This is a genomic window from Pontibacter sp. H249 (assembly GCF_037892465.1).
In the GTDB taxonomy this organism is placed as follows: Bacteria; Bacteroidota; Bacteroidia; order Cytophagales; family Hymenobacteraceae; genus Pontibacter.
Map to the genome: position 1 here is coordinate 115343 of NZ_JBBKTR010000006.1, position 57671 is coordinate 173013.

57 protein-coding genes (2 of these 57 running past the window's edge) are annotated in these 57671 nt (G+C 43.7%); 29 read left to right on the forward strand and 28 right to left on the reverse strand.

Features of this window, described 5'->3' with window-relative positions:
* Window positions 1-434: the 5' portion of an alanine--tRNA ligase gene (gene alaS, locus WG943_RS09845; RefSeq protein WP_340408596.1), read on the reverse strand. Its footprint begins 2197 nt before the window's first position; the window shows 434 of its 2631 coding nt (coding positions 1-434); the start codon lies at window positions 432-434; the stop codon falls past the left edge of the window.
* A 201-nt stretch (window positions 435-635) separates the two neighbouring features.
* Between alaS and WG943_RS09850 the strand changes: the two genes are divergently transcribed.
* The 4 genes from WG943_RS09850 (at window position 636) to WG943_RS09865 (ending at window position 4597) form a co-directional block, all read left to right on the forward strand.
* On the forward strand, window positions 636-983 hold the full coding sequence (locus WG943_RS09850) for a MerR family transcriptional regulator (protein ID WP_340408598.1): 348 nt from the start codon (window positions 636-638) through the stop codon (window positions 981-983).
* A gap of 23 nt (window positions 984-1006) precedes the next feature.
* The gene (dprA, locus tag WG943_RS09855; RefSeq protein WP_340408599.1) at window positions 1007-2128 is read left to right on the forward strand and encodes a DNA-processing protein DprA; all 1122 of its coding nucleotides are present in this window, start codon (window positions 1007-1009) and stop codon (window positions 2126-2128) included.
* Window positions 2129-2387: 259 nt separating this feature from the next.
* A complete protein-coding gene (locus WG943_RS09860; protein ID WP_340408601.1) occupies window positions 2388-3203 on the forward strand; it encodes an aminotransferase class IV in 816 nt (271 codons plus the stop codon).
* A 233-nt stretch (window positions 3204-3436) separates the two neighbouring features.
* Window positions 3437-4597, forward strand: coding sequence for a Gfo/Idh/MocA family protein (locus WG943_RS09865; RefSeq protein ID WP_340408603.1), 1161 nt, complete (start codon window positions 3437-3439; stop codon window positions 4595-4597).
* Window positions 4598-4686: 89 nt separating this feature from the next.
* On the opposite strand, the gene WG943_RS09870 is transcribed toward WG943_RS09865, so the two are convergent.
* The 3 genes from WG943_RS09870 to WG943_RS09880 all read right to left on the reverse strand — a co-directional run bounded on the left by WG943_RS09870 (window position 4687) and on the right by WG943_RS09880 (window position 7174).
* Window positions 4687-5487: an MBL fold metallo-hydrolase gene (locus tag WG943_RS09870; protein WP_340408605.1), complete on the reverse strand. Its 801-nt coding sequence runs from the start codon at window positions 5485-5487 to the stop codon at window positions 4687-4689.
* A 124-nt stretch (window positions 5488-5611) separates the two neighbouring features.
* The gene (locus WG943_RS09875) at window positions 5612-6406 is read right to left on the reverse strand and encodes a thymidylate synthase (protein WP_340408607.1); all 795 of its coding nucleotides are present in this window, start codon (window positions 6404-6406) and stop codon (window positions 5612-5614) included.
* A 498-nt stretch (window positions 6407-6904) separates the two neighbouring features.
* A complete protein-coding gene (locus tag WG943_RS09880; protein WP_340408608.1) occupies window positions 6905-7174 on the reverse strand; it encodes a hypothetical protein in 270 nt (89 codons plus the stop codon).
* 113 nt (window positions 7175-7287) lie between these two features.
* Between WG943_RS09880 and WG943_RS09885 the strand changes: the two genes are divergently transcribed.
* The 4 genes from WG943_RS09885 (at window position 7288) to WG943_RS09900 (ending at window position 12893) form a co-directional block, all read left to right on the forward strand.
* Window positions 7288-9552, forward strand: coding sequence for an efflux RND transporter permease subunit (locus WG943_RS09885; RefSeq protein ID WP_340408609.1), 2265 nt, complete (start codon window positions 7288-7290; stop codon window positions 9550-9552).
* Between the two features lie 57 nt (window positions 9553-9609).
* Window positions 9610-10209, forward strand: coding sequence for a hypothetical protein (locus WG943_RS09890; RefSeq protein ID WP_340408611.1), 600 nt, complete (start codon window positions 9610-9612; stop codon window positions 10207-10209).
* Window positions 10210-10344: 135 nt separating this feature from the next.
* Window positions 10345-12288, forward strand: coding sequence for an AAA domain-containing protein (locus WG943_RS09895; protein WP_340408612.1), 1944 nt, complete (start codon window positions 10345-10347; stop codon window positions 12286-12288).
* Between the two features lie 92 nt (window positions 12289-12380).
* Window positions 12381-12893, forward strand: coding sequence for an FKBP-type peptidyl-prolyl cis-trans isomerase (locus WG943_RS09900; protein WP_340408613.1), 513 nt, complete (start codon window positions 12381-12383; stop codon window positions 12891-12893).
* Window positions 12894-13047: 154 nt separating this feature from the next.
* On the opposite strand, the gene WG943_RS09905 is transcribed toward WG943_RS09900, so the two are convergent.
* Complete coding sequence (locus WG943_RS09905) at window positions 13048-13632, reverse strand: acyl carrier protein phosphodiesterase (protein WP_340408614.1); 585 nt, start codon at window positions 13630-13632, stop codon at window positions 13048-13050.
* Window positions 13633-13775: 143 nt separating this feature from the next.
* Here WG943_RS09905 and WG943_RS09910 point away from each other — a divergent pair, with 143 nt between their 5' ends.
* Together WG943_RS09910 and WG943_RS09915 are read left to right on the forward strand one after the other, a co-directional pair.
* Window positions 13776-14279: a pyridoxamine 5'-phosphate oxidase family protein gene (locus WG943_RS09910; RefSeq protein ID WP_340408616.1), complete on the forward strand. Its 504-nt coding sequence runs from the start codon at window positions 13776-13778 to the stop codon at window positions 14277-14279.
* 106 nt (window positions 14280-14385) lie between these two features.
* Window positions 14386-15120 carry a spheroidene monooxygenase gene (locus WG943_RS09915; protein WP_340408617.1) on the forward strand — a complete coding sequence of 245 codons (735 nt, stop codon included), beginning with the start codon at window positions 14386-14388 and terminating at the stop codon, window positions 15118-15120.
* Window positions 15121-15135: 15 nt separating this feature from the next.
* Here the strand turns inward: WG943_RS09915 and WG943_RS09920 are convergent, their stop codons facing one another.
* The 3 genes from WG943_RS09920 to WG943_RS09930 form a co-directional block, all read right to left on the reverse strand.
* On the reverse strand, window positions 15136-15732 hold the full coding sequence (locus tag WG943_RS09920) for a LysE family translocator (RefSeq protein WP_340408619.1): 597 nt from the start codon (window positions 15730-15732) through the stop codon (window positions 15136-15138).
* A 68-nt stretch (window positions 15733-15800) separates the two neighbouring features.
* On the reverse strand, window positions 15801-16508 hold the full coding sequence (locus WG943_RS09925; protein WP_340408621.1) for a DUF1003 domain-containing protein: 708 nt from the start codon (window positions 16506-16508) through the stop codon (window positions 15801-15803).
* A 102-nt stretch (window positions 16509-16610) separates the two neighbouring features.
* Window positions 16611-17285 carry a DsbA family protein gene (locus tag WG943_RS09930; RefSeq protein ID WP_340408623.1) on the reverse strand — a complete coding sequence of 225 codons (675 nt, stop codon included), beginning with the start codon at window positions 17283-17285 and terminating at the stop codon, window positions 16611-16613.
* Window positions 17286-17427: 142 nt separating this feature from the next.
* Here WG943_RS09930 and leuS point away from each other — a divergent pair, with 142 nt between their 5' ends.
* A complete protein-coding gene (leuS, locus tag WG943_RS09935) occupies window positions 17428-20193 on the forward strand; it encodes a leucine--tRNA ligase (protein WP_340408624.1) in 2766 nt (921 codons plus the stop codon).
* A 244-nt stretch (window positions 20194-20437) separates the two neighbouring features.
* Here the strand turns inward: leuS and WG943_RS09940 are convergent, their stop codons facing one another.
* From WG943_RS09940 to ispG, 5 genes are all read right to left on the reverse strand, one after another.
* Entirely contained in the window at window positions 20438-20929 is a 492-nt protein-coding gene (locus WG943_RS09940) for a MarR family winged helix-turn-helix transcriptional regulator (RefSeq protein WP_340408626.1), read from the reverse strand.
* A 204-nt stretch (window positions 20930-21133) separates the two neighbouring features.
* On the reverse strand, window positions 21134-21496 hold the full coding sequence (locus tag WG943_RS09945; protein ID WP_340408628.1) for an MmcQ/YjbR family DNA-binding protein: 363 nt from the start codon (window positions 21494-21496) through the stop codon (window positions 21134-21136).
* Window positions 21497-21505: 9 nt separating this feature from the next.
* A complete protein-coding gene (locus WG943_RS09950; protein WP_340408629.1) occupies window positions 21506-22000 on the reverse strand; it encodes a hypothetical protein in 495 nt (164 codons plus the stop codon).
* 100 nt (window positions 22001-22100) lie between these two features.
* Entirely contained in the window at window positions 22101-22265 is a 165-nt protein-coding gene (locus WG943_RS09955; protein WP_340408631.1) for a DUF6728 family protein, read from the reverse strand.
* 72 nt (window positions 22266-22337) lie between these two features.
* On the reverse strand, window positions 22338-24311 hold the full coding sequence (gene ispG / locus WG943_RS09960) for a (E)-4-hydroxy-3-methylbut-2-enyl-diphosphate synthase (RefSeq protein WP_340408633.1): 1974 nt from the start codon (window positions 24309-24311) through the stop codon (window positions 22338-22340).
* 164 nt (window positions 24312-24475) lie between these two features.
* Here ispG and WG943_RS09965 point away from each other — a divergent pair, with 164 nt between their 5' ends.
* Both WG943_RS09965 and WG943_RS09970 read left to right on the forward strand, forming a co-directional pair.
* Window positions 24476-24985 carry a flavodoxin family protein gene (locus tag WG943_RS09965; protein ID WP_340408634.1) on the forward strand — a complete coding sequence of 170 codons (510 nt, stop codon included), beginning with the start codon at window positions 24476-24478 and terminating at the stop codon, window positions 24983-24985.
* A gap of 9 nt (window positions 24986-24994) precedes the next feature.
* A complete protein-coding gene (locus WG943_RS09970) occupies window positions 24995-25360 on the forward strand; it encodes a hypothetical protein (RefSeq protein WP_340408635.1) in 366 nt (121 codons plus the stop codon).
* A 185-nt stretch (window positions 25361-25545) separates the two neighbouring features.
* Here the strand turns inward: WG943_RS09970 and argH are convergent, their stop codons facing one another.
* The 8 genes from argH to WG943_RS10010 form a co-directional block, all read right to left on the reverse strand.
* A complete protein-coding gene (argH, locus tag WG943_RS09975) occupies window positions 25546-26877 on the reverse strand; it encodes an argininosuccinate lyase (RefSeq protein ID WP_340408637.1) in 1332 nt (443 codons plus the stop codon).
* 52 nt (window positions 26878-26929) lie between these two features.
* Window positions 26930-27994 (reverse strand): M20 family metallo-hydrolase, encoded by a 1065-nt coding sequence (locus WG943_RS09980; RefSeq protein ID WP_340408639.1) that lies wholly within the window; start codon window positions 27992-27994, stop codon window positions 26930-26932.
* The gene (gene argB / locus WG943_RS09985; RefSeq protein ID WP_340408641.1) at window positions 27995-28789 is read right to left on the reverse strand and encodes an acetylglutamate kinase; all 795 of its coding nucleotides are present in this window, start codon (window positions 28787-28789) and stop codon (window positions 27995-27997) included.
* Window positions 28790-28949: 160 nt separating this feature from the next.
* The gene (locus WG943_RS09990; protein ID WP_340408643.1) at window positions 28950-29900 is read right to left on the reverse strand and encodes an acetylornithine carbamoyltransferase; all 951 of its coding nucleotides are present in this window, start codon (window positions 29898-29900) and stop codon (window positions 28950-28952) included.
* Window positions 29900-31054, reverse strand: coding sequence for an aspartate aminotransferase family protein (locus WG943_RS09995; protein WP_340408644.1), 1155 nt, complete (start codon window positions 31052-31054; stop codon window positions 29900-29902). Before WG943_RS09995 ends, WG943_RS09990 begins: the two co-directional genes overlap by 1 nt.
* A gap of 228 nt (window positions 31055-31282) precedes the next feature.
* A complete protein-coding gene (argC, locus tag WG943_RS10000) occupies window positions 31283-32290 on the reverse strand; it encodes an N-acetyl-gamma-glutamyl-phosphate reductase (RefSeq protein WP_340408645.1) in 1008 nt (335 codons plus the stop codon).
* On the reverse strand, window positions 32275-33483 hold the full coding sequence (locus WG943_RS10005; RefSeq protein ID WP_340408647.1) for an argininosuccinate synthase: 1209 nt from the start codon (window positions 33481-33483) through the stop codon (window positions 32275-32277). The genes argC and WG943_RS10005 overlap by 16 nt, the downstream gene beginning before the upstream one ends.
* 14 nt (window positions 33484-33497) lie before the next feature.
* Entirely contained in the window at window positions 33498-34199 is a 702-nt protein-coding gene (locus WG943_RS10010; protein ID WP_340408649.1) for a GNAT family N-acetyltransferase, read from the reverse strand.
* A 551-nt stretch (window positions 34200-34750) separates the two neighbouring features.
* Between WG943_RS10010 and WG943_RS10015 the strand changes: the two genes are divergently transcribed.
* Window positions 34751-35038, forward strand: a complete 288-nt coding sequence (locus WG943_RS10015) for a hypothetical protein (protein ID WP_340408650.1) — start codon at window positions 34751-34753, stop codon at window positions 35036-35038.
* An 8-nt stretch (window positions 35039-35046) separates the two neighbouring features.
* On the opposite strand, the gene WG943_RS10020 is transcribed toward WG943_RS10015, so the two are convergent.
* Entirely contained in the window at window positions 35047-36243 is a 1197-nt protein-coding gene (locus tag WG943_RS10020) for an aspartyl protease family protein (protein ID WP_340408651.1), read from the reverse strand.
* Window positions 36244-37077: 834 nt separating this feature from the next.
* Between WG943_RS10020 and WG943_RS10025 the strand changes: the two genes are divergently transcribed.
* The 4 genes from WG943_RS10025 (at window position 37078) to nhaA (ending at window position 41877) form a co-directional block, all read left to right on the forward strand.
* Window positions 37078-38811, forward strand: a complete 1734-nt coding sequence (locus WG943_RS10025; RefSeq protein WP_340408652.1) for a sodium:solute symporter family protein — start codon at window positions 37078-37080, stop codon at window positions 38809-38811.
* The gene (locus tag WG943_RS10030; RefSeq protein ID WP_340408653.1) at window positions 38751-39203 is read left to right on the forward strand and encodes a GNAT family N-acetyltransferase; all 453 of its coding nucleotides are present in this window, start codon (window positions 38751-38753) and stop codon (window positions 39201-39203) included. The genes WG943_RS10025 and WG943_RS10030 overlap by 61 nt, the downstream gene beginning before the upstream one ends.
* Before the next feature lie 3 nt (window positions 39204-39206).
* On the forward strand, window positions 39207-40286 hold the full coding sequence (locus tag WG943_RS10035) for an alanine/ornithine racemase family PLP-dependent enzyme (RefSeq protein WP_340408655.1): 1080 nt from the start codon (window positions 39207-39209) through the stop codon (window positions 40284-40286).
* Window positions 40287-40539: 253 nt separating this feature from the next.
* Window positions 40540-41877: a Na+/H+ antiporter NhaA gene (gene nhaA, locus WG943_RS10040; protein ID WP_340408657.1), complete on the forward strand. Its 1338-nt coding sequence runs from the start codon at window positions 40540-40542 to the stop codon at window positions 41875-41877.
* 101 nt (window positions 41878-41978) lie between these two features.
* On the opposite strand, the gene WG943_RS10045 is transcribed toward nhaA, so the two are convergent.
* Window positions 41979-42896, reverse strand: coding sequence for a universal stress protein (locus WG943_RS10045; protein WP_340408659.1), 918 nt, complete (start codon window positions 42894-42896; stop codon window positions 41979-41981).
* Between the two features lie 137 nt (window positions 42897-43033).
* Between WG943_RS10045 and WG943_RS10050 the strand changes: the two genes are divergently transcribed.
* The 7 genes from WG943_RS10050 to mnhG are packed head-to-tail and all read left to right on the forward strand — an operon-like array spanning window position 43034 to window position 49004.
* Window positions 43034-45352 (forward strand): putative monovalent cation/H+ antiporter subunit A, encoded by a 2319-nt coding sequence (locus tag WG943_RS10050; protein ID WP_340408661.1) that lies wholly within the window; start codon window positions 43034-43036, stop codon window positions 45350-45352.
* The gene (locus WG943_RS10055; RefSeq protein WP_340408663.1) at window positions 45349-45891 is read left to right on the forward strand and encodes an MnhB domain-containing protein; all 543 of its coding nucleotides are present in this window, start codon (window positions 45349-45351) and stop codon (window positions 45889-45891) included. The genes WG943_RS10050 and WG943_RS10055 overlap by 4 nt, the downstream gene beginning before the upstream one ends.
* Window positions 45892-45898: 7 nt before the next feature.
* A complete protein-coding gene (locus WG943_RS10060) occupies window positions 45899-46249 on the forward strand; it encodes an NADH-quinone oxidoreductase subunit K (RefSeq protein ID WP_340408664.1) in 351 nt (116 codons plus the stop codon).
* 14 nt (window positions 46250-46263) lie between these two features.
* Complete coding sequence (locus tag WG943_RS10065) at window positions 46264-47796, forward strand: proton-conducting transporter transmembrane domain-containing protein (protein WP_340408665.1); 1533 nt, start codon at window positions 46264-46266, stop codon at window positions 47794-47796.
* Window positions 47793-48290 carry a Na+/H+ antiporter subunit E gene (locus tag WG943_RS10070; protein WP_340408666.1) on the forward strand — a complete coding sequence of 166 codons (498 nt, stop codon included), beginning with the start codon at window positions 47793-47795 and terminating at the stop codon, window positions 48288-48290. The genes WG943_RS10065 and WG943_RS10070 overlap by 4 nt, the downstream gene beginning before the upstream one ends.
* Window positions 48287-48559, forward strand: a complete 273-nt coding sequence (locus tag WG943_RS10075; protein WP_340408667.1) for a monovalent cation/H+ antiporter complex subunit F — start codon at window positions 48287-48289, stop codon at window positions 48557-48559. Before WG943_RS10070 ends, WG943_RS10075 begins: the two co-directional genes overlap by 4 nt.
* Window positions 48560-48563: 4 nt before the next feature.
* A complete protein-coding gene (mnhG, locus tag WG943_RS10080) occupies window positions 48564-49004 on the forward strand; it encodes a monovalent cation/H(+) antiporter subunit G (RefSeq protein ID WP_340408669.1) in 441 nt (146 codons plus the stop codon).
* Here mnhG and WG943_RS10085 read toward each other — a convergent pair.
* Window positions 48979-49758 carry a metallophosphoesterase gene (locus tag WG943_RS10085; protein ID WP_340408671.1) on the reverse strand — a complete coding sequence of 260 codons (780 nt, stop codon included), beginning with the start codon at window positions 49756-49758 and terminating at the stop codon, window positions 48979-48981. The genes mnhG and WG943_RS10085 overlap by 26 nt on opposite strands.
* A 228-nt stretch (window positions 49759-49986) precedes the next feature.
* Here WG943_RS10085 and WG943_RS10090 point away from each other — a divergent pair, with 228 nt between their 5' ends.
* Complete coding sequence (locus WG943_RS10090; protein ID WP_340408672.1) at window positions 49987-51765, forward strand: chloride channel protein; 1779 nt, start codon at window positions 49987-49989, stop codon at window positions 51763-51765.
* A gap of 11 nt (window positions 51766-51776) precedes the next feature.
* On the opposite strand, the gene WG943_RS10095 is transcribed toward WG943_RS10090, so the two are convergent.
* A complete protein-coding gene (locus WG943_RS10095; RefSeq protein ID WP_340408673.1) occupies window positions 51777-53468 on the reverse strand; it encodes a hypothetical protein in 1692 nt (563 codons plus the stop codon).
* Window positions 53469-53603: 135 nt separating this feature from the next.
* Here WG943_RS10095 and WG943_RS10100 point away from each other — a divergent pair, with 135 nt between their 5' ends.
* The 3 genes from WG943_RS10100 to WG943_RS10110 all read left to right on the forward strand — a co-directional run bounded on the left by WG943_RS10100 (window position 53604) and on the right by WG943_RS10110 (window position 55710).
* Window positions 53604-54179: a TetR/AcrR family transcriptional regulator gene (locus WG943_RS10100; RefSeq protein WP_340408674.1), complete on the forward strand. Its 576-nt coding sequence runs from the start codon at window positions 53604-53606 to the stop codon at window positions 54177-54179.
* On the forward strand, window positions 54172-55053 hold the full coding sequence (locus tag WG943_RS10105) for an alpha/beta fold hydrolase (protein ID WP_340408675.1): 882 nt from the start codon (window positions 54172-54174) through the stop codon (window positions 55051-55053). Before WG943_RS10100 ends, WG943_RS10105 begins: the two co-directional genes overlap by 8 nt.
* A 63-nt stretch (window positions 55054-55116) precedes the next feature.
* Window positions 55117-55710 carry a hypothetical protein gene (locus tag WG943_RS10110; RefSeq protein WP_340408677.1) on the forward strand — a complete coding sequence of 198 codons (594 nt, stop codon included), beginning with the start codon at window positions 55117-55119 and terminating at the stop codon, window positions 55708-55710.
* 59 nt (window positions 55711-55769) lie between these two features.
* Here WG943_RS10110 and hisIE read toward each other — a convergent pair whose 3' ends face one another.
* The 3 genes from hisIE to hisA all read right to left on the reverse strand — a co-directional run.
* Window positions 55770-56378: a bifunctional phosphoribosyl-AMP cyclohydrolase/phosphoribosyl-ATP diphosphatase HisIE gene (gene hisIE, locus WG943_RS10115; RefSeq protein ID WP_340408679.1), complete on the reverse strand. Its 609-nt coding sequence runs from the start codon at window positions 56376-56378 to the stop codon at window positions 55770-55772.
* A gap of 70 nt (window positions 56379-56448) precedes the next feature.
* Window positions 56449-57207 (reverse strand): imidazole glycerol phosphate synthase subunit HisF, encoded by a 759-nt coding sequence (gene hisF / locus WG943_RS10120; RefSeq protein ID WP_340408681.1) that lies wholly within the window; start codon window positions 57205-57207, stop codon window positions 56449-56451.
* Window positions 57201-57671, reverse strand: the 3' portion of a protein-coding gene (gene hisA, locus WG943_RS10125; protein ID WP_340408682.1) for a 1-(5-phosphoribosyl)-5-[(5-phosphoribosylamino)methylideneamino]imidazole-4-carboxamide isomerase. The gene runs 249 nt beyond the window's last position; the window shows 471 of its 720 coding nt (coding positions 250-720); its start codon lies off the right edge, out of view; its stop codon occupies window positions 57201-57203. Before hisA ends, hisF begins: the two co-directional genes overlap by 7 nt.

Below are 57671 nucleotides of genomic sequence, written 5' to 3' on the forward strand. Positions count from 1 at the left end.
TTAAAGGCATCCTGGTCCATTGGCAGGTTCTCAGACTCATCGCCCTGGAAAACCGAAACATACAGCCTGTCTTTAGGCAGACCATATACTTCCGTCAGCAGTTCCCACGACCACTCCAGCGCCTCTTTCTTAAAGTAATCGCCAAACGACCAGTTACCCAGCATTTCGAACATGGTATGGTGGTAGGTGTCGTAACCTACTTCTTCCAGGTCGTTGTGCTTGCCGCTTACGCGAAGGCATTTCTGTGTGTCGGCGATACGCTTGTTAGGGGCAGGTTTGTTGCCCAGAAAGTAGTCTTTGAATGGCGCCATGCCCGAGTTAATAAACATCAGGGTTGGGTCGTCTTTTACCACGATCGGAGCCGAAGGCACGATCTGGTGTTGCTTGGAAGCGAAGAAATCCAGGAACTTTTGTCTAATCTCAGCTGAGTTCATGTATGATTATTAGGCCTTTAGATACTTATGGCTATACTTGTTGTTTAATAACAAAAAATATAGAATTTTTGCTGTAGAGAAACACACTGATTTTGTGAAGCTCAAAAAGCACATTTAAGGCAAAAGTAGCATATTTTAGCCTTATTCAGTAGCATCTGCGCGAAAATTACACAGGTGCCATACTTTAACAGAACCATAGCCATGCCTTATAAAGAAAGAGAAATAGAAAAGCAGTACTATACCATCGGCGAAGTAGCCGAAATGTTTGACGTAGCCGCCTCGCTTATTCGTTTCTGGGAGACTGAATTTGAACAGCTTAGCCCAAAAAAGAACAAGAAAGGTAACCGCCAGTACACTGCCAAAGATATTGAAACCCTTCGCACCATCTACCACTTGGTAAAAGAGCGCGGCTATACTATACAGGGTGCCAAAGAGGTACTTAAGAATAAGTCTGTACAGACCAAAGACAAGATTGAGATCATCGAGTCGCTGGAGAAAGTAAAGGCTTTTCTGGTAGGAATTAAATCACAGTTGAACACCAAAGAATAAAAGCTACGTAAGTTCTTTACCATATGGTAGAGGAGCAGCATTTATACGAAGTAGCTATCACAAAATTGCCCGGGGTTGGCACGCAACTGACGCGCCAGCTGGTGAGTTATTGTGGCTCACCTAAAGCTGTATTCGAAGCCAATGCTGCTAAACTGAGTAAGATTCCGGGAGTTGGCACTGTATCGCTGAAGAATATACTTGAAGGCAGTAAACAGGCACTTTACCAGGCCGAGGAAATTGTAAAACAGGCCGAAGCCCAGGATGTGCAACTGCTGTTCTATACTTCGCCAAAGTACCCCGACAGACTGAAGCAAGTAGCCGATGCCCCTGCCCTTTTATACTTTAGAGGCAATGGCAACCTGAACCAGCGCCGCATTATAAGTATTGTTGGCACCAGGCAAATTACAAACTACGGCACGTCAGTTACCGAAAAGATCATCGAAAGCCTGAAGCCATACAACGCATTAATCGTAAGTGGATTGGCTTACGGCGTGGATGTGGTTGCCCACAGGGCTGCGCTTCAGGTTGGTTTGCAAACTATTGGGGTTATGGCCAGCGGACCCGAAACTGTTTACCCTGCCGTACACCGAAAGTATGCCGAGCGCATGCTAACCCAGGGCGGACTGCTCACCGAAAATTCCTTCGGTACAAGACCTGATGCGCCACGTTTCCCGGCACGTAACCGCATCATCGCCGGCATGTCGGATTGTACCATTGTTGTGGAAGCTGCACTTAAAAGCGGTACCTTAATTACAGCCGACCTGGCACATGGCTACGACAAGGAAGTAATGGCTGTACCCGGTAATATTACTTCTCCCGTCTCAGAAGGTACAAACCATCTTATTAAATCTCTTAAGGCAGTGGCTTATACTTCGGTGCAGGATCTGGTGGAGCTGCTCAATTGGGACCTGCAAGACGAAGCCGCTGCTAAAAAAGCTACAACACCAGCCTTTGATCCTGCAGAGTTTACAGAAGATGAGCTAAAGGTATTACAAGTGCTGCAGCAAAACGGCGAAGAGCAAATGGATAACCTGAGCTGGAAGTCGCAGATTCCGGTAAGTATGCTGGCATCTGTGCTGTTAGGGCTGGAGTTTAAAGGAATAGTTAAAGCCAAACCGGGGAAGAAGTTTGCGCTTATAAGTTAAGGGTGATGCATTCACTTTCGAGCCGTAGGTGATAACTAACTTTAGTTGTGATACTTTTCTGCTGCTGATCAACCCACCCCTAACCCCTCCGAGGAGGGGAATATTACTCGTGCATGTAATTCCCCTCCTCGGAGGGGTTAGGGGTGGGTTCACACTAACAGATGAAAATTCATGAACTATGCATATACCAGCTCAAGTTAATTAGCAACCAACAATCAAAAACTCTTAACTTTAAACTCTCAACTCTTAACTAAATTAAATGCTGCTCTACAACGGCCAGTCTATACTTGAGGAGGACCTGAAATTGCCAGTTTCGAACCGGGCTTTCCAGTACAACGATGGCTTTTTTGAGACGGTAATGGTAGTGGACGGTAAGCTGCGTTTCTGGCAGGACCACCTGGCAAGGATGCAGGAAGCTGCTGCCAGCCTGAAGTTAGAGTTGCCTGTATACTTTACCAAAGCAGCTTTTGAGCAACAACTGCTACAACTGGCAGAACAAAACCAGGCTGTAAAGTATGGCCGTTTAAAGCTAAAAGTATGGCGTGCCGGCGCAGGACTTTATACCCCGGAAGTGAAAACTGTTGAATGGCTTGCTACAGTCCAACCTACAGCAGCAGGTACTACAGAAAGTATAAGTATAGGCATTTGTCAAAGTATAAAAACAATCTACTCACCTCTCTCCCATTTTAAGGGTCCCAATGCACCAATTTATGTACTGGCTGCTAATGAGAAAAAGCAAACAGACCATGACGATTTGCTACTGCTAAACCCGCAGGGTATGGTGGCCGAACTTATATCTTCAAATATATTCTGGTTACTGAATGGTAAACTTTTTACTCCTGCCCTAGATACAGGTTGCGTGAATGGGATAGCCAGACGCAACATGCTTCGGTGGTGCAGCATCCAAAGTATAAAAGTGAGGGAGGCATACTTTACTCCAGAACGCTTAAGAGAGGCTGATGCTATTTTTGCTGCTAATGTGACAGCAATCAGAAGTATAAAAAGTATAGCTGGAGAACCGCTGCGCGAGAATGATACTTTTCTAAAAAAACTTAGTTTAGAACTAGGGCTATAGTACAAGCTACTACTCTATACATTTAATATCCGAACAGGTGCTCAGTGTGTTACAGATGCTGCACCTCATATATAACAGCTGCACAATTTTGCCTATAACAGGTTACCATCACATTTATACTTTTTGATGCACCACATAAAGGCAGCGGATTAAGGGTTTTCTATTTGTTTATGAGGTTAAACCTTTAGAAGCAAATCACTTATAACCTTTAAGGCCATTTTACTGCTGCACCTATGAAAAAACTCAATACAATCTATTTTCAAGACCGCCGTCGATTTATAAAAGGTATTTCAATTGCTGTTGGAGCAACTGCTTTTGGGTTGCCATTTGCCTCTCTGAGTGCCTGCCAAACAGGGAATAAAGAGGGTGCATCAGAAGCGGAGCAAAGCGCTCAAAATAAAAAACTCGGTATTGCGCTGGTTGGTCTCGGAGAATACAGCTCCAGCCAACTTGCTCCTGCCTTACAGGAAACGCAAAATTGTTACCTGGCCGGAATCGTAACAGGAACTCCCTCCAAAGCAGCGACCTGGAAGAAAAAGTACAACATCCCAGACAAGAACATCTACAACTATAAAACCATCGACCAGATTCGGGAAAACCCGGACATAGACATCATTTACATTGTACTCCCCAATGGCATGCATGCAGAGTATACCATTAAAGCCGCAGAAACCGGGAAGCACGTGATCTGCGAAAAGCCTATGGCTACGTCTGTGGAGGATTGCAAGCGCATGATAGACGCCTGTAACCGGAATAATGTGAAGTTATCTATTGGATATCGTCTGCACTTTGAGCCGCACCACCAGCGTGTAATGGAGCTTGGCCAGCAACAGGTGTATGGAGCGGTAAGAAAAATTGAGGCCTCAGACAGTTTCGTTATTCCTGAGAACCTTGGTAATTGGAGACTTGATAAAAAGCTGGCTGGTGGTGGCCCTTTAATGGACTTAGGTATTTACTGTGTGCAGGGTGCAATTTATACTTTAGGGCAGACACCAACTGCTGTTACAGTTAAATTCGGGAAAGTAACAAAACCCAAACTTTTTGATGAAGTAGAGGAGACAATTAACTGGCAAATGGAATTTCCGACCGGAGCTTTGGCTGATTGTAGATCTAGTTACAATAAACAAGGCAACCGTTTATATGCAAATGCAGAAAAAGGTTGGTGGGAGTTGCAGCCATCCTTCAGTTACTCCGGCATTGAAGGCCGCACCAGCGATGGGCCCATGAATATTAAAAATGTAAACCAGCAGGCACGCCAGATGGATGACTTTGCAGCTTGCATACTTGAAAACAAAGAAACCAGAGTTCCGGGAGAAATGGGCTTACGAGATGTTAAAATACTGATGGCTATTTATGAAGCAGCCAGAACAGGAAAAAAAGTAGATATAAATTAACCCCAGTAGATACGTAAAATTTAATTTTGCTGCATAAAATCAAAAGAGGCACAGGTTGATCTACAGCCTGTGCCTCTTGATGTTAAATTCTATTTTTTCTGCTGTTGTGGGTACCACTCCCTCAGCCTCACGTCTATGTTTTTATTTTTTTCATTTACCATTTTCTTGAAAGAAGCTACGTCTGCCAGCCCTTCTGTACCGCGATAATGGTAAGGGTAAACAATCTTTGGCTTGAAGTCAAGCACAGCGCTGGCTGCCTGGTTGATATCCATCGTGTATGGGAGGTTCATGCTAACAAAGGCTACGTCAATGTTTTGGAGTTCACGCATCTCTTGTATATCTTCTGTATCACCGGATAAGTATATTTTTTTGCCTCCCATAGTTAAAATATAGCCATTGCCTCTACCTTTCGGATGACGAGAGTCTTCAGTTTCCGGTAAATTATACATTGGGATACCTTCAATCTTTATGTCTTGCTGGGTTGTACTTTCTCCGTTGCCAATAACTACAGTTTGCGCTTTATACTTTTCCGGTAGTTGGTCTGCTACAGCTTGTGGCACTACCATTTTTATACCCTTTGTTTCGATAGCATCCAACGTTTTGGGGTCCATGTGATCGCCGTGAATATCAGTAACAAGAATGAGATCTGGCTTGCTGACGCCTTTGTACATTTCTGCACCACCGTAAGGATCAACATAAATCGTCTTACCGTTCCATTTCAGCACCACCGAACCATGTGTAATGGGCTGCACCAGCAGCGCCCCTTTGTCGGTTTTGATCTGGTCTATAGCAGTCTGCTTTTGCTGCGGTTTTGGCTTCTGTTTTTGCTGGGCATTAACCTGAAGTATAAACAGGAAAACCAATGCTGATAAAAGAGCTTTAAACTTCATAGTTCTATAAATATGGTTTAAACTCTTAAACTGGTATTAAGGCGTAAAGTTTAACGAAATAAGTGAGAGAGTGAGTGATGATACAAACAAGTTTATATTAAAATTATTAAAGGCAAGACTATCGCTACACAGCCACCGGCGCTTTTATACCAGGATGCGGGTTATAGTTTACCAGTTCAAAATCCTCATATTTAAAGTCAAAAATATCTTTCACTTCTGGATTGAGCAGCATGGTTGGCAATTCGCGCAGTTCACGGGTAAGTTGCAGTTGCGCCTGCTCCAGGTGGTTAGTGTATAAATGTGTGTCGCCGCCAGTCCAGATAAATTCGCCTGGCTCCAGTCCTGTAACCTGCGCCATCATCAGCACCAGCAAGGCATAGGAAGCAATGTTAAACGGCACACCCAAAAATACATCTGCAGAACGCTGGTACAGTTGGCACGACAATTTACCTTCAGCTACATAAAACTGGTAAAAAGCGTGGCATGGCGGCAGCTTCATGTTTTCGATCTCAGCCACGTTCCAGGCACTCACAATGATACGACGTGAATCAGGGTTGTTTTTAAGTTGATTTACTACCTGGGTAATCTGGTCGATGTGGCGGCCATCGGGTGTTGGCCAGCTGCGCCATTGAGAACCGTAAACCGGCCCCAGATTTCCATTTTCGTCAGCCCATTCATCCCAGATGCTCACGCCATTTTCTTTCAGATAAGAAATATTGGTATCCCCCTTCAAGAACCATAGCAACTCATGAATGATAGACTTAAGATGCACCTTTTTTGTTGTCACCAACGGGAAACCATCAGCCAGGTTAAAGCGCATCTGGTATCCAAAAACGCTAAGCGTACCCGTTCCTGTTCTGTCTTCCTTCTTCACCCCGTTGTCTAGGATGTGCTGCATTAAGTCTAAATATTGCTTCATGGCGGTTTTACTCGTTTAAAATTGTGAGGTTAAAGATAGAGGAGTATCAGCAGGATTAAAAGACACGCAGTATGTTTTCTTGTTTGGTGTAATTAGCAGCTTGAGAATGAAGTTTTTGCTGTAGTAACGGGGATTAACCGCCCCTTTAGTCTCTCTTTGGCCAAGGCGGGAATTTTCTGTACATAATTAACATACCCCTTCAAAGGAGAACTTTCTGCCTTTGATTTAGCAGAAGTATAGTTTCATAGCCTCAGGTATCTCGCTGACATGTCACGACCTGTACCAGCAAAACGGAATTTATACTTTGTAACCTTTTCCATAGTTGTTGACCAAAGCCAAAGGTGAAACTGTAGGCAGGTAAGTATAAGGATTGACTTTAGCTCGATAGAAAGGCAGAAAAACGTTAACTTAAGTAGCAGCAGAAACTATAATGTACCTAAACAAAAAAGCCTCTTGCTCAGGCAAAAGGCTTTTCCAAAATTATTAGCAAAGTATAAACTACTGCGCTTTCTTCACTTCTTTTGTAGCATCAGCTTTAGCAGCATCAGGCTTTGCGCAACAAGATTTGGAAGCAGTACCAGTTGTAGCAGTAGCTTCTTTCGTCATATGGCAGCTCTCAGCCTTGGCCTCTGCTTTTTTACCTTTTTTCTTCTTGCCACCGTCTTTGGCAGCATGCTCCATTTTACACTTACCACCTTCGCAGGCCATGGCAGGTGCTGCCGAACCTAACATACCAATTAAAGCAAGGGTTAAAAATATTTTTTTCATGAGTATGAGCTTTAAAATCGTTTAAACAAAACAGATTACCTTTAGTTTCTGATTCGTAAATGTACAAATGTTGTACATTACACCAAATGATCTTCATCAGTTATTAGATAATCTTGAATTACAGAAAAATAAGCTACTTGGTATTGCTGGTTGTAACCATACTTACAGCGTTAAGTATTTATTTTGCTTCCAGACTACAATTCGATTATAACTTCGATAACTTCTTCCCGAAAGGTGATCCAGACCTGACATACTACTTCGAGTACCGCGATAAATTCGGCAACGATAATGACTACTTGCTCATAGGCCTGGACAACCAAAAAAGCCTTTTTGACCAGCAATTTCTGACTAAAGTAGATAGCCTTACCTCCTATTTGCAAAGGCAGCCGAACGTAGAGTCGGTGCTCTCTCCTACTACCGTTAAAAGTCCCGTTCTTGAGGCTTTTGGTTATTTTGAGATACCCTACCTGCATGTGCCGGAGCCGGAGCGATATGAGCAGGACTCCTTGCAAATCTATTCGTCAAAAGAGCTGGTAGGTACCCTTTTTTCAGAAGACGCCACCTCTGTTTCGCTATTTGTGCAGACAACTGATAATTTAAGTAAACAAGCCAGTGATACTTTAATTGCTGCTGTAAATGCTAAACTGCAGGAGTTAAACTTTCCAGAACATCATACCGCTGGCAAGGCGCTTGCACAGTCTGTATTTGTAGAGAAGATGAAAATTGAGTTGGCTATCTTTATGTCAGCCTCCATTGTGCTGGTAATTATCTTTCTTTGGATCACTTTCCGGACACTGTGGGGCGTGCTGGTGCCGCTAGTTGTGGTGCTGCTTTCTGTAATTTGGAGTTTGGGTGTGATGGGCCTTTTTGATAAACCCATCGATATCATGACGGTACTTTTGCCAACGATCATGTTTGTAGTAGGCATGTCAGATGTCATACATATCCTGTCGCGGTACATGACCGAGATTAGCCACGGGGCGGATAAAATGCAGGCGCTTAAAGTAACCATTCGTGAAGTTGGTCTGGCTACTTTGCTCACCTCTGTTACTACAGCAGTTGGATTTTTAACCTTGCTCACTACAGCAATTGTGCCCATCCGCAACTTCGGCTTGTTTACGGCAATTTCTATTGGACTGGCTTATATCTTAGCCTTTTCAGTACTGCCGGCCATACTATTGCTCATTAAAAAACCAAACCCAGTAAACGCGCGCAAGGCAAACCTGTCCTGGCCTGTACTGTTGCGCAACATGCTAATCTTCGTGTTCCGTAAACCCGGGATTATACTTTTATCCAGTGCCATGATAACCATAATCAGCCTGGTAGGCATTAGCCTCATTAAAGTTGATACTACACTGCTGGAGGACCTGGGAGACGATGACCCAATATTACTTGATTTTAAGTATTTTGAAGATAAGTTTTCAGGCGTTCGTCCGTTTGAGATGCACCTGGTGGCCGCCTCAGGCCAAACAATGTATGATCTTGAAGTGCTGCAGGAATTAGAAAAAATAGAAAACTACCTTTACACAACTTATGGTCTAAATTTTATTACCTCCCCGGCTACCATCGTTAAAACCATTAACCGGGCACAAAACGGCGGATTACAGCAGTTTTATAAGTTGCCAGATAACGAGAAGCAACTGCAAAGTATAAAACGACGTCTGCAAGCCTTTAAAAACAGAAGCGAACTCCGAAGTGTGGTAACAGCAGACGCTACCGAAGGACGATTATCAGGCAAAATGACCGACATTGGAAGCGCTAAAGCAACTGTACTGAATGATTCTCTCCGAAGTTTTATTTCTCAAAGTATAAACTCAGAACACGTCCAGGCCCGCCTTACCGGAAGCGCCCTGCTACTAGACAAAAATAACGAGTATGTAACTCTAAACATGATGCAGGGCCTGTTGATCGCTTTTGGAGTGATTGCATTAATTGTCGGAGTTATTTTCCGGTCTTTCAGAATGGTGTTGATCTCGCTGGTGCCTAATATTATTCCGCTGCTGATGATCGGGGGAATTATGGGCTTTATGGGTGTTAACATGACGGTATCGGTATCCATAGTGTTTACCATTGCCTTTGGTATTGCCGTGGATGATACCATACATTTCCTGAGTAAACTTAAGCTGGAGTTGGCAGCAGGCAGGTCCTTGCCTTACGCTATTAAAAGAACGTTTATTTCGGCAGGCAAGGCCATTATAATTACCTCCTGTATTTTGATGGGCGGCTTCATGACGCTTATACTTTCTACCTTCGATGCAACCTGGTATGTGGGTTTTTTCGTGAGCCTCACCTTGCTTTTTGCTGTGCTGGCAGACTTATACTTGTTGCCTATTCTCATCCTGTATTTTTACAAACCAGATAAAAAAGTAAAGCCTTAATCCAATAAGATTGGCCATATTTGCGTGTTAGTTTGTGAGACTTATTTATTGGAGTGTATGATGAAGAGATTTTTTGTGGCCGCTTTGCTATGCTTAAGCTTTGTAGGTGTGCAGGCGCAGGAACAGGAAAAGCAACAGGTGCAGGAAGACAAGTTAACTCGCCTGATGGAGGAGCGTGAGCAGTTGGTAATGGAGTATCAGTTTTATAACCAGCAAAACAGTAACTTCTGGGGTAAAAAATCTAAAAGCGACCTGCTCAGCATCATCGAGACGCTTAAAAAGATCATTAACAAAGACTCTGAACTAATTGCTGCTGTAAAAGAAGCCAGTGTAAAGAAAATTGCAGCCAGTACCGTAGAACTACAACGCGAAGGCAAAATCGTTCGCGAAGACCAACGTATCATAGATGCCCGGTTTGCCAACCTGCAAAGCCAGGTAAAGACGGTGCAGTCGCAGATAAAGAAACGTGAACGTACAATCAAAGAGCTGGAAGAGCAGCTGGCGTCATCATCAGAGCTGCGTTATGGCAAAGACAAAGTGATCTCCATAACGGCAGTGGCTTGTTTTATACTTTTAATGTATGCTGTATTCCTGCAGGTACGTTTGGGCAAAGTAAAAGCTGCAGCGGCAAAACCAAGAGCACGTAAAAAAGTATAAATTACGGCATAATAGCTGAATTAAGTAGTCATTCGTATTGTTATACTTTGATCGCTGATTACAAGCATTTTAAACTTAACATAAGATTGCGGAGAGGCTGGCGTTTTATAACCAGCCTTTCTTGTTTATACATACATGAGTGAGATATTATTAGAGCTAAGACAGGTACAGGAACTGCTTAAAATTGAGCAGGAAGAAGACCGCCAGCAGTATAAGATCAAGAGCCTGAAAAGCACGATTGCAGAGCGTAAGGGAATGGGCTTTTGCTGGTATCCTGTAACTATTGTAAAAGAGGAAATCGGCTTTGGAAGTAAAGTGGTAATTGAGCTGGAGCGTACGAAAGACCGTGACCAGTTGCACCTTTTCCAGGCTGGTAAAACGGCAGCTTTGTTCAGTAACAACGGAGAGCGTCAGTCGCTGAATGGGGTTATTGTAGGCATCAAGCGCAACAAAGTTATACTTGCCACCAACCGCGAAGACCTGCCTGACTGGGTAGAAGACGGACGCCTTGGCCTCGACCTGACTTTCGACGAAATGAGCTATCGTGAGATGGAGATAGCCATGAAAAAGGTAATGGAGGCCTACAAAACACGTCTGGCTGAACTGCGCGATATACTTTTAGGAGATGTACCGGCACGCTTTACTGATGCTACCATCTCTCCTATTCCTGTACTTAACCCATCGCAGAACGAGGCGGTCCAGAAAATTGTGCAGGCTAAAGACGTGGCGATCATACATGGCCCTCCGGGTACAGGTAAGACAACTACGCTTGTGCAGGCCATACTTAAAACGCTGGAAACGCAGAAGCGCCTTTTGGTAACTGCCCCTTCTAATACAGCGGTAGACCTGCTCACAGAGAAGCTGGCTAACGAAGGTGTGAATGTAATCCGTATTGGTAATCCGTCGCGGGTGTCGGATGTGCTGCTGGAGCATACGCTGGATGCGCAGATCATGAACCACCGCTCTTATAAAAGCCTAAAAGACTACCGCAAAACAGCCGAAGAGTATAAGCGCATGGCTTATCAGTTTAAGCGTAAGTTTGGACACGAAGAGCGGGCGCAGCGCCAGTTCTTTAAAGCCGAAAGCCACCGCATGCTGGTAGAAGCTGACCGTATTGAAGAGTATATCACCGAAGACCTACTAAACAATGTGCAGGTAATTACCTGTACGCTGGTAGGTGCAGCCAACAAAGCCATCCGCCACCTGGAGTACGACACCGTATTTATTGACGAGGCGGCACAGGCCCTGGAACCGGCGTGCTGGGTTCCGATTACCCGTGCTAAGCGCGTAGTGCTGGCCGGTGATCATTGCCAGCTGCCACCTACGGTTAAGTCTTTTGAGGCCGAGAAAGGTGGTTTGGGCAAGACCTTATTTGAGAAGTGCATTGAAAGGCAACCAGATGTAGCGGTAATGCTGAAGACACAGTATCGCATGCATCACCACATCATGGAGTTCTCGAACCAGCAGTTTTACCACAGCGAACTAATGGCTCATGAGAGTGTGCACAGCAGCGATCTGCATGAATTTAATGCACACTTCCCTCCCGGCTTGGCTGTAGAGTTTGTTGATACTGCCGGATGCGGTTATAATGAAGTAGTGAACCCGGAGGCACAAAGTTCTGCCAACCCCGATGAAGCTGATCTGCTGCTGAACCACCTGGTGCACCTGCTAAAGGATTATACGCATGCCGATGAAGAAGTAGAACACCTGCGCATTGGTGTGATTGCCCCTTATCGCGCACAGATCAATTACCTGGAAGATAAGGTTGAGCACATCCCGCATCTGCACGAGCTACGGCAAAAGCGGCACCTGTCTGTTGGTACCGTGGATAGTTTCCAGGGCCAGGAGCGAGATATCATCTATATCAGCATGACGCGCAGTAACGAACAAGGCGAGATCGGGTTTCTGTCCGATATCCGCCGTATGAATGTAGCCATGACGCGTGCCAAGAAAAAACTTGTGATCGTGGGTGATAGTGCCACACTTAGCAATCATCCTTTTTATGCTGCTTTCCTGGCTTACACAGAAAGTATAAATGCATATCGTAGCGCTTGGGAGCTATCGGAGATTATGCCGTAAGGGTATCAAATATCCAAAATTAGGAGTATAGATTAGAGGAAGGCCTATAATTTTAGTACCTTACCGAAATTGAGAAACAAAACCTCTAAAACATGAAAATAGAGAAAAACAAAGTGGTAACGCTCACCTACGAGCTAAGAATTTTAGACGAAAACGGAGAGCAGAGCCTGGTTGAAACTGCTAATGAAGAGCATCCGATGGTATTTATATATGGCATGAGCGGTCTTCCAGATCAGTTTGAAGATAGCCTTGCCGGCCTTAGCGAAGGCGAAACATTTGATTTTAAATTGGATTCAGAAGAAGGTTACGGAGAGATCAATCCTGACGCTGTTGTAGACCTGCCAAAGAACGTATTCGAAGTAGAAGGCAGCATTCCGGATAACATGCTGGAAGTAGGCAACTTTATCCCGATGACCGACAGCGAAGGCAACCAACTGCAGGGTCGTGTGAAAGAGGTAAAAGGTGATGCCGTTACAATGGACTTTAACCACCCACTTGCCGGTAAGGAGTTATACTTTAAAGGCACAGTAGCAAAAGTTCGTGAGGCTACACAGGAAGAATTAGATCATGGGCATGTGCACGGTGAAGGCGGCGTACATCACTAAGAATTAGGGATTACAATATTTAAAGATGAATAGGATTACTTTCCGATTTTAATCTATAAAGTTGAATCCAAAAGTATAAAGCACAGGTTTAACGCCTGTGCTTTTTTTCTGCTTTACCGGGTCCAACAAATCAATTAAACCCATTTTTATTTGGTCAAAGACTAGGCTTTACCTCCTCCACATACTTTATGAGCTCCGGGAAAAAGGCGTTGAACTCTGCTGCATATAAAGTATAATTTTCCTCTAGTTCATGTACCGCCGTCTCCATGCCGGATGCGAAGGAAGCCCTGCGGCTCATACCGGTTAATGCTCTGCCTATTCCCTCTAACTCAGCATAACCTAGCAGCCAGTTATGGCGCTGCATGTGGTCAAACGTATACTTCATGCGTTCCGGCAAAAGGTGCAAAGAGGCACTAACTATACTATATACTTTTTGGGTGTAAGGTGCAAGAGGCTCCTCAGCGTAAACCTCAAATCTGCTGGCCAGAAAATGATCATAGAAAATATCGGCAATAACAGGTGCAAACTTGCGGTACTTGGGGCGCAGGCGTGTTTTGGTTTCTGCTACAACATTATGGGTATCGGTGTACGAATCAATCAGGCGATGCAGCTTTATACCTTTGGCAACTTCTAAAGTATAAAGTTCTGCCTGTTTGCCTTTCACAGTATCCGCAATAAAATTACCTAGTAGTAGCTCAGGGTTATCGCCAGATAAAAATGCGTGGGCCAGAAAATTCAATTTTTAAGTATCTAAATTAAAATGGGTTAAACAATGAAGTATAAAAGCTGTTGTCAGAACTGTACAGTTTAGTAATACACGGCAATAAACCCTTAACAGTTTAGCGTCGTAAGCAAAACCACATTACCACAAAGTATAAAACTATGGATAACAATCAAAACAAACAGGAAAACCTGGACAAACTGATAGATATGATAAAAGACGTAGACATTGCCATGATGACTACGGTAGATGATGACGGAAGCCTGCGCAGTAGACCGATGCGTACGCAGAAGGTAAATGAGGATGGCGTGCTATGGTTCTTTACAGGATATGAATCGGCCAAATCGCATGAAATTAAAGATAACGATGCGCATGTAAACCTAAGTTATGCCGAACCTGAGGATGAATTATATGTTTCGGTATCGGGTAGGGCTAGTTTAATTAAGGACCAGCAGAAAATCGACGAACTCTGGAATCCGGCTCTGAAAGCATGGTTTCCGAACGGTAAGGACGATCCGAATGTGGGGTTGATCAAAGTCACGATAGAAAAAGCAGAGTATTGGGATGCACCGAACAGTGTTTTAGTGCATTTATATGGTATGGCAAAAGCAGCTATCACCGGTGAAAGACCAAGACCTGGCGACAACGAAAAAATAAACATGTAGGTATAACATATTACCTATAGCTTACATGAAAACACCTGCTAAACATTACCGTTTAGCAGGTGTTTTCATGTAAGCCAATCTTATTTAAACTTAAGAAACTATACTTTTGGAGCCCGAAACTAGCAGTAACGCCCGTTTAACCACACTTACCTTATTTGGTGTAAAAGATGGCCACCTCCGTTGGGGATTATCACAAATGGGTACATCCGGTGCTGAGCTGGCTAAAGTGCCTGGGCTCATATTTTATAAGCTACTTGGCAGCGGACACGGAAAAGGCTTCAGCATTAAGCCCAATTTTAAGCGCTATGGCATGCTTTGCACCTGGCAAAGCGAAGAGGCCGCAGATAATTTCCTGAACCGCTCAGCGTTAATGCAGGAGTATAATAATCATACTTTTGAGAGCTGGACAGTGAAACTGCTGCCTTACCAATCGCATGGGCAATGGGATAAGCAGGAACCGTTCTCTCCTACCCTTTCTGAAAAGTATAATGATGGGCCAATTGCAGTACTTACCCGAGCAAGTATAAACTGGAGAGCTTTGCCTGGCTTTTGGAAGTTTGTACCCAAAACAAGTAAGGCCTTGGATAATGCAGTAGGCTTGATCTGCTCAATTGGCTTAGGTGAACTTCCGTTTGTGCGACAGGCAACTTTTAGTATCTGGGAAAGTATGGAGGCCATGCGACAATATGCTTATAAAAACCCGCTGCACCAGGAAGTAATGCGCCGCACCCGATCAGAGAATTGGTACTCTGAAGAGCTCTTTGCCCGCTTCAAACCTATTGCCAGCAAAGGTACCTGGAATGGTGTAGATCCTTTACAGCACTCAATGGTTGCTGATTAAAGTATAAAATCAGTCCTAAAGAAGACCGGCTATTCCAAAAAGAATGATCAGGATGCTGCTGGCAACATTCAGCAGTTTGATCACCTTTGGGTCCCTGATAAACCTGCCTAGCGAGGCACCGAATATAGCCAGTAGTAGTTGTACGCTTAAACTACCAGCAAAAATAGCTGCTGACAGTGCCACAATCTCTATAATACCTGTTACAGGCGATATTAACTGGCCAGAGAAGCCCAGGAAAAGTATGATGGTCAGCGGATTTACAATGGTGAGCAGATAGGTTGAGAAAAGATAATTTACATGGTGGGAGTTATTAGATTCTGTATGGGATGAAGGGGCAGCCATTAAACTTCCCTTGTGCATCCAAATACCGAAAAGAAATAAAATAACGGCAGTGGCGTAGCTAAAGTATAGCTGGTTCATGTGCAGGTAACTAACTACTAAAGTTCCTATAGTAAAGGCAAGTATACCATAAGTGAAATCGGCCAGGGCTGCTCCTACTCCACTCACCACACCGCTTCGCAAACCGCTCGTAAGTCCTCTGTTGATGATCAGAACCGCGATAGGGCCAATTGCAATAGCAATCGTTAACCCGAAAATAAATGCTTTCACCATAATCTTATATAATTTACTTCTTAACAAGAAGACGGATGAGCATTAGGAAAGACGCACTAATATAGGAATTATTTCTTTAGACGCTGTGTAAGATCTTCGAGCAGGTCGATCTGGATTTGCTGTATCTCCAGCAGGCGCTGATTCTGGTTTATAATCATGTGGTCCATTTTTTCGTGCAGCAGCCTTATTTCCAACTCTGCCTTCAGGTTTACCTGGTAATCATACTCTGAGCGCTGTCGGTCTTTAGCTTCTTTTCTGTTCTGGCTCATCATTATAATTGGGGCCTGTATGGCAGCCAAACACGATAGAATCAGATTTAAAAGTATAAAAGGGTAAGGATCGAAAGGGCGCTTAGTTATAAGGTATACATTAATTATCATCCACAGAAAGATGAAAGAGAAGAAGATTGTGATAAATGTCCAGCTTCCACCAAATGAGGCTATTTTGTCGGAGAGGCGTTCACCAAGTGTTAGCTTCTCCACGAGTTCATCTTCTATATTGGCAGAAAGCAGTTCTTTATTATTTATACTTTGGATAACTTCTTTTTCAAGCTCCGAAATTTCTCCCATCTCATGCGCAAGCAACTTTTCGAGGTAAATACTACGGTATCGGTTTAGCACCTTCAGTGCGATGTATTTATGCTCGTCAAAATCTGGATGGTCGGCTTTGATAAGATCCAAAATAGTTTTGCGTATACTGGTGCCATGTACCAACTGCTGCAGCGGCAGGTATCTTTTTGATATTTGGCAATAACCGGTATTGCGATGGTTTTTCATAGAGCAACAGCTTACCTACTGTTGCATACGCAGGATACAAACTTTTGGAAAATCAGCTAGTATAGCAATAAAAAAGCTGCAGTAGCGGCTGCAGCTTTAAACTTATAATGTTGGGTTCTGGTCGGGAGCTATTTCATTTAATACCCGCTTCAGGTGTGCAGCCAAGCCATCGTAAGGCCTGTAGCCCCTACTCACCAAATGTATATTAGTACCGTTAAGAATGTATAAACTCGGGAAAGCGGTTGCCTGCAGATGGCGTGCTATCACAAAATCTTGTTTTGTTTTCTCCAGCATCTCCTCCTCATTAAACTTCTCCAGAAACTCTTCTTCACTTATACCAAACTGCAAAGCTATACTTGCCAGCACTTCCGGTTTTGTTACATCGTTGTTGTTGGCGTAAAAAGCACTCTGTATCGCCTCTGCCATCTCAAATTCCAGTTCCGGCTTCAGATAACGCATGGTTACCACGGCACGGCAAGCTGGTTCTGTATCATACACAAAATTCTCCCGCTCAAAAAAAGTATAATCAAAAGGCTGGCCTGTTACCTGGTCCACGTCTTGCCAGTGCTGCTTTATACTTTCCTTCATCTGCTCCTCCAGCGGCTTTTCTGTTCCGGGACGCAAGCCTCCTAGCACCAGTTTAAACTGCATCGTGCCCTGCTGCTCTTCAATTGTTTTTTTGATTACAGGTGCAAAACCATAGCACCAGGAGCACATTGGGTCCATCACGTAAATGAGGTGAAGAATATCTAGTAGGTCTTCTTTCTGCTTATTCATGATGCAAAGATAATTAATTGCTGAATTAGAGATTTCAGAATTAGCAATACAAACAACAATTTAACCATTCAACAATTTAACAATCCAATAATTAACAATTAAATTGCAGCTTAACTAAGAACAAGCGATTACACTATAAACAATGTCAGAGTATAATTTCTACCAGATTGAGAAGAAATGGCAGCGTTACTGGGAAGAAAACCAGACGTTTAAAGCCAAAGAAAGCAACGATAAACCAAAATACTACGCCCTGGATATGTTTCCGTATCCGTCAGGTGCAGGTCTGCATGTAGGCCACCCGCTTGGTTATATCGCCTCTGACATTGTAAGCCGTTATAAGCGCCTAAAAGGATTTAACGTGCTACACCCCATGGGATTCGACTCATTTGGTTTGCCAGCTGAGCAATACGCCATCCAAACTGGTCAGCACCCGGCCATAACTACCGAGCAGAATATTGCCCGCTACATTGAGCAGCTGAAGAACATTGGTTTCTCTTTTGATTGGCAACGTGAAATCCGTACTTCCGATCCGAACTACTATAAGTGGACACAGTGGATTTTTAAGCAGCTGTTTAATAGCTACTATAACTATACTTCGGATAAGGCTGAAAGTATAGACAAGTTGATTACCGAATTTGAAGCCAACGGCAATGCTAATATAAATGCCGCCTGCGACGACGATACGCCTGCTTTTACCGCAGCAGACTGGAAAGCCATGAACGAGCAGCAGCAGGCAGAGATGCTCTTAAAATATAGACTTACTTATGTTGCTGAAGCTGTAGTAAACTGGTGCCCTGCGCTGGGTACAGTACTGGCAAACGACGAGGTTGTAGGTGGAGTTTCTGAACGTGGAGGTTACCCGGTAGAGCGCAAAAAAATGCGTCAGTGGATGATGCGCATCACCGCTTATGCAGAGCGTTTGCTACAGGGCCTGGAGGAGATCGACTGGCCAGAGCCGGTAAAAGAGATGCAACGTAACTGGATCGGTAAATCAGTGGGTGCTGAGCTGGATTTTGCCATTGAGGACGATGGTCACATTAAAGTTTTCACAACCCGCATCGATACTATTTTTGGGGCATCGTTTGTAGTGCTGGCACCAGAGCATGAACTGGTAGCACAGATTACAACTGAGGAGCAACGCCAGCAGGTAGAAGCATATGTGCAGGTGGCTAAAAACCGTTCGGAGCGTGAGCGTATGACGGATGTGAAAACCGTTAGCGGAGTATTTACCGGTGCTTATGCCATCAACCCTATATCAGAAGAGCGTGTGCCGATCTGGATTGCAGATTATGTACTGGCAGGTTATGGTACAGGTGCAGTAATGGCCGTGCCTGGCCACGATAGCCGTGATTATGCCTTTGCAAAGCATTTTAATTTACCAATAAGAGAAGTAGTTGCTGGCGGAAACCTGGAAGAAGAAGCCTATGCAGCTAAAGAAGGTAAGATCATCAACTCTGGTTTACTTAACGGACTAGAAGTGAAGGAGGCAATTAAAGCAGGTATAGCCAAAGCTGAAGAACTGGGTGTTGGCAAGGGTCGTGTGCAATACCGTATGCGCGATGCTGTGTTTAGCCGCCAGCGTTATTGGGGCGAGCCGGTGCCAGTATACTTTAAAGATGGTATTCCGCAGTTACTGAATAATGAAGAGTTGCCGCTCGAACTACCTAAAATTGATGCTTACTTACCAACTGAAACCGGTGAGCCGCCACTTGGCCGTGCCGTGGATTGGAAGTATGAAAATCAATACGAATACGAATTGAGCACCATGCCGGGTTGGGCAGGCAGCAGCTGGTACTGGTACCGCTACATGGACCCTCAAAATGGAAACGCCTTTGCTGAAAAAGATAAAATTGAGTACTGGCGCAATGTAGACTTATACATCGGTGGTTCGGAGCACGCAACAGGTCACCTACTCTACTCCCGTTTCTGGAACAAATTTATGTTTGACTTGGGGCTGGTTGTAGAACATGAGCCATTCAAAAAGCTCATCAATCAAGGTATGATCCAGGGCCGTTCGAACTTCGTGTACCGTATCAACGGCACCAACAAGTATGTTTCGCTTGGCCTGAAAGATCAGTATGAAACCACGCAGCTGCACGTAGATGTGAACATTGTAGAAAATGACGTGCTGGACCTGGAAGCCTTCAAAACCTGGAGACCAGAGAATGCAGATGCTGAGTTTATACTGGAAGACGGAAAGTATAACGTAGGCGTTGAGATCGAGAAGATGTCGAAGTCGAAGTATAACGTGGTTAACCCGGATGACATTGTAGAGCGCCAGGGAGCTGATACGCTGCGTATGTACGAGATGTTCCTGGGGCCGCTGGAACAGTTCAAGCCTTGGAACACCAATGGCATGGACGGTGTGCACAAGTTCCTGCGCAAGTTCTGGAGGCTCTTCCACGACAATGACGGCAACTTCATAGTGTCTGATGATGCTCCTACTGCCGCAGAACTTAAGTCGCTGCACAAAACCATCAAAAAAGTAGAGGAAGACATAGAGCGTTTCTCGTTCAACACTTCTGTTTCTACTTTCATGATTTGCGTGAATGAGTTGACGCAGTTGAAGACAAACAAGCGTTCCATATTGGAGCCTTTAACAATTGTGCTTTCTTCTTATGCGCCGCACATTGCTGAAGAACTTTGGGAAAAGCTGGGCCATACAGGAAGTATAACCTTTGCCGCTTACCCAGAATGGAAAGAAGAATATTTAACAGAAAACTCGTTTGAGTACCCAGTATCTATAAATGGCAAGACGCGATCTAAGATGACATTTGCCCTGGATGCGCCAAAAGATGAAATGGAAAAGGCCGTACTGGCAGATGAGCAGGTTCAGAAGTTCATGGACGGAAAACCTGTTAAAAAAATCATCATTGTGCCAAACAAAATTATTAATGTGGTAGTATAAGGGTACTCCATCTTACCAATTAACTATAGCATAAAGCCGCTCAAGCCCCAAACTTGGCGGCTTTGTGTTTTTATAGGTTAGCTAATTCATTGCTAAAGTATAAAGCAGAATGCTCGTACAGAAGTAAATCAAGTAAGTATAATTTAGCTTTCTCTCTGCTATAAATAAAAAAGGGTGAACTGGACTTATGCCTCATTTCACCCTTTCGGTTAAGGTAGGTTAGTAAAGTTTTGGAATAGTTAGATCAATTAGCAGTTACGGATTCTTTCTTTTCTGATTCTTTTAATGATGCCCTAACTTTTGCGAGTAAGGCAACCAACGTGGTGGCTTCCTCTTCAGTTAAGCCACTTAATTTTTCGTCTAATTCGTTTAGGGAGTTATCCATTGATTCTAAAATCTGAAGCCCCCTTTCAGACACTAAAATATTTACCAAGCGTTTATCCGACGGGTTTTGAGTTACATCTACCAGTCCTTTAGCACTTAACCTGCTTACCAGCCTCGATGCATCAGACATCTTGTCCAGCATTTTCTCTCTTAGCACTGATGTTGATACGGGCTTTGGGTATTGGTCACGTAGAATTCTGAGTGCATTGTACTGCTGGGAAGTCATGCCAAACTTTTTGAAGAAGCTTTCATAAGCGTTGAATAAGAAACCCTGCGTATACATAATACTAATACTGGCTTTCTGCCATTCGTTCCGGAAAGACTTTATTCCGATTTCGTTTTCTTTGATCATGGTGTTTGTAGGTGAGTGTTATTCAATAATAAAAATAAAAATTGATTTAACAATCAACTTAACGGTAGAATTGCACTCTTTTATTATCAAGATACATGCTTAATTTGGTCTCAAAGACCTATATCGTGTATGTAATGTTATTTTATTGCAAATTAAGAGGATGAAAAATCGAGGGCGGTTGGCTTAAAAGGTTAGGGACCAAAATTATAAGAAAATGCCGTACTGTGCTTTTATAGCTTTCGTTAAACCAGTCGCTACCAAAAGGTAGGAGTCATCGATCCAGCTTCTAATCAAATCATCAGGAAGGCCTGCTTCTGGCAACACGGTATTCCAGTTTACTTTATTCATGTGATACCCCGGCTTAATTAGTAAAGGATAATGCTCCCGCAATACTACAGCCTTTTCTGGGTTACATTTTAAAGTAATACCATTTCTATATTCTAAAATACTGCACAAGGCAAACATCTTGCCTCCTACTTTAAATACCAAGGTGTCTTCATCAAAGGGTAATTCTTCTGTTACTCCTTTTTTTGCAAGACAATAGTCTCTGAAATCTTCTATATGCATTTTTTCAATTTACTGAGCAATCCATTCCCACTCATTCCCATCCCAAAACATCCAGTTAGTACTTCCTGCTGCCGTAAACAGCACTAGTGCATCTCCTTTGTGCTTAGGTACATTTGCGCCGCCGGTAAGCCTTTGTTCTGCTTTCCAGCCGATCAGCCACTTCCAGTTAGAGCCGCCAAATGTATGATGTCTGCCAGCCCCAAAGATTTGCACAGAGTCTGATTCATGTTGCAAAACAGCAATACCTTTCCGTCCGGATGCTTTTTCTACTACAATGGCAGCTATATCCTGCGTACAATTTCCATCTACATCCAAGTTAAGATAAAAGGGATTAATGTCAGTTGCAAACTCGTAACTGCCTCTAAAGCTTCGAGACTCAAAAGAAGAAAGGGCCCAATGCGGCAATTCTTTTATAGCCATTTCATTAGCATTAAAATGCTGCTCTTTGCAGGCAAATGTTGCTAGTATAAAGAAAGAAGTTAGGCCTAAATAAGACGATTTCATAGCTAAATTAAGTGTAAGATTATGCTTACCTATACACAAAAAGGAGAACCAAACGATTCTCCTCTACCCAAAGCCAATTATTTAAACCTACTATATTGGCTTACAAATGAGTTATTATAAAATATATAGCACCGGCTAAAAACATTACTATTGATATCTTATTAATAGTATGCATGGCACGTAAATTAAAATTGGTTTTCCTATTAGGGTCCTTCTTACGAAAAAAGTAGGTGGCTACCTCTTTAAAATCAAATAATCCCTTCATAAAAATATTCTAAGCTAAATTGTATCCTGCTTCTGGTATAGTAACAAACAGGATACATAAATGATTTATTTCCTACTCCTTAAGTACTGCTGGTTCAATCCACCTGTTGTCTTCCCGAATCAGTTCGATCAGTTCATCTACGGCTCTATCAGCAGGAACAGATTTTTTGATAACATTTTGGCCTCTGTACAAAGCTATTTTGTCTTTACCTACTCCTACATATCCATAATCTGCGTCAGCCATCTCGCCTGGGCCATTTACGATGCAACCCATAATTCCGATCTTCACACCTTTCAGGTGGTCGGTGCGCTTACGGATCATGGCAGTGGTTTCCTGCAAATCAAAAAGGGTGCGGCCACAGCTTGGGCAGCTAATGTACTCTGTCTTGCTCATACGCGTACGTGCTGCCTGCAGTATACCAAAGCTCAGGTTATTTAACTTATCAATTGTAGCCAACCATTCCTGCTTCTCCTGCAATGGTAAGAGTTCTGTGCTAAGCATTACGCCATCGCCTAGTCCATCTATCAGCAGTCCGCCCACATCGGTTGCTGCATAAAGCTGCACCTGATCGGCTGTAAGGTTGCCGTACTCCCGTTTAATAATGCATGGCGTTTGTACACCGTTGTTCATCAGCCTGAAGAAGCACTTACGCAACTCTGGCATGGCATGCTCATTGGTAGTATGCAGCATCAGCACAGCTGTACTGTCCTGTTTTAGCCGCTCCATCAACGCTGGCGTAATATCGTGTATGGTGGCAAGTATAAAATTAAGCGTATTGTGATGCTCTGTAGCCGTTTCGTAAACTTTAGCAGGCACAAGCGGGTGACACTCATCACGTTGCGCTGCTGTTAACCAGGTGTCATAATTTACTATTTCCTTTAACCCGTTTGGCAACATGAAAGTAATTGGGTTATTGCCTGTATAGATGAAGTCAGCGCCCAGATCGTTCATGTTAAACTTATCCAACAGCATGGAATAAAGATGGCCTACACATTTAAGGTCTGCATACTTTATATCTTCCAGCCTACTTAAATCTGCTATAACACGCGGTACATTAGATGCACCAATAGTCTCTACTTCTACAGTTTCGCGGCGGTGGTATTGGAACGGGTCTAACGGAACGTTGCAAATTTCCTGAATGGGCTGCGCTTTTTCTGCACGGTTAGTATAGCGGTCTATCAGCGCCTGAGCAACCGGAGCCTCTGCCTCTGGTGCCTCTGTTAACGATACCCTTACAGTATCACCCAGGCCATCTTCCAGCAACGTACCAATTCCAACTGCAGATTTAATACGTCCGTCTTCTGCCTCGCCGGCCTCTGTTACGCCCAGGTGCAGAGGGTAAGGCTGTAAGCCCTCTTCTTCCAGCTTCTGAACCAACAAACGGTACGCCTGCACCATTACCTGCGTGTTAGAAGCCTTCATTGATATTACCAGTTCATAGTAGCCTTCGTCTTCGCAGATACGAATAAATTCCAGTGCACTTTCCACCATGCCAAGTGGCGTATCGCCATAGCGACTTAAAATTCTGTCTGATAAAGAGCCGTGGTTGGTACCAATGCGCATAGCAGTACCATGCTCTTTGCAGATACGCACCAGTGGCACGAAACGCTCCCGAATACGATCTAATTCTGCCTGATACGAGGCATCATCATACTCTATTACTTGAAACTTCTTTTTATCGGCGTAATTGCCTGGGTTTACGCGCACTTTTTCTACAATACGGGCAGCAACCTCTGCGGCATTAGGAGTAAAATGAATATCGGCAACAAGAGGCACATTATAGCCACGCTTGCGCAGTTCTTCCTTTATAAGTTGCAGGTTTTCCGCCTCTTTTATACTTGGTGCCGTAATTCTTATATACTCACAACCAGCTTCTATCATACGGATACACTGCTCCACAGAACCAACTGTATCCATGGTATCAACCGTTGTCATAGACTGTACCCTGATCGGGTAATCGCCACCCATCGGTATGCCACCAATGTTAACGACACGTGTTTTTCTGCGTTTATATGCGGTAAGGCTAGGGCAATACGTTTTATTCATGTTTAGATATGCGTCAGCTCGGATAGATAACTAATGTTAAGCCACGTTTGTTCAACAGGCAAACTACGTAAAATTAGCATCATTATTTTAAACAGGCACAAGTATAGGCAAGGCGTTTATAAATTTAACTGCTTAATACAATTTCTTTTATACTAGTAGCTTCCATGACAGACAAAATACCTCCCTTAATTATACTTGGAAGTGCACGAAAAAACAGCGACACTCGTAAACTAATTGATAAGCTGTTTCTCGATAAGGATATTGCGCTTCTGGATCTGCTCGATTATAAGGTTAATGGCTATAAGTATGATGGCAACTACCCGGCTTCTGATGAATTCTTAAAACTGATAGAGGTTGTGCTGCAGCATGAGCAGCTAGTTTTTGCTACACCTGTTTATTGGTATACAATGAGCGGTCTGATGAAAACTTTTTTCGACAGACTGACGGATATTGTAACAGCACATAAGGCGTTAGGCAGACGCATGGCCGGTAAAGAATCATTTTTGTTAGCAGTAGGAGCCGAAGACACTTTGCCTCCAGGTTTTGAAGAACCTTTTAAATTGACTTCTGCATACTTTCATATGCATTTTAAGTATACATATTATGCCCGTGCCAATGCAATAACTAGCTCATTACCCAAAACTGACGTGTTGCTGCAATTGCTAAACCTATGATTTAAACGTATGATCCATATGCGTAATTTTTTCCCGCACATTTCTCCACTCAGGTTACAACAGCTCAGGAGATGGTCTAATCTTAAACATGAAGAGTTAGCTGAGGCGATTTATATTACAAAAGACTGCGTACTTGGCTTTATTAAACGGCAACTGGAAAAGGGAAACTGGAAAGAGGTGCTGGAGGTACTAAAGGGAAAACCCATGACAAAAGCCGGCAAATATTTTTACAATGAAATGCGCGGCAACGTGGTTTCTACACTGATGCTGAAACTGGGACTTAGGCGTATAGTTGCTGTGGGTATTGCTGTGATATTAGTGCCCATTATACTTGCCATGGTAGCCGGTGAGGCTATGCGTATGGTAAATAAGTAGTTTCTTTTTATCTAGCCATACTGTACATCGCCAACATATTTTTTATAGAACCCCTGATATATCATATATACCATCACCCCTCAGAAGAGTGAATCTTTTACTCTTCTGAGGGGTGATGGTATACTTTTACCGAACTTTTAAGCTTTACTTGTTTCCATATTTGGTAGCGCCTAAATCAAGAGAACTTATTTTAACAATTCTGCAAAAGCTTTCTCGACTTTCTCAAAATTAAACTGTGCCAAGACTTTCTGCATCTGAACAGCTATTTCGGCGTTACAGAGGTTGCCAATACTACCCGCGTGGGTGTGCGTTACGGCATCGGGTTTAGCAAAATTACCAGCTTCTATACTTTCGCCTATAGTTTTATAAGCATCTCTGAATGGCATTCCCTCCAGCACCAGCGCATTCACGGCATCTACGCTAAATAGGTATTTATACTTTTCGTCTTTCAGGATATCCTCTTTTACCTGTATCTCCTGCATCATGTAGGCCATCATTTGAAGACAGCTCTTAAGTTCAGCAAATGCTGGAAACAGGTTCTCTTTTAGCAGCTGCAGGTCACGGTGATACCCAGATGGCAGGTTGATCAGCAGCATTGAAATTTCAGTTGGTAAGGCCTGTAGTTTGTTGCACTTGCCACGAAGCAACTCAAACACATCCGGGTTTTTTTTGTGCGGCATAATGCTGGAGCCTGTAGTTAAATGTGCCGGAAGCGTAATAAAACCAAAATTCTGGCTCATGTACAAGCATAAGTCCATGCTCATTTTTGCCAGCGTAGCCGCCACAGAAGCCATTGCCGTAGCTACAATTTTCTCAGACTTACCACGCCCCATTTGCGCATACACCACGTTGTAATTCATACTTTCAAACCCTAACAGATCTGTTGTCAGCTGGCGGTTAAGCGGAAACGAGGATCCATAACCTGCAGCTGAACCAAGTGGATTTTTATCAGCTATTTTATAGGCAGCCAAAAGTAATTGCATGTCGTCTACGAGGCTCTCGGCGTATGCGCCAAACCACAAGCCGAACGATGACGGCATGGCTATTTGCAGGTGTGTATAGCCTGGTAACAACACATGCTTATACTTTTCACTTTGTGCCTGCAGCACTTCAAAAAGCCCTTTTGTATCCTGCACTAATTCCTGCAGCTGGTAACGGAAGTATAGTTTCAGATCGAGTAAAACCTGGTCGTTGCGGGAGCGGCCACTGTGAATTTTCTTACCTGCCTCTCCTACTCTTTTAGTCAGTTCTAGCTCTACTTGTGAGTGTATGTCTTCCACTCCTTCCTCAATAGTAAACTCTCCTGCTTCTATGCTTTGGTAGATGTTCTTAAGCTCTTCTTGCAGCACTTCCAGTTCTTCGGCAGTGAGCAGATTTATACTTTGTAGCATGCGTGTGTGTGCCAACGAACCTAACACGTCGAACCGGGCCAGCTCCATGTCCAGTACTGCATCTTTGCCTACGGTAAACTTTTCAATTTCTGCGGCTACACTGGTGCCTTTCTGCCAAAGCTTCATAACTTAATTCTGAATGATGAATTATTGAGTAGGAATGGGTGTCCTACACATTTTATTTAATTACTTTTTCGAGTAATTCAATGTATAACTTTATACCTTCATCAATTTCGTGCAGGTAAATAAATTCGTTTGCCATGTGCGAACGGCCTGAAAAACCCGGACCTAGTTTGAGAGAAGGAACTGGTAGTAGCGCTTGATCTGAGGTAGTTGGGGAGCCGTAAGTATTCCGACCCATTTCCAGTCCTGCCTGTACCAGCGGGTGCTCCAACGGAATTGAAGAAGGCTTCAATCTGGTGGAACGCGGTTTTACGTCTGCTTTTACATTTTGCCTTATCGTCTCTAGCACTTCATCCATTGTGTAAGCATCCGTTAGTCGTACATCTACTGTAAACTGGCAATTATCTGGTACCACATTATGTTGGGTCCCGGCGGTGATCATGGTAACGCTCATCTTCACCGGCCCCAAATGCTCCGACTCCTTTTGGAATTTATACTTTTGAAACCAGGTGATGTCCTGAAGGGCCTCATAAATAGCATTAATACCTTCTTCGCGGGCAGCGTGGCCTGCTTTGCCTTTTGCTACACAATCCAACACAAGTAATCCTTTCTCTGCAACCGCCAAGTGCATTTCTGTGGGCTCACCAACTATAGCAACATCTATTTCGCCTAACTGCGGAAGAATAAGCTCAATCCCCTCTCTACCAGAGATTTCCTCTTCAGCAGTAGCAGCCAGCACTAGGTTATACTTCAAATGCTCCTGTTCATAAAAGTATAAAAAAGTAACGACTAGGCTTACCAGACAACCACCTGCATCGTTGCTGCCCAATCCAAATAGTTTACCCTCTTCTATACTTGCCTCAAAAGGATTTCGGGTATAACCTGGGTTTGGCTTTACGGTGTCGTGGTGTGAATTTAAAAGTATAGTTGGCAGCCGTGAGTTGTAACTTTTGTTAAAGGCCCATACATTATTTTGTTTCTGGTGAACCTCCACCCCATGCTGCTTTAGATAACCAGCAAGTATAGCCGCTGTTCTTTCTTCTTCTTTACTAAAAGAAGGCGTTTGGATAAGCTGCTGCAAGAGCTGCACTGCCTGCTGGTATAACTCTTTCTGCTCCATTTAATCCAAGCTGATGGTGGTGCCAGCAAAGGCTTTACCTGTTTCTTCTATACTTAGCAGCGCTTCCGCCTCTCCTATCAATACCTGGTTTACACCCTGGTTAAGTGCTGCAAAGGCGTTATCCAATTTAGGCACCATGCCGGCTGATACCACACCAGCTTCTTTTAGATCTTTATACTTTATAGGATTGATGTGCGGGATCACAGATTCATCGTCATCGGCATCAGCCAGTACACCTTTTTTTTCAAAGCAGTACATTAAGGTTACCTTATACTTTTTAGCTAAAGCTGTGGCAAGTACAGAGGCTATAGTATCAGCATTCGTATTTAGCATGGAGCCTTTGCCATCGTGTGTGAGTGGTGCGAAAACAGGTGTTAAACCGGCCTGAAGTATAGCATCCAGGACAGCGACATTTATACTTTCGTTACCGGCAACATCGCCAGCAAAACCATAATCTACTTCGCGCACAGGACGTATGGTGGCAAGTATGGCGTTGGCGTCAGCACCGGTCATGCCGATGGCGTTGCATTCCAGCGCCTGCAGTTGCGCCACTACTTGTTTATTTACCAAACCTCCATACACCATCGTTACCAGTTCCAGTGTTTCGGCATCGGTAATGCGGCGGCCCTCTACCATCACGGGCTCAATACCCAAACGCTGGCCAAAAGCAGAGGCAATTTTGCCCCCACCATGAACCAATACTTTGGGCCCCTGCAGCTTCGAAAAATCAACCAAAAAATCACGAAGCCGCGAAGGGTTATCCAATATATTTCCGCCTATTTTAACTATGATCATTTTTAATGAAAGACTATTTGACTAGTGACATAAACAAAGTAATTCTAGACAAAGGACAAAACACCATTTCTCCCTGAATTTATACTTTGCTATGTCGCTGTACCTGTTTGTCACCTCCGGCACCAGTATGAACGATTAACGAACAACCAATAACGATCAATTACAAAGCCTCCAGCATGCGTTTTAGTACAGCCTGAGCCGCATAAGTACGGTTATTGGCTTGCTGCAGTACCAGCGAGTTTTGCCCGTCCAGTATTTCATCACTCAGCTCCACATTTCGCCGTACAGGCAGGCAATGCATTACTTTTGCCTTGTTTGTAAGCGCCAGCTTTTCGTTTGTCATCATCCAGCCTTCACCATCGGTTAAAACTTTGCCATAATCGTTGTAGCTCGACCAGTTCTTTATATAAACAAAGTCAGCGTCTTTCAGTGCCTCGTCCTGGTTTGTTGTAACGGTAGCGTTCTGCGTAAATTCATCTGCCAGATCATACCCTTCAGGGTGGGTAATTACCAACTCCATATCGGCCTGACCCATCCACTCAGCAAACGAGTTAGCCACACATTGCGGGATTGCTTTTACATGCGGTGCCCAGGTAAGTACTACTTTTGGCTTTCTGCCTGTTGGTTTTTGCTCTGTTATAGTTACCAAATCAGCCAGGCTTTGTAGTGGGTGGCGCGTAGCAGACTCAAGGCTTACAATTGGTATACCTGCATACTGAATAAATTGCTGCAGCAGCTGCTCACTGTAGTCTTCATCACGGTTCTGCAGTTTCGGGAAAGAGCGGATGCCTAAAATATCACAGTACTCGCCCATCACGGCAGCTGCTTCTTTGATGTGCTCTACGGTATTCCCGTTCATGATGGCTCCTTCCTGGGTTTCAAGTGCCCAACCTTCTTTATCCAAGTTCATCACCATCACGTTCATTCCCAGGTTTAGAGCGGCTTTTTGTGTGCTCAGGCGGGTACGCAGGCTAGGGTTCAGGAAGATCAGTCCCAGCGTTTTATTCTCGCCAAGATGCTTATACTTATAAGGGTTCTGTTTTAGGTGCAAGGCTTCGTTTACCAATTCTTGAAGATTGGCAACGTCCTGCACCGATGTAAACTTCTTCATCAAACTGCCTGTAATTCTACCTTTAAGAGAACGGATTCAAATGCCTCCAGGAATTTATGTACTTCTCGCGCTCCGATACACAGCGGCGGCAACAGGCGCAAAGTGTTTTTATCTGATGATGAGCCTGTAAAAATACCGTGCTCCTCCAGTAGTTGTTTGCGGATGCCTGCACAAGGTTGCTTCAGTTCCACACCTATCATCAAGCCTCTGCCACGTACTTCTTTAACACCCGGCAGATGGCGAAGCTGGTTCATTAATCTATTACCCATTTGGAGCGCATTTTCGATTAGGTTTTCCTGCTCCATCACCTCCAATACAGCCATTGCAGCAACACACGCCAGGTAGTTTCCGCCGAAGGTGGTGCCCAGCATGCCATGTTTTGCTTCAATTTCAGGAGAAATGAGTACGCCACCAACCGGAAAGCCATTTCCCATACCCTTTGCCATTGTGATCAGGTGCGGCTTTATGTCTTTGTTCTGATGCGCAAAGAAATGACCAGAACGGCCATAACCAGATTGCACCTCATCCAGGATCAGCAGCGCTCCAACTTTTTCGCAACCAGCTGCCAAAGCTTTCATAAACGCCACCTCAGGTATCTGCACACCGCCCACCCCTTGAATGCCTTCGATGATAACAGCTGCCAAATCCTGCCCATGCTCTTGTAGCGCATTGGCAAATGCACTGAGATCATTTAAAGGAAGAAAAATGATGTTATCCGTTTCGTTGATGGGTGCCTGAATTTTAGGATCGTCGGTAGCAGCCACAGCGGCAGAAGTACGACCATGAAAAGCCCCTTTAAAAGCGATTACCTTTTTACGCCCGGTATGGAAGGAGGCTAGTTTTAATGCGTTCTCGTTTGCCTCGGCACCGGAATTGCATAGAAACAGGCTGTAGTCGTCGTAGCCACTCATTTTGCCCAGTTTATTCGCAAGTTCCTGCTGCAGCGGCATTTTAACGGAGTTTGAATAGAAGCCGATGTCGTAGAGCTGACGGGCAATTCTTTTCACGTAGTGCGGGTGACTATGGCCGATAGAAATAACGGCATGGCCTCCATAAAGATCGAGGTAACGTTTGCCATTGTCGTCCCAAACATAAGCTCCCTGGGCTTTTACAGGCGTTATATCGAATAGCGGATATACATCAAACAGATTCATATTTGATAATTAGATATAAGAAGTAAGACAGTAAATGAAGTACTCAACGTACATATGTGTAATTGTTTATTGCTGTATTTTTAAATTGTTGCTTTCACGTTTTGTCATTTCGGACGCTCCTGATAAATCTGGAGTTTTTCATAACTCCGCAATATTTCAGATTTACGCCTTGCTCAAAATGAAAAACTGCTAGTTCGAATAATCAATAACCAGCCAAGAGTAACGAAATCAAAAAGCACTAGCCTTCAATTTCAACCCAGCCGTTTCATCCAATCCAAATAGCAGGTTCATATTTTGTACTGCCTGGCCCGATGCACCTTTCAACAGGTTATCAATCAGGCTAGTAATAATCAGATTATCGCCTTGTTTATCCAGGTGCAGCAGGCATTTGTTTGTGTTTATTACCTGCTTCAGGTCTGGTGTACTATCAGAAACGATTGTAAACGGGTGGCTTCTGTAGTAGCTTTTATACATTTGATTTACCTCATCAATACTTAAATCAGATTTAAGATAGCTAGTGCAAAGTATACCACGGGTAAACGGGCCCCGGTAAGGCACAAAGTTTATACTTGGCAGTTCCTGCTCCTGCAGGCCATCCAACGAACGGCGTATTTCGTTCAGGTGCTGGTGCTGTAGTACTTTATAATTGGAGATATTGCCGTCGCGCCAACTATAGTGTGAGGTGCTGCTAAAGCTCTGCCCTGCCCCGGTACTTCCGGTTATGCCGCTTACATGTACTTCCTCCTGAACTAGTTTCTGCTCCGCTAAAGGCAGTAAAGCGAGTTGTATGGCCGTGGCAAAGCAGCCAGGGTTAGCAATGTTCTGCGCCTGCTTTATCTGGTCACGCTGCAGTTCTGGCAAACCATATACAAAGTTTCTGTCAAAAGCCTCAACGGCAGCATCTTTTATACTTTCGCTCCAACGGAAATCCTGGCTAAGGTCAATGATTTTTATACTTTGTGGCAGGTTCTCAGCTTCTATAACCTTCTTCGCCTCGCCGTGTCCTACGCACAAAAACAGCACATCCACATCTGTTTGCAAAGTATCTGTAAAGCATAAATCAGTATCTCCCAACAGGTCTTTATGCGCCTCGTACACTGGCTTTCCTGCCTGGCTTTTGCTGTGCACGAAAGGTATCTCGACATGTGGGTGGTTTACAAGCAGGCGCAGCAGTTCGCCGCCGGTATAACCTGCGCCGCCTACAATGCCTGCTTTTATACTTACTTCGTTACCCATGCTTCTTCGGTGTTATTTACGCTGTGGTATAGTTTTGTTTGGTTGCCAAAGATCTTGGCAAAGCCTTTCACGTCGTCTGAGGTCCAGGCGCGGTTCATTTCGCCGTAGCTGCCAAACTTGTCGCTCATCAGGTCGTGTGTACTCTCGATGCCCTCTACCTGGAAGCGGTATGGTGCCAGCAGCACGTATACTTTACCAGTCACGTTATGCTGCGTACTCTCCAGAAATGCCTCAATGTCGCGCATGGTTGGGTCTAGCAACTGACCTTCGTGCAACCAGTTGCCGTACCAGGCCGAAAGCTGATCTTTCCAGTACAGCTGCCACTTGGTTAGCACGTGCTTCTCCAACGTATGGTGCGCCTTGATAATGACCATCGGAGCTGCAGCCTCAAAACCAACACGGCCTTTTATACCGATGATGGTATCACCAACGTGAATATCACGGCCAATGGCAAAAGGTGCGGCGATTGCCTGTAGTTGCTGAATTGCCTGTACAGGAGTTTCATACTTTTCTTCGTTGATGCCAACCAGTTCCCCTTTCTCAAAATGCAGCGTTACGCGTTCTGGATCATGTTTGCTTAACTGTGTTGGGTAAGCCTCTTCGGGCAATGGCAGGTTTGATGTAAGGGTTTCTTTACCGCCCACAGATGTGCCCCAAACTCCTTTGTTGATGGAGTATTGCGCTTTAGAAAAATCCATTTCCACGCCGTGCTGCTTCAGGTACTCAATCTCTTCTTCACGCAACAAACATTTGTCTCGGATTGGAGTGATAATCTCTACCTCTGGTATAAGCGCCTGAAATACCATGTCAAATCGAACCTGATCGTTGCCTGCGCCTGTGCTGCCGTGCGCCACAAAATCAGCGTCTATACTTTTAGCATGCTGCGCAATGGCAATAGCCTGCGTAACGCGTTCTGCACTCACACTTAGCGGGTACACGTTGTTCTTCAGTATATTTCCAAACACGAGGTACTTAATACAACTGTTGTAGAAGTTTTGCGTCTCGTTCAGGTGCGTGTGCTGCTTTACACCCATGGCGTACGCACGGCGCTCAATCTCCTGCAGCTCCTCTTCCGAAAATCCGCCTGTATCAACTATAGCTGAGTAAACTTCAAGGCCTAACTCCTGGGCCAGGTAAATGGCACAATATGATGTATCTAAACCGCCGCTGAAGGCTAAAACTACTTTTTTCATTTGGCTACTGTTACTTAAGAAGCATTACGCTCGTTGTTATTTACATTCTGCTGGCCAGGCCGCATACGGTGGCGCATCCAGCGGTCATTTATACTTATCACCTTAGCAGCTGACTGCTTCACAGGCGTTGGTTTCTCCTCCTTTTGCACTACCGGCAAAGGCATAAAGTTCTCTTCTTTGGCAGGATCGTACAGCATAGCAGTACAAAGGCAATTTGTGCGATTTTTGCTTTGCAGTATTTCAAAGTTTACGCAGCTGCGACAGCCTTTCCAGAATTCTTCATCATCGGTAAGTTCGGAGTATGTTACGGGCTTATATCCAAGGCCGGAGTTGATGCGCATTACTGCCAAGGCTGTAGTCAGACCAAAGATTTTAGCATCCGGATATTTAGTGCGTGAAAGCTCAAATATTTTCTGTTTAATCTGGCGAGCCAAGCCACTCTTGCGCAGCTCCGGCGACACAATTAGCCCAGAGTTAGCCACATATTTGCCGTGGCCCCAGGTTTCGATATAGCAGAAGCCAGCCCAATTACCATCTGGATGTAAAGCAATTACAGCTTTACCTTCCATCATTTTAAGGGAGATATAATCCGGAGAACGCTTGGCTATACCGGTTCCTCGCGCCTTTGCAGAAGACTCCATCTCATCGCAAATCTGCAATGCATATATCACGTGCTGCCCACTGGCAACAGTTACAATGAAATCGGATTGATTCATTTAAAATGGTAATAAAAATACCCTGCTGTGTGTAGGCACAGCCCAATACATAAAAAAGATTTAATGGCATGAATACAGTTGACCGGGGTAAGTATGACTTACACTAAATGCAAAACCGTAATCAGAATATTGTGGAAGATGACTACCGCATAGGTAGTCAGATGTACTGCAGGCTAACGCCTGTAGCGGACCGCAGGTGTAATGGCCCTAAAAACTATCCTTGCTGCAAGAATAGAAAAAGTCGCACCCTCCATGGCTGGAGCATGATTTATCAATGCTGATAAAGACGACGTTTTTTTCATTTCTTTGTTTAACTGCTAGGTATACTTATACCTTTATTTCGCTGCAAAGTTTTCAGAATAGTTTTATTATATCCAAATGGTTCGTCAAAAAAAGAAGAAAATTAATATAGTCTATTCTTTTTGTTTAATGTGGGTAACATTCTAAACACTATCAAATTAAATTTCGCTGTCGCTATTGAGGTATAAAAGCTAACTTGCAGCTTTATCTAAACTATAGGTGCTGCACCTGTAGGTGGTTAATTAGCAATCATGAAAAATATTTCTTTAAGAGTAATAATCGGTATCCTTTTTTCGGCAATTGGCTTAGCATCTCTGCTTATTACACAACAAGCGCTAACGGCGGCAGTTTGGCTAAGCTTTGGCAACGGACTTATACTTTCTGACCTGCGCTTAACTGGAGTGGACGAAAAAGGAAATGTATATCAAAAGCCTATCCCAAAAGCCCGAACAATTACTGCAATACTTCTTATTGTTTTTGCCGTGCTGTTGCTTTTTTTCCAAATGTTCCTGGATTACAGTGAAGCCACTGCTGCCTAGGCTAGTGCTTAAATGCGGCTTTGAAGCACAAAATCTACATCAATTACCTGCTGATTTCTTTTAAGTCTAAGCCTTATTTTACGTCCGGGCTTGCTGTCAAAAATATTTAACACCTCCGGTAGCTGAAGTTCATTGCAGTCCTGGCCATTGATGTTAATTATTTGGTCACCGGGCTGTATGCCTACATGCTTTGCTGGAGTGTTGTCTGTAACGTTTGAAACGATGTACAGTTTAGTACCCGGCAACGGTGTTGCTATTTCGAAGCCTGCAAGGTTGTAATTGAAAGGCTTTTTGTACTTGCTGTTAGGTATAAGTGTAAGCTTGTTGTGCGGATAATCAAGTATAACGGTAAACCTGTTTAAAATATCAGAGCCTAAATTACCGTTTCGGTTGGCAATGTTTAAGGCAAGTTTAATGGCTTCTTCGTCGGGATATGCAGCGGGCAGGTCAAATAATTCATACTTGCCTAACACAAAAGCATCTAACCTCCCGATTTTACCATGAATATCACCGCCGAGGCCACGGCCAATATAAGTGTCAAGTACTTTAGGAGGTAAGGTAAGTTTGCTGTTGGTGGGCAGGTAAAGAGAAAGAGTGTTACTGGCACCTGTATCGAGTACCAATTTAACATTTAGAGTATCGCCGTTTTGCTGCCGCACTTTGCCTTGTACATACGCCTTGTTTCCCTCAATCATCAAAGGAAATTCCTCTGCTTTTCGCTTCTTTTTGAGCTTCGTGTCTGGTGAATAAAGTGTTAAGATCTTTGTTGCGTAATTTATCTTAACAATAAAATTCTTGAATATATCATACCCTATTATTCCGTGCACAGGCATTCCCATACGGTGCGACAGGTTAAAAACATCCTCCATCAGCACATACACCTGGTGGTTATCACCTTGTATGCCAGGCATAGACATTACATTGCCACTTGAAAACAATGCTTCTACTTTATGTCCAGATCCAAGACCTTGTAAGGTTATTTTGTCTGCTGCGTTAAGGCTAAAGGCATCTGAGTAATAAAGTCGTGTGATTAAGGTATTACGTACACCTGAGTCTAAGATAAAGTTGAGAGGCTGAGAATCGTTGATCTGAACAGGTATAATAATCAGGTTATGGACCAAATTGAATGGAATATTTACCTTCTTCTTTCCTGAGGTAAAATATACCGTATCACGTTCGTACTTCTGCTGTAACTGTGCTTGCACAAATAACGGCATCAATAAGAAACAAAGACAAAGCAGTATAAGGAAACCAGCTCTTGCCATACGATAGGTATAATTATGAGATTAAATTGTAAGCTCACTTTAATAATACGCAGAACAACTTAAAACGTCAACAACTATTCGTGCTGTCCTTCAATTAATTATATCCGCTACTTGTAACATAGCATAAGAAAATACAAATGGTTAATTTTTAAGCTGAGGAAGGAAACCAAGTATGAACTGGCATACCATTTATACTTTATTGCTTGATTTAAAACACAATCAGTATTAGTAGTAAAAATCAAAAAATTGATTAAATAATTAATTAATGCGATTGCATTAACGGCTTTGTTACACGTATAATTCTTTATGGAATTATTAGTTTTTCTTCTGATAATAGCCTCTGCAGGAGTTGTATATCTGATAAATGCTGTTTACAGGAAAAATAAAAAGCCTGAGAAAAAGCATTTTGATCACTACTGGTAAGCTGTATTAAATGTCTTTTGTATTGCTGCTATTTTAAGCGTACACCTGTTCTTGATTAACAGATAATAACGTCTTAAATTTTGGTAGACTTCCTTTTTTTACCATACCTACCTGGATAGACTATCTTAAATTGAACTGATCTAATAATTAACTTCTTTCCTGTTATAAATTATACATTGCTGGCATTGCCAACTGGCAAGGTTATTTGCACAAAAGCATAACGCAAATATTTGCATTCAATAGCCTTAAATCCATAAAACCGCATATTTACTTAATTTTCCAACAATTTTTGAGTATCTTCAAGTATAACCTACTTTCTCTTATTTGAGAGTAATTATACTTTTCTGATACATGCACTATATAGATTTATCCATCTTTGCGGTATATATGCTCGCAATGCTTGGAGTTGGCTATTACTTTCTTAAAAAAAACCAAGGCGCTGAAGATTACTATGTTGGTGGCCGATCGATGAGCAGCGGACACATTGGCTTATCGGTGGTAGCAACAGATGTAGGCGGTGGTTTTTCTATTGGCTTAGGCGGTCTTGGTTTTGCGATGGGATTGTCTGGATCCTGGATGTTGTTTACCGGACTACTAGGTGCCTGGCTTGCGGCAGTATTCCTGATACCGAAAGTAAAAGAGAATCCAGCCTTTGCCAACTTCATGACATTCCCCCAGATTTTCGGGCATTACTTTAATGCAAGGGTTGCTTTGTTGGCAGGTATTATTTCTGCGATAGGCTATACCGGCTTCACAAGCTCTCAGATTTTAGCAGGGGCCAAATTAGCCAGCGGCACTTTTCAAGACCTCGACCTAAACACTGCTTTACTTGTTATGGGAATTATGGCGGTGGTTTATACTGTTATGGGCGGCCTGAAAGCGGTAATTTACACCGATACCATACAATGGGCTATACTTATGGGAGGTCTGATCTTTATTGGCATCCCCGTTTCTTTCCTGGCTGTTGGCGGTGGTTTGCAAGGCATGACGTTCAGCCAGCTTACAGACCTTGATTTTATTGCAGCCCAGTCTGGCAGAAGTATGGCTGCAATCCGATCTACCCTCCCCCCCGAATTTCTAAGCTTAACTAATATTTCCTGGCAGCAAATCGTGAACTGGGGCATCACCATTATTCCAATTTGGTTTGTAGGCATGACGCTGTACCAACGCATTTACGCCTGCCGCGATGTAAAAACAGCTAAACGCGCCTGGTACATTGCAGGATTATTTGAGTGGCCAATTATGGCTTTTATGGGCGTGAGTCTTGGTATTTTGGCACGAGTGGCTGCTGAACAGGGTATGTTTGATAACCTGGTAGCAGGAGGCGCAGTAGATCCTGAAACCGGACTGCCGATGCTGCTGCGCTCAGTACTACCTGTAGGCTTAATGGGGCTAATGTTATCCGCATACTTTTCAGCTATACTATCTACTGCCGATAGCTGCCTCATGGCTTCATCGGGCAATATTGTAACAGACGTAATAAGCCACTTCCGTAAAATAGACCCCGAATCACCCTCCACCTTGCGCCTTTCGCAGTTGGTAACGCTGCTGGTAGGTGCCTTTGCACTTTGGTTAGCCACTATGATGACTAACGTGCTGGACCTGATGCTCTACTCCTACGCCTTTATGGTATCAGGTTTATTTGTGCCGGTGCTGGGGGCACTATTTTGGAAAAAGCGAAGTAGTGTAGCTGCTTTCTGGGCTATGCTGATGGGTGGAGTAGTTACAGTGGTACTGCAGGTATTTATGTTGGATGCCAGTGCAACTCAAACAGATATAACTTTACTGGCACATCAACTCCAACCATACTTTGCAGAAGCCGTAAGTTTAGAGGCTTTAACCGCAACGGAAATGCATGCACTTGTTAGCCAAACACTAGCAGCAAACAGTATTGTGCAGCTGCCGGTGGCGGGGCTTATTAAGCTACCTTATAACCTCGACCCTAACTTATTTGGTTTAACAACTTCCGCAGTCTTATACTTTACGTTAACTATACTATATCCTAATAAACACAAAAACAGAAAATGGCAGAAAACAACACCGTCAGCTACATCATCTTTACACCAGGCAACCATTCAGAATTAAACCAAGACGAAGTGCTTGATTTTCTTTTTGAGCACCTAGACGAGTACGGCGATCAGCGTGCCGATATAGCTAAATGTATGGATTATGCCCTTTCTTCCGCAGAAGGAAAAGGTGGCTCTGTAGTAGTTGCCCGTGAACATGACAAAGTAGTTGGCGCGCTGATTATGAACAACACCGGCATGAGTGGCTACATACCTGAAAATATACTTGTTTATGTAGCGGTACACAACAGCCAGCGTGGAAAAGGCGTAGGTAAAAAACTTGTACAGCTGGCAATAGATAATACCACTGGCAGTATTGCCTTGCACGTAGAGCCACAGAATCCGGCAAAATACCTTTACGAGAAACTTGGCTTTACAAACAAATACTTAGAATACAGACTTCACAGATAGAAAATGGCAGTTTTAAAACTGTATCACGAAAAGTTACAACACAATTATAACCACCTCGATAAGGTGTTTAAGGAGCACGGTATAGACTGGGGCATTGTTACCAAACTTTTGTGTGGCAACGAGCTTTTCTTAAAAGAGGTGCTTGCTCTTGGAGTGAAAGAAATACATGACTCCAGGGTTACAAACCTAAAGGCTATTAAAAAGGTAGCCCCGCAAGTGCAAACAGTGTACATCAAACCAGCTCCCAAACAAAGTATACCCGATATCATACAGTATGCCGACGTTAGTTTCCAGACGGAGTATGAAATTATAAAACTACTCTCAGAGGAGGCAGTGCGGCAAAATAAACTGCACAAGATCATTATCATGATTGAGATGGGTGATCTGCGTGAAGGTGTGATGGGAGAAGAACTGGTTAGTTTCTACGAGAAAGTTTTCGAACTGCCGGGCATTTCAGTTATCGGTTTAGGTGCCAATTTTAATTGCCTGCATGGTGTAATGCCAACCCGCGATAAGCTTATTCAGCTCAGCTTGTACAAGCAGATTATCGAAGCAAAATTTAACCGTACAATTCCGTGGGTTTCGGGGGGGACCTCTGTAACTATACCGTTGCTATTTAACCACCAGATGCCGCAGGGTATCAACCATTTCCGAATTGGTGAGGCGCTGTTCTTTGGCTTGAATCTTTTTACCGGCGAAACATTTGAGGGTATGTACAACGATGTGTTTGAGCTCTTTACTGAAATTATTGAGCTGACTGAGAAGCCCATGATACCCAGCGGTATGTTAGCCGAGAATCCAAGCGGCGAAAGCTTTGAGGTAGATGAAAGCCTTTATGGAAAAACTTCACACAGAGCTATACTTGATGTAGGTTTACTTGATATCAACCCAAAATTCCTCATACCAAAAGATGAAAGTATGAGTGTGATTGGAGCCAGTTCTGATATGCTGGTTGTAGAGCTTGGCGAGAATAAGCATAACTACAAAGTAGGCGATATGCTACGCTTCGACCTGCGCTATATGGGCGCCCTGAGCATACTTAATTCAAGGTATATAGCAAAGGAAGTTGTACGGAAAGATTGAAGTTAAACTACTGTTAACCATGTCTAACAGCATAGCATCTATACATTTGCAGGATAGCTTTTCTGCAAATGTATAGATGCCTAAAACTTGGCACTGGCTTAAGATGAAGATTGGCCCCTGATCTCCTTATAGTGATTTAAATTTTAAAAATATCGGACTTAAGCTCCACCTCATCAACTGCTAAATTTAAACCATTCCAGGCGCAATCACGTCCTTAACAGGAAGATAATATCATATACCTATATCTTGTTACATGCCTAAGTCATCACTTATACGCCGTATAGCTTATCCTTTACAAGAGTTCTTGCGTGCCGAGGCATTTAGTGGCATCCTGCTGATGTTTATTACGTTGGTTGCACTTGCCTGGGCAAACTCACCATGGTCTGAAAGTTACATAGACACCTGGAACACAGTATTAACTATTCAACTGGGTGAATTCGGTATCTCTAAAGCGGCAATACTCTGGATAAATGATGGCTTAATGGCAATCTTCTTTTTTGTGGTAGGCCTGGAGATAAAGCGCGAAACCATGATTGGGGAACTGTCGAGTTTCAGAAGCGCCGCATTTCCTGTGATGGCTGCCATTGGCGGCATGGTTGTGCCAGCTGGAATTTTTGTGCTGCTAAACCAAGGGCAGCCAAGCTTCGATGGATGGGGTATACCAATGGCTACAGATATCGCATTTGCCATTGGCATACTTTCTCTGTTAGGTAACAGAGTGCCACTTTCGCTTAAGCTGTTTTTGGTTGCCTATGCCATTGTAGATGATATCGGTGCTGTGCTGGTAATAGCTCTGTTTTATACTTCAGAACTTAGCTTGCTAAGCCTGTGGATCGCCTTACTAGTGTTCGGTATCTTGCTTATCCTTAATGCGCTGCGTGTTCGCAACATCCTTATCTATTCTATATTCGGTTTGGTAATGTGGGTGGCTTTTCTCAAATCAGGTGTGCATGCAACAGTTGCCGGCATTTTACTTGCCGTTACTGTACCAGGTCGTTCCAAAATAACAGAGGGAGATTTCATATCCAGTACCGATACAATTTTGGGGGAGTTGCATGCAAGGCATACTGCCAAACTGCCTCCTACAGAGGGGTATGCCGAAGAAGATTTTCAGGCAGCTATCCGCACTATCGAAAGTAACTGCGAAGAAGTAGCATCCCCTATGCACAGGCTGGAGCATTCGCTGCATCCGTGGGTAGCTTATGCCATTATGCCAATATTTGCATTAGCCAACGCCGGAATTCTAATCAATTCAGATTTAACAGACGGTTTCTCAAACCCGCTTTCATGGGGTATCATATTAGGCTTAGTTATCGGTAAACCCATTGGGATTGTAATTTTTGCAGTTATAGCTTCCGTTAGCCGACTTGCCCGCAAGCCAGCAGCATATTCTTGGATGCAACTAATTGGGGTGTCTTTTGTAGGCGGTATTGGTTTTACGATGGCGATTTTTATAGCGAACCTGGCATTTGCCGGCTCTGGGTTTCTACCTCAAGCCAAACTTGCTATTTTATGTGCCTCCCTTTTAGCAGGCGTAGCAGGATATCTTATACTTCGTTTTGCCGGTAAAAACGAGCCGGATTCGCAATAAGTAACCTTACATTATACTTTACAGCTTTGTTAAAACGAAGAAGAGCACAAACATTCAAGGTTTGTGCTCTTCTTCGTTTAATAATTTATTGCCATCCGAGATTAAGAAAGAAGCGCATCTAAGAAGCCCACTTCTTCATTTTGCATCTTAAACACCAGCAATGGAATATCCATATCGCGGCGCAGAACTTTTTCGGTTACGCTGCCCAACACAAAATAAGCAGCGGCCGTCATACCTTTAGCGCCTATCACCAACATATCGGCACGCACACGCTTTGCCTCCATTACTGCCAACTCCCCAATATCATCCTCGTCTTCTTTTCTTACCAGCACAAATTCTGCCCTATCTCGTAATTCCGGAAACTTACTTAGCAGGTTATCATACTTTTCCTGAGCAAAACCACGCATGCGCTTATCAAATTCTTCGTAGCTCATGCCAAGCGTTCTGTAACCAGTTGGCACCTCGTATACATGAAGGCAGTAAACGCGGGCCTGTGGCCTGTTCAAGGCAGAGTGCAGTACCCGGTTAAGCGCCATTTCGCTGTATTCAGAAAAATCAACACTCACCATAATGTTGTTTAGCTTAGGATCAGCTGTTTCCGGAACAAATAAAACACCTGTTTTACCTGTGCGCAGTATCTTCTGGGCAAGCACGCCACTGCCACGCAGGCGTAATTTTCTGCCTACCAGCATTAGGTCGGCTTGTTTTACTTTCGTCCAGTGCAGTAGGTTCTTTAGCGGCGACCCCTCCTCTACCAGTACTTCGTATTCTGTATTTACTCCCTTAAAGGCAGGCTCCACTGCACCTAAAATTACTTGCCGCAGATTCTCATCAGCAGGTAATTCTGGTCGCTCTATTCCCTTTAGTATCTCATGAGGTATCTCAAGGCTCTTTTCAACATGTATAAAGTATACTTTTTCAATCTGCAGTTCGGCACACATAAAAGCAGCATACGTTATAAGTGTACCATCCATGGGTGTTAGGTCCAGGCCTACCATTAGTCGTTTTATCGTATTCATGGTATTGGGGGTTGAGGTGGAAATTATGGATAGCAGGTAGCAAAGCATGTTTTTTGCAACCTATTACCCGCATCTATGTACTAGTGTCTAATTACATACGGTACTTACCAAAGATATATACAAAAAAGGTATTTTACATGTTGATCATACTGTTAACCTGTTTTTTAATAGCCTTTTTGGCTCCGTGGCTTTTCAAATTGCTGCGTAGCTATGTGGTGGTACCCATGGTCCTACTTCCGGCTGGTATTTTTGCCTACTTATGCTCTCTTTTGCCTACCGTAGTGGCCGGAAACTCAGTGATGCAGGTATATAAATGGGTGCCTTCTTTAAACATTAACCTGCAGTTCCGGCTAGATGGATTAAGCCTTTTATTCGCCCTGCTCATTTCCTTCTTTGGAGCATTGGTAATGCTGTACTCAGCTGGTTATCTTAAAGACCACAAACTGCTCGGGCGGTTTTACCTGATACTTACCCTTTTTATGGCAGCCATGCTTGGGCTGGTTACATCAGATAATTTTTTCTGCCTGTTTTTATTCTGGGAAATCACAAGTATAACCTCTTACCTGCTAATTGGTTTCGAAAGCAATTCAACTAAAGCAAGGGCTTCCGCTTGGCAGGCACTGCTGGTAACAGGTATGGGCGGCCTTGCCTTAATGGGCTGTTTTATACTTATTACCCTTGCCACAGGAAGTATTACGTTTAGCCAATTACTGTTACAGCCCAAAATTTTAGAAGCTCATCCATACTTTATGCCGGCCCTGCTGTTGCTGCTGCTTGGGTGTTTTACCAAGTCTGCTCAGTTTCCATTTCATTTCTGGCTCCCTAACGCTATGGCAGCGCCTACTCCGGTAAGCGCCTACTTGCACTCTGCTACCATGGTAAAAGCAGGCATATACCTGCTGGCACGCCTAACACCAGTATTTACAGGTTCGGAAGTTTGGGAGTATACCCTTATTGCAACCGGAGGTGTAACGGCAGTCTTGGGTGCTTTTCTGGCCTTGCAGCACACCGACATGAAAGCCATACTTGCCTATACTACCATTAGTGCTCTGGGTCTGATCGTACTAATGCTGGGCATAGGTACGACCGATGCATTGACGGCCATGCTTGTATTCCTGCTGGCCCATGCGCTATACAAGGGTACACTTTTTTTGGCAGCGGGTGCCATAGACCACAGCACAGGCACCCGTGTAATAACTAAGTTAAACGGCCTTGCCAAGGCTATGCCTTTTACTGCAGTGGCAACTACGTTGGCTGCACTGTCTATGGCAGGTGTAATGCCCTTTTTCGGATTTATTGGAAAAGAACTATTGTATGCGGCAGCTCTTAAAAGCGAGCTCTATGTGTGGGTAGTTTTCGGATTTACGTTTATAGCAGGGGTTGCTTATGTCACAGTGGCACTATTGCTGGCATATGGTATTTTCTGGCATAAGCCTAAGCATCCAACTAAAGTCGCTCATCCTCCTGGGTTAAAGTTATACTTGCCTCCGCTTATACTCGCAATCTTGGGTGTAGCATTTGGTCTGGCCCCGCAATTCTTTATAACACAGCTATTAGCTAGTGCTGCACAAAGTATAACCGGCAGTGGCATTGTACAGTTAAAGCTCAGCCTTTGGCATGGATTTACCGCTGAATTGGTCTTCAGTTTGGTTACGCTTCTGCTGGGGTTGTTGCTGTACTTATACAGATCATCCCTTAAGAGTTTTGTGCCTGTATTAGCACCAATTTATAAATGGGGTCCTAATAAACTTTACCAAAAATCTTTTGATGGCTTTCTGCATTTTGCTAAAAAGTTTACTAGTACCATTCAAAACGGTAACCTAAGGCGCTACATTATTTACATGGTGCTGTTTTTTTCGGTGCTGCTGATGTATGTTTTCTGGCTTGAGACGCCACACATTTTATTCAGAACAAGAGCTCAACTCCTGCAACAGATACCTTTCCATGAGGTAGTGGTATTTGTGCTGATTACAGCAGCACTTCTATTTTTGCTAGGTACGCGTTCGCGGCTTACCTCCATTGTTGTGATGGGGCTAGTCGGATACTCTGCTGCCCTTATTTACATTTTATTCGGTGCCCCTGATGTAGCTGCTACCCAGTTCCTGATCGAAACACTAACAGTGGTGATCTTTGTTATGCTGCTCCACAAATTACCTGCATTTACGTATCTGTCCCATCAATTTAGAAAGTATAACTACATCGCAATTTCAGTCTTATTCGGTGTAGTTATGACCTATACCATGCTGCTGGTGCAAGACCACGGTGTCGACTCAGAATTGAAAGAGTATTATGGCAAAGTCAGCTATGCGGAAGCACGTGGCCGTAATATAGTTAACGTGATCCTGGTTGATTTCAGAGCGTTGGATACATTAGGAGAAATAACGGTGTTGGCAGTGGCTGCGCTGGGAATGTTTGCCCTGCTGCGCATGAAACCCGAGAAAGAAGATAAACTATGAGAACACTCATATTTGCTACAGCCATACGCATTATAACACCATTGTTCATTGTATTTTCTGTTTACATACTGGTGCGCGGACACAATCACCCTGGAGGCGGATTTATTGGAGGCTTAATCGGCTCAATCGCCTTTGTTTTTCATATTCTGGCGCATGGCACCCGGCAAACTGCCAAATCATATTTTAGTTTTACCTTCTACAAGTATGATCGCAAGCCTAACCATAGTAGGATGCACCATGCACTAAGGCTGCTGCGTAAAAACGTATTGCGCAATAAAGCAGAGAAGCCAAAATCTATCTGGAACTACTATCCTCAACGCCTCAAACCAGCATACATTATGGCATTTGGGTTACTTGTTGCTGTTAGCAGTGGCTTAATTGGCCTATTAAACGGTAAGCCTTTTATGGCTGCGTATTGGTTGGATGCCAAGATTCCGTTTATAGGCTCTGTTGGTACACCGTTGCTTTTTGATGCAGGCGTATACTTTCTGGTAATAGGTATGGTACTTAAAATGGTGTTTACAATGGCTAAAGATTAATTGTGTTATGGAAATCCTGCTCCCTTTTCTTACCGGCATTTTGTTTTCAGTAAGTATGTACTTTATAATCCATCGCCACTTGTTTAAGCTTATACTTGGGCTTATACTTTTTGGGCTGGCAACTAATCTTTTCCTTTTTGTGGTAGGCGGCATGAAACGCGGCGGAATTGCCATTATCAGCCAGGGAAACGACGTACCTGTAGAGCCTTACGCAGACCCGGTGCCACAGGCACTGCTGCTCACCGCCATCGTTATTGGATTCGGAATCCAGGCTTTTTCCATTGTGCTCATCAAGCGGGTGTACCAAGCATTCAAATCTAACAACATGGATAAACTAAACAACAACGAGAAAATCTGACCAGCACCTAAGCCATGCCAGCTAACCTACTCCTGATCGCGCCCTTGCTATTACACCTGGTAGGTGCTATTGCGTGTGTCTTTCTATGGAGGTTTGTAAGATTGCAAACAGTAGTAGTGGCAATTGTTCAGATAACGTTTGTAGGCATATCAAGCCTGATGCTGCAACAAGTGCTCACGCAGGGTATTCAGGTTACACAGATCGGCAATTGGCATGCACCCTTTGGGATAACACTGGTGGCAGATATCATAGCGGCTTTGCTGCTGTTAACTACAAGTATAGCCGGTTTGGCCGTGTTTATGTTTGCGCATGTTGCCCTTGATATCACTCGTAAGCGGTTTGGCTACTTTCCTCTTTTCCTGCTGCTGCAGATGGGTGTAAGCGGTGTATGCTTAACAGGAGACATATTTAACCTTTATGTGTGGTTTGAGGTGCTGCTTATCTGCTGCTTTGCCCTGATCGCGTTAGGCACCCGTAAAACACAAATGGAGGGCGCCCTTAAGTATGTCACGATTAACTTTATTGCATCCGGGTTGCTGCTTACAGGAATTGGGGTAATGTATGCTTTATACGGCGCGCTTAACTTGGCACGCATAGCCGAAATTGTACGAGACACCCACGAAAATGCCCACCTGCTGGTGCTGCCAGGTATTTTCTTTTTAATAGGTTTCGGTATAAAATCGGCTATCTTTCCGCTGTTTTTCTGGTTGCCTGCCTCCTACCATACTCCTCCTATTGGTATCTCTGCTTTTATTGCCGGCGTCATTTCTAAAATTGGCGTTTATACTTTGCTGCGCTTATACACCCTGATTTTCTCTGCAGAAATAGGTTTTGCCCAACCATTGCTGCTTGTTCTGGCAGGACTAACCATGGCAGTGGGCGTTATTGGAGCAGCTGCTCAAGTTGACTTCCGTAAAATTTTATCCTTTCACATCATTAGCCAGATTGGGTACATGCTGATGGGCCTTGCGATATATACACCGCTTGCCGTTGCAGGAAGTATATTTTTTGTGATCCATAACATGCTGGTTAAAACAAATCTGTTCCTGGTTAGTGGCGTGGTTGCACACAGGCATCATTCATTTTCATTGTCAAGATTAGGTGGTGCTTATCTGCGGCACCCTTTCCTGAGTATCATGTTCCTGTTATCAGCGTTATCACTGGCTGGGCTGCCGCCACTGTCAGGGTTCTGGGGAAAGTTAATGCTGGCCAAAGGAGGTTTAGAAGCAGGCAACTATATATTGGTGGGTACTTCGCTGGGGGTTAGTTTGGTTACGCTCCTTTCCATGACAAAAATTTGGAACGAAGTGTTTTGGAAGCCAAGGTCTACCAGGCTGAAAATGGCGCTAAAAGAGACTACAAGCACCTACGCCTCCTATTTTCCTGTAGTTTTTTTACTGGTTTTTATACTCGCGCTTGGCTTTTATGCCGAGCCTGTCATTAAGCTCTCCCTACAGTCTTCGGAGCAGCTCATGCACAGCGAAAATTATATCGATGCCGTACTTAAAAGTAATACAATACCAGTAGAACCTCCGTCAAGCCCATGAAATTATTCTTTCTGCACTCCGCCATTGCTTTTTTTGCGGCCTATTTGCTTACACACCAGGAGCCGCCGTTATTGCCATACAGTGCCTTTTCGGCAGCGTTTGTTTTTCTGGTTATTTTTTGGAGCCTTTGGCTTACCACCTGGTTATACAATAAAAGCTATTTCCGTAAAATGCCGAAGGCACTCACCTTTTCGGCCTACTTTATGAAAGAATTCTTTGCGGCAAACCTTAAAATCGCTTATGATATACTTACGCCACAATATCATATGAGGCCGAGTGTGATAGCGCTGCCCCTGTCGGTTAAAACGGATTTCGAGATAACCTTGCTCGCCTGCATGATCACCCTTACTCCTGGCACTTTGAGCATAGACGTTAGTGATGACCATAAGGTATTGTATATCCATGCATTGTATACAAAAGGCAGCGACATGAACGAGTTAAAAATGTATATAAAAAACGGATTTGAACGCCGAATATTGGAACTAACCAGATGAGCCTATTCCAGATTACCCTTACTATTGCCATGGCAGTTTTAAGCCTGTGCCTGCTGCTAACCGCTGTTAGATTTGCCATAGGTCCTACACTGCCAGACCGCATCACAGCCTTCGATCTGATTGTAGCCAATGTTATCGGAATAATAGCTATTTACACTGAGTTCAGTGGCAACGAAGATTTTATAGATGTAGCCATTATACTTTCTTTATTTGGATTTTTAGGCTCTGTAACGTTTGCTTATTACATCATGAAAATCAACAACAGCTAAGCTTATGGACGAACTAGATATGCAAATAATAAAGGAAATTGTAAGCTGTGTATTTATACTACTCGGCGTATTCTTGATGCTCATTGCAACCGTTGGCCTGTTACGTTTTCCTGACTTTTATACGCGTATGTCAACCATCACGAAAGGGGCATCGCTAGGCGTTGGGCTTATTTTGCTTGGACTTGGCATATACTTTAACCAACCGGATATTATGCTGAAGGTGCTTGCCATCATCGCCTTCATATTTATTACCTCTCCGGTAGCAGCACATGTTATTGCCAGAACGGCCGTACGCAGCCACTCCCCTTTCTGGGACAAGACAAATTTGGAAGAGTTTAAAGGATATATAGAGAAAGTTCACCTGGACAAAGTAAAAAACCATGATCGGTATAAAGAGGACGAAAAGCTGAAAAATATGACTAGTGGTGGTGATGGTAGCGTATAAAAGGCCTGATGGAGGTGGCATACGTATCAAAAGAATCTACGGAGTGTAGTAAGTGATCAGGGTAGGTAAGCGCTGTTAATCGGCCACCAAAAACACACCCGGTGTCAATATTGATGGTATTATTTCGCCATAAGGGTTCATGCACAGGCGTATGACCGTACACTACAATTGCTTTACCGCAATACTCTGCCGCCCAGTCCAGGCGAATTGGTAGGCCATGCTCGTCTGTATCTCCAGTGGTAGGTCCATAAAGACAAAGGTCGCGCACATCCCTGTTATTCCTTCCATGATGGTGTTCTTCCAGGCCTGCATGTGCAACAACCAAACGTCCTTCGTCCAATATAATATGGTGGGGCAGCTCAGCCAGGAACAACTTCATACGCTCCTTAAATTTTGTATCATAGCTTTTCAACTGCTCCACAGTTACCTCTAGTCCATGCCTTACACGCACGCTACGGCCTTGCAGCATACGCAGTAGTTTATCGTCGTGGTTGCCGCTTACACAGTATGCCAATCCAGCATCTACCATGTCCATTACCAGGCGCACTACTTCCGGTGAGTTTGGTCCTCTGTCTACTAAATCTCCAACAAATAATATGATACTCTCATCGGTACGCCTTATCTCGTATCGTTGCTGTTCCTGGTTAAAGTTGATCTCAAAATTAAGTTGCTCAAGCAAGGCCACAAGTTCTCCGAAGCACCCATGCACATCTCCTATAATATGAAAAGGGCCGTGAAGTTCAGGTAACTCCATAATTTGGTGTTTAGTCTTTGCTTGTTTACTCATACATGAATCTCCGTCTGCTGCTGTTGTAAGTATTAGTCCTGTAATTAAACCTGCCAAAAATATTATTTGTTATGCGCCGCAGGTTAATTTTATGTTATATAAAGGGTAGATTTACAAACTTTAGGTTGAGTATGCCCGTTGTTCTGCTTAATTTGCAAGCTTGTTAACCTTTTCGTTTTCAGACTACCCTCTGAAATGCCTTACATCAAAAAATTTAAAATACCACTTCTCTGGCTGCGCCGCCATACTTCCGATAGGGAATTTATGCTTGTATCGAGTGTACTGGTAGGGCTTACAGCCGGTTTGGCCGCCGTTGTGCTAAAATCGCTGGTGCACTACATACACCTGCTGCTTGCTTACGGTAACCGCCTGCTCGATCAGCCTTATTGGCTAGTGGTTTTTCCGCTCATTGGTATACTGCTTACCGTTTTTCTGGTGCGGGTGATGTTTAATGGGCGCATAGGCCGGGGTACAGCAAATATCCTGTTCAACATCTCCCAGAAATCAAGTATAGTAGAGCGGCATAAGATGTACTCACATGTGCTTACGAGTGGTATTACGGCCGGGTTCGGCGGCTCGGCTGGTCTTGAGTCTCCAATTGTGGTTACAGGTTCTGCCATAGGCTCCAATTTCGGCCGCGATTACCACCTGAACTACCGCGACAGAACATTGCTGCTGGCATCTGGCGCGGCAGCAGGTATTGCTGCCGTTTTTAATGCACCAATAGCCGGCGTACTGTTTGCCATAGAGGTTTTACTTATAGATATCAGTATTACAGCCTTTATTCCGCTGATTATTTCTGCAGTAGTGGGTGCGCTTTGTTCCAAGCTTATACTCAACGAGGAGATTCTTTTCAGCCTTGGCCGGGAAGAGCATTTCGAGGCGGGTCATTTGCTTTTCTATGTGCTGTTGGGACTTTTGGCAGGTATAATTTCGGTATACTATTCGCGCATGGCTACACGAGTGGAAGAGCTATTTGAAGAGTATCAGACCAAAGTATACCAGCGTGCCATTGTTGGGGGTATGCTGCTCGGGTTGCTTATCATGCTGTTCCCGCCTTTGTTTGGAGAAGGCTACGGAAGTATACGCCTATTGGAAAGTAACCAGGCGGAGCTCCTGCTTAAAGACAGCTGGTTGGGCTTTTTTGGAACTAACGAGTGGCTTATACTTTGCTTTATCGGTGCACTGGCACTGGTAAAGGTTTTTGCTACTACCATCACTATCGCTTCCGGTGGAAATGGCGGCAACTTTGCTCCCTCCATGTTTGTGGGGGCCTGTACCGGTTACTTTTTTGCCCGACTGGTGAACCTGCTTCAAATCAGCAACCTGCCCATTAACAGCTTTTCGATGGTAGGCATGGCTGGTATACTTAGCGGTGTAATGCACGCCCCTTTAACAGCCGTTTTCTTAATTGCCGAAATAACCGGAGGCTATACGTTGATGATACCGCTGATGATTGTGGCTGCATCTTCTTTTGCCCTGGTAAAATACTTTGAGCCATACTCCCTGGATACTAAAAAACTTGCTCAGAAAGGGCAGCTGCTAACCCACAACAAAGACAAAACCATACTTCGCATACTACAGATCCGCCACCTGATTGAAACAGATTTTCAGCCGGTGTCGCCGGAGGCAACACTTGGCGAACTAGTGCAGGTAATAGCAAACTCACGGCGTAATTTATTTCCGGTTGTAAACGAAAGCCAGCAGTTAGAAGGCATTATACTTTTAGAAAACGTGCGGGAGATTATGTTTAAAACCGAAAAGTATAACGCTGTTAAAGTAAAAGAACTGATGCAGAAGCCACCTACAACTGTACAGCATGACGATAGTATGGGCGATGTGATGAAGAAGTTTGATGAGTCCGGGGCCTGGAACCTGCCTGTATTAGAAGGTGATACTTACCTGGGGTTTGTATCAAAATCCAGTATTTTTACTAAGTACAGGAAGCTGCTGATCAAGACTACAAATGTTTAGGCTTAGATTGTCTAGTTAAATTTATTATCTGCCATTTTCTCTAGTCCTATACTGGCCATTAATCCGCTTACAATACAATCTTTCCAGTAGGTAATAAATGATCCTTGTTTGTTCCTGGTCACATTGATTTCTCCAATTCGTGGCTTTTCTCCCTTATCGTCGGGATTGCTGCTTTTTATCAAAAACCAGTTTGCAGCTTGAGAAATTATTTCTTTACCTAAACTCTGATCCTCTTCTGAGGTAGCACCTTTAGAGAGTACTTCGATTTCAAGATTGCTGTAAAGCGCTTTCATACTACCCTTAGCACCATTCCGGTTTAGCGTGGCGTTAAATGTGATCTGACGCACATAGCCTTCATCAACTTTAATAAAATTAGTGGGTACTAAAATCGGATTGAGCATTTCAGGATTACCCGACCCTAAACTTCCTTCTAAAGTATGAAATGCGTTTTTGTCGAGTAAAGGTAGCCGAGCAGTAGCCTGAAATTCTGTCTTACCCATGAGTAGTGCACGCGCAGAAACCACAGCAGGCTTACTTTTAGAGATCTTACTAGGTATGTTAGTGAGGTTTGTAACTGTGCCATTAAGCCTGGAAAAGAAAATATGACCTGTCTCTGTTGCTCCCTGGGATAATTCTTCGTAACGCATGTAAGCATTTTTAACCTGAACAGTATCAACGTTCAGCTTAAACTTAACTTGTTGCACCAGGTCATGAGGCAATGGCTTTACACCTTTGTCTTTAAAGTTGTGCTTGTCTTTATAAGCGTCAAGGTTTGGCTCATTAATCAGTATATGCTGGATATAGACATCATTCTTCCTGGAGTGCTTTGCATAATCTACTCCGGTAACTGAAACATCAGAAATTTTTAAATTGATACTGGTTACAGCCCTGCCTTTTGCTCTAGCCACATCCGAATTCTTTGTCTTCGGCTGCATGTTGATTTTCTTGGCTGTAAGAAAGTTGTTTGCCGTATCAACTATAAGTGAATCTGTTGTAAAATGATAGTGCCCCTCCGGTACAGTTGCTTCTGCGCCAGCCGCTTTAACTAAAATACGCTTTGCATAGTAGGCACGGCTATCGTCATTAAAAGAGGCGCTGTCTAATTGAAAATCTTGCACAGTTAAGTTAAATGATTTTAAATGAAGCAGTTCAGCATCATTCCCTATCCTGGTTTTGTATTTAAATGTAGCTGAGTCAACATCAATTTTTCCAACCTTCATGCTGCGGAGTAGTCCTTTTACAGTTTCGTGCATTGGTTTATGTGTTGTGGTCGTGTCCTGCATCATAACTGTCATTACCATGCTAGGCTGTTGCACTACCAGGCTTTCCAGCGTTACATTATTGCGGAACAGCATGTTAAAGAAGTTTAGACTGTTAAGCGATATCGATTTGGATTTTAAATCCAGCAAAGTTCTGGAAACTTCTTGCTGCTGTTCTCTTAACTGTTCCCACCGCTTATAGTCTGGTGTTAAACTTAGACTGTCTACTGATACTAAACCAACAAAGGGAGATGTCTCCAGGCCATGCAGCTTTAGTGTATACACACCTTTGCTTTGTTTGTGCACTGAACTCTCGATTTTGTTCTCCAGCCAAAAATTAAATACATAAAGCCCAGTAAAAAGCAGGATTGTTATTCCAACTATAATAGAGCCAGTAATCAGCCATTTTTTTGATTTACTTTTATCAACTGTCTTGTGCTTCACAAATTAAATTTTTTAGATATTGCTTTCTTACGAGTGTTGCTTTGGTAACGGAGTAATTATTTAACAGGAGAATTGTTTTTTGTGTTTGGACCTGAAAACAGAAACTATTAAAATGAACGGACGTTCAATCATAATATGAGCATCTTAAATACAAAACGTGAACAAAGCAGGCAACTGCTGCTTCAGATAGGTTTTAGGCTTTTTTCTGAAAAGGGATATGAGGCTACTTCTATCAGAATGATCGCAAAGGAAGCAGGTGTGTCACTGGGTTTACTCTATAACTATTTTCAGAGTAAGGAGGAGCTTTTAAAAGCTATTTTCGAAAGTAGCCAAGCTGATATTGCAGCTACTTTTGAGGAGGCTGAAGGTTATGCAAAGGGAATTCCGGGTATAGAGCGGCACATCCGAAACATGGTAAAACTGCTAAAGGAAAAGCAAGAATTCTGGAGGCTACTGCACAGCCTACGCATGCAGCGAAAATTTGTATCGGATATGATGGGAAGTATAAATCAGCAAGTAAACTATATCCATCATATGATTGAAAAAAACCTGAATGAGGTTGGCTACACAAATCCAAGCCAGGAAGCCTTACTGTTATTTGCCACCCTCGATGGTATGGCTAGCCATTACCTTTTAGATACTTCTTACCCAATTGATGAACTGGCGACTAATCTTATACAAAAATATAAAACAAACAGCAACAATGACTAATACAGCTGCCACATCTATGGTCTCTCCTAAATGGCTCGATCGCATTCTCTATCCTTTCAAACATCATACTTTAGAAATAGAAGGAGCCCAATTGCACTATGTGGACGAAGGGGAAGGTGAGCCAATTGTGTTTGTGCATGGCACCCCTACTTGGTCTTTTGTGTGGCGGCAACAGCTTAAATCACTTAGCCGCAACTACCGTTGCATTGCACCTGATCATATTGGTTTTGGACTTTCTGAGAAGCCGTCTGGTTTTGCCTATACCCCTGCTGCACATGCCGATAACTTGGAGCAACTTATTAACCACCTGCAGCTAAAGAACATCACGCTGGTAGTACATGACTTTGGTGGCCCCATTGGGTTGCGTTATGCCCTGCGCCATCCGGCTAACGTGAAAAACCTTGTTATCCTAAATACCTGGATGTGGAGCCTGGAAGAAGAAAAAAGGATTATGAAGATAAGTAAGTTTATGGCTGGTAGTGTGGGTATATTTTTATACTTACAGATGGGTTTCTCTCCGAACGTGCTTTTAGCTCAAGGCTACCACGACCGTAAGCACCTGACAAAAGACATTAAACAACATTACCAGAAGCCTCTTTCTACTCCTGCTAGCCGATTTGGTACCTGGCAGTTTGCGAAGGCCTTACATGAATCCAACCCATACTTTGCCGAGCTTTGGCAGCAGCGCGAAAAGCTAAGAAGTATAAACAAACTTATACTTTGGGGTGAAAAGGACAAACTCCTGCCTATACATTTTCTAGAAAGATTGGAGCATGAGTTTCCAGAGGCAAATATTATAAAGTATAAAGCAGGGCACTTTTTACAGGAAGAAAGAGGCGGTGAAGTAGCAGATGCTATTAAACAATTTATATAAGGTATACTTAATATTGGCACGATAATAGCAAAGGCTTTTTCAACTGTAAAACTTATAAAAACTATGAAAAAGCAATTACCATTACTGTTCCTGTTTATACTACTTTTTACTGCCTGCGGCGACTCTAAAGAGAAATCAGAAGAAGCTGTACCTGCTGCGCAGGCTACAATGAACGCAGCCATAGCCTATACTTATAACGAGCCTCAATCTGCAGAATTCTCCAATTACAGTGGTATGAGTGTTGTATCCTATGCCAGCCTGGATACAGATCGGTTAACATTAAGTTTTAGTATTCCGGCTCATGTTGGACCGGATGCGATCAGCTTTAGTATTAATAAGCAGCAAGTTATAGCAGGCTATGTAGGCACTTATACTTTAAAATCTCTACCCAACCCTGCTAATGGTGCTGCAAATGTGCAGTATACTTACAAAAAGGACTCCAATTCTGCTACTATGTACCTGAGCAACTCCAGCACCATGGAAGGCCACTTTACTATTACTGCCTACAATGCCAAGCACAAACTTATCAGTGGGAGTTACGAGGTTAAACTGAAGCAGGCGTTTGATCCTAAAGCTAATCAGATCAATCAGACTGATACCCGTAGATGTGACATCACCATCCAAGGCGAATTTACGAACGTAAAAATTGCGCAATAGTGCTTGTTTTAACTAAAAAGCCCGCAACCTAGAATGGATTACGGGCTTTTTAGTTAAAGTTATTTCTTATGTCGTTCTTCCAGCACAGCTACTACGTCTTTTAACTCAAGACCGGTAGCAGCTAAGAGCACCAGCAGGTGGTATAGCAGGTCGGCAGCCTCCCCTTTCATGGTGTCTAACTTACCGGCAACAGCATCGATTACTGTTTCTACAGCCTCCTCACCTACTTTTTGGGCAATTTTGTTTATACCCTTATCAAAGAGAAAGTTAGTATAAGAACCCTCAGCAGGTGTAACTTTTCGTTGCTGAATAACCTCTTCTAGTTGCGCTATAAATTGTATGGCTTTAGTTCTGTTAGCTGCACCATCCTCACCAAAGCAACTTGTACTGCCGGTGTGGCAGGTTGGGCCTTTTGGTTTAACCTTAATCAGAAGCGAATCATTATCACAATCCTCAGCTATACTTACGACCTGAAGTGTATTGCCGGAAGTTTCTCCTTTGGTCCAGAGGCGATTTTTGGAGCGGGAGAAGAAGGTAACCAATCCCTCCTGCTGCGTTTTATCCAGTGCCTCCTGGTTCATGTAGCCTAACATCAGCACCTGTCCGGTGGTATTATCCTGAATAACGGCAGGCACAAGACCACCGGCTTTTTCGAAATCTAAATTCATTATAGTTGTTCTAATTCCAGAGTTACGAGCGGTAAGGTTTTCACTTCAAAACTCATAGGCTCATCAATATTTAAACCCTAACAGCTATTCCCTGCTGCTTCAGATACTGCTTTAGTTCTGGCACCCCAAGCTCCCGGAAGTGGAAAAGGCTTGCAGCCAGCGCGGCATCGGCATTGGCTTTATTAAATGCATCAGCAAAGTGCTCCATACTTCCGGCCCCACCAGAGGCAATAACAGGCACAGAGACCGCATTCGACACCTCACCTGTTATATCCAGCGCAAAACCGGCTTTCGTACCGTCGTTGTTCATACTTGTCAGCAGAATTTCTCCGGCTCCTAAATCTACCACCTGTTTTGCCCAGTTTACTGTCTGGTGCTCAGTTTCAATTGTACCGGCACGGGTGTATACTTTCCAGCCGGTGTCTTCTTTATACTTTGTGTCAATAGCCACGGTAACGCACTGGCTGCCAAAGTGCCTTGATAACTCTTCTACCAGCTGTGGATTTTTAATAGCTGAAGAATTGATTGAAACCTTGTCGGCACCATTTTGTAGTAGCACCTCCACATCTACCACTGAGCCAATGCCTCCACCCACGGTAAACGGTATATCAATCTGGCGGGCAATATCGCGTACTAGTTGTGCAAATGTTTTACGACCTTCGTTGGTAGCTGTAATATCCAGAAACACAAGTTCATCGGCACCCTGCTGGGCATACCATTTCGCCAATTCTACTGGGTCTCCGGCATCGCGTATGTTCTCAAACTGAACGCCCTTTACAGTCCGTCCGTCTTTTATGTCAAGGCAAGGTATAATGCGTTTGGTTAGCATATAAATCGCTCTAAGTCTTTTAGTTGAATAGTACCTTCATAAATCGCTTTGCCGATAATGGCACCTTTTACTCCCATTTCCTGCAGCTCTTCCAGATCATCAATAGTAGTTACACCGCCGCTGGCAATAATACCGGCCTCTGGCAATGTAAGCTTAAGATGACGATAGGTATTGAGAGATGGCCCCTGCAGTTTGCCGTCCTTGCTAACATCGGTGCAGATAAACAAACGTGCACCGGTTTTAACATATCCTGAGATGAAGTCTTGCAACGGATACTTGCTCTCTTCGGTCCAAGCAGATATGGCAATGTTGGTTCCTTTAAAGTCGGCACCGATAATAATTTTTTCTGCGCCATACTTCAGCAGCCACCCTTTTACAGTATCAGGTTCACGCACGGCTATACTTCCTGCTGTAATCTGCGATGCACCAGCATCAAAAGCTTGCTTTACAGCTTCTTCAGATTG

What these genes read in the sequence shown, in the direction of transcription:
- WG943_RS09850 (WP_340408598.1), top strand. Translation starts at nt 636, where the DNA reads ATGCCTTATAAAGAAAGAGAAATAGAAAAGCAGTACTATACCATCGGC.
- dprA (WP_340408599.1), top strand. Translation starts at nt 1,007, where the DNA reads ATGGTAGAGGAGCAGCATTTATACGAAGTAGCTATCACAAAATTGCCC.
- WG943_RS09860 (WP_340408601.1), top strand. Translation starts at nt 2,388, where the DNA reads ATGCTGCTCTACAACGGCCAGTCTATACTTGAGGAGGACCTGAAATTG.
- WG943_RS09865 (WP_340408603.1), top strand. Translation starts at nt 3,437, where the DNA reads ATGAAAAAACTCAATACAATCTATTTTCAAGACCGCCGTCGATTTATA.
- WG943_RS09870 (WP_340408605.1), bottom strand. Translation starts at nt 5,487, where the DNA reads ATGAAGTTTAAAGCTCTTTTATCAGCATTGGTTTTCCTGTTTATACTT.
- WG943_RS09875 (WP_340408607.1), bottom strand. Translation starts at nt 6,406, where the DNA reads ATGAAGCAATATTTAGACTTAATGCAGCACATCCTAGACAACGGGGTG.
- WG943_RS09880 (WP_340408608.1), bottom strand. Translation starts at nt 7,174, where the DNA reads ATGAAAAAAATATTTTTAACCCTTGCTTTAATTGGTATGTTAGGTTCG.
- WG943_RS09890 (WP_340408611.1), top strand. Translation starts at nt 9,610, where the DNA reads ATGATGAAGAGATTTTTTGTGGCCGCTTTGCTATGCTTAAGCTTTGTA.
- WG943_RS09895 (WP_340408612.1), top strand. Translation starts at nt 10,345, where the DNA reads ATGAGTGAGATATTATTAGAGCTAAGACAGGTACAGGAACTGCTTAAA.
- WG943_RS09900 (WP_340408613.1), top strand. Translation starts at nt 12,381, where the DNA reads ATGAAAATAGAGAAAAACAAAGTGGTAACGCTCACCTACGAGCTAAGA.
- WG943_RS09910 (WP_340408616.1), top strand. Translation starts at nt 13,776, where the DNA reads ATGGATAACAATCAAAACAAACAGGAAAACCTGGACAAACTGATAGAT.
- WG943_RS09920 (WP_340408619.1), bottom strand. Translation starts at nt 15,732, where the DNA reads ATGGTGAAAGCATTTATTTTCGGGTTAACGATTGCTATTGCAATTGGC.
- WG943_RS09925 (WP_340408621.1), bottom strand. Translation starts at nt 16,508, where the DNA reads ATGAAAAACCATCGCAATACCGGTTATTGCCAAATATCAAAAAGATAC.
- WG943_RS09930 (WP_340408623.1), bottom strand. Translation starts at nt 17,285, where the DNA reads ATGAATAAGCAGAAAGAAGACCTACTAGATATTCTTCACCTCATTTAC.
- leuS (WP_340408624.1), top strand. Translation starts at nt 17,428, where the DNA reads ATGTCAGAGTATAATTTCTACCAGATTGAGAAGAAATGGCAGCGTTAC.
- WG943_RS09940 (WP_340408626.1), bottom strand. Translation starts at nt 20,929, where the DNA reads ATGATCAAAGAAAACGAAATCGGAATAAAGTCTTTCCGGAACGAATGG.
- WG943_RS09945 (WP_340408628.1), bottom strand. Translation starts at nt 21,496, where the DNA reads ATGCATATAGAAGATTTCAGAGACTATTGTCTTGCAAAAAAAGGAGTA.
- WG943_RS09950 (WP_340408629.1), bottom strand. Translation starts at nt 22,000, where the DNA reads ATGAAATCGTCTTATTTAGGCCTAACTTCTTTCTTTATACTAGCAACA.
- WG943_RS09955 (WP_340408631.1), bottom strand. Translation starts at nt 22,265, where the DNA reads ATGAAGGGATTATTTGATTTTAAAGAGGTAGCCACCTACTTTTTTCGT.
- ispG (WP_340408633.1), bottom strand. Translation starts at nt 24,311, where the DNA reads ATGAATAAAACGTATTGCCCTAGCCTTACCGCATATAAACGCAGAAAA.
- WG943_RS09965 (WP_340408634.1), top strand. Translation starts at nt 24,476, where the DNA reads ATGACAGACAAAATACCTCCCTTAATTATACTTGGAAGTGCACGAAAA.
- WG943_RS09970 (WP_340408635.1), top strand. Translation starts at nt 24,995, where the DNA reads ATGATCCATATGCGTAATTTTTTCCCGCACATTTCTCCACTCAGGTTA.
- argH (WP_340408637.1), bottom strand. Translation starts at nt 26,877, where the DNA reads ATGAAGCTTTGGCAGAAAGGCACCAGTGTAGCCGCAGAAATTGAAAAG.
- WG943_RS09980 (WP_340408639.1), bottom strand. Translation starts at nt 27,994, where the DNA reads ATGGAGCAGAAAGAGTTATACCAGCAGGCAGTGCAGCTCTTGCAGCAG.
- argB (WP_340408641.1), bottom strand. Translation starts at nt 28,789, where the DNA reads ATGATCATAGTTAAAATAGGCGGAAATATATTGGATAACCCTTCGCGG.
- WG943_RS09990 (WP_340408643.1), bottom strand. Translation starts at nt 29,900, where the DNA reads ATGAAGAAGTTTACATCGGTGCAGGACGTTGCCAATCTTCAAGAATTG.
- WG943_RS09995 (WP_340408644.1), bottom strand. Translation starts at nt 31,054, where the DNA reads ATGAATCTGTTTGATGTATATCCGCTATTCGATATAACGCCTGTAAAA.
- argC (WP_340408645.1), bottom strand. Translation starts at nt 32,290, where the DNA reads ATGGGTAACGAAGTAAGTATAAAAGCAGGCATTGTAGGCGGCGCAGGT.
- WG943_RS10005 (WP_340408647.1), bottom strand. Translation starts at nt 33,483, where the DNA reads ATGAAAAAAGTAGTTTTAGCCTTCAGCGGCGGTTTAGATACATCATAT.
- WG943_RS10010 (WP_340408649.1), bottom strand. Translation starts at nt 34,199, where the DNA reads ATGAATCAATCCGATTTCATTGTAACTGTTGCCAGTGGGCAGCACGTG.
- WG943_RS10015 (WP_340408650.1), top strand. Translation starts at nt 34,751, where the DNA reads ATGAAAAATATTTCTTTAAGAGTAATAATCGGTATCCTTTTTTCGGCA.
- WG943_RS10025 (WP_340408652.1), top strand. Translation starts at nt 37,078, where the DNA reads ATGCACTATATAGATTTATCCATCTTTGCGGTATATATGCTCGCAATG.
- WG943_RS10030 (WP_340408653.1), top strand. Translation starts at nt 38,751, where the DNA reads ATGGCAGAAAACAACACCGTCAGCTACATCATCTTTACACCAGGCAAC.
- WG943_RS10035 (WP_340408655.1), top strand. Translation starts at nt 39,207, where the DNA reads ATGGCAGTTTTAAAACTGTATCACGAAAAGTTACAACACAATTATAAC.
- nhaA (WP_340408657.1), top strand. Translation starts at nt 40,540, where the DNA reads ATGCCTAAGTCATCACTTATACGCCGTATAGCTTATCCTTTACAAGAG.
- WG943_RS10045 (WP_340408659.1), bottom strand. Translation starts at nt 42,896, where the DNA reads ATGAATACGATAAAACGACTAATGGTAGGCCTGGACCTAACACCCATG.
- WG943_RS10050 (WP_340408661.1), top strand. Translation starts at nt 43,034, where the DNA reads ATGTTGATCATACTGTTAACCTGTTTTTTAATAGCCTTTTTGGCTCCG.
- WG943_RS10055 (WP_340408663.1), top strand. Translation starts at nt 45,349, where the DNA reads ATGAGAACACTCATATTTGCTACAGCCATACGCATTATAACACCATTG.
- WG943_RS10060 (WP_340408664.1), top strand. Translation starts at nt 45,899, where the DNA reads ATGGAAATCCTGCTCCCTTTTCTTACCGGCATTTTGTTTTCAGTAAGT.
- WG943_RS10065 (WP_340408665.1), top strand. Translation starts at nt 46,264, where the DNA reads ATGCCAGCTAACCTACTCCTGATCGCGCCCTTGCTATTACACCTGGTA.
- WG943_RS10070 (WP_340408666.1), top strand. Translation starts at nt 47,793, where the DNA reads ATGAAATTATTCTTTCTGCACTCCGCCATTGCTTTTTTTGCGGCCTAT.
- WG943_RS10075 (WP_340408667.1), top strand. Translation starts at nt 48,287, where the DNA reads ATGAGCCTATTCCAGATTACCCTTACTATTGCCATGGCAGTTTTAAGC.
- mnhG (WP_340408669.1), top strand. Translation starts at nt 48,564, where the DNA reads ATGGACGAACTAGATATGCAAATAATAAAGGAAATTGTAAGCTGTGTA.
- WG943_RS10085 (WP_340408671.1), bottom strand. Translation starts at nt 49,758, where the DNA reads ATGGAGTTACCTGAACTTCACGGCCCTTTTCATATTATAGGAGATGTG.
- WG943_RS10090 (WP_340408672.1), top strand. Translation starts at nt 49,987, where the DNA reads ATGCCTTACATCAAAAAATTTAAAATACCACTTCTCTGGCTGCGCCGC.
- WG943_RS10100 (WP_340408674.1), top strand. Translation starts at nt 53,604, where the DNA reads ATGAGCATCTTAAATACAAAACGTGAACAAAGCAGGCAACTGCTGCTT.
- WG943_RS10105 (WP_340408675.1), top strand. Translation starts at nt 54,172, where the DNA reads ATGACTAATACAGCTGCCACATCTATGGTCTCTCCTAAATGGCTCGAT.
- WG943_RS10110 (WP_340408677.1), top strand. Translation starts at nt 55,117, where the DNA reads ATGAAAAAGCAATTACCATTACTGTTCCTGTTTATACTACTTTTTACT.
- hisIE (WP_340408679.1), bottom strand. Translation starts at nt 56,378, where the DNA reads ATGAATTTAGATTTCGAAAAAGCCGGTGGTCTTGTGCCTGCCGTTATT.
- hisF (WP_340408681.1), bottom strand. Translation starts at nt 57,207, where the DNA reads ATGCTAACCAAACGCATTATACCTTGCCTTGACATAAAAGACGGACGG.